Consider the following 57671-nt stretch of genomic DNA (forward strand, 5'->3'; position numbering starts at 1 on the left):
AAGCAAATCCATCAACTGGAATTGCAGTTAGAAGAGCTGGAGATGCAGACGGCCGCCTTACCGAAACTTACCGATGGCGCTGTCGAAGAGAAAGCCACTGCGCGTCGTCGTGTGACCTTACCGGCACAGTTACCACGTGAAGAAAAGCGTGTTGATGCACCTTGCCAGTGTCCGGCATGTCAGGGCGAATTAACCCATATCGGTGAGGATGTCTCTGAAATGTTGGATGTCGTACCCGCATCTTATCGGGTTATCCGCATTGTACGCCCTAAGTTCAGCTGCCAGCACTGCGACACGCTGGTACAAGGTCAGGCTCCGGAGCGGGTGATTAAAAAAGGCCTGGCCAGCGCAGCATTGCTGACACAAGTGATTGTCGATAAATACCTCGACCATCAACCACTGTACCGTCAGGCTGAGCGGATGGAGCGGGAAGGCATTGATATCGAGCGCTCGACGCTGGCAGACTGGGTTGGTCAATCCGGTGCATTATTAACGCCCCTAGCTGAGGCGATTGGACGCCATGTCAAAGCCGGTCAACATATCTATGCGGATGACACGACCGCGCCAACCTTATCACCAGGAAAAGGCCGCACGCAAACCGGTCGCTATTGGACGTATGTGCGTGATGGTCGTTCCTGGGGCGATACCACACCGCCTGCCGTGTGGCTGCAATACAGTGAAGATAGAAAAAGTCTGCACCCCACTGCCCATTTAACCGGGTATAAAGGTTCGCTGCAGGCTGATGCCTATGCCGGTTACAATGCCTTATACCAAAACCACATCACCCAGCATGGTTGTTGGGCCCATGTGCGGCGTAAGTTCTATGACATTACCCAATCCGGCCCGTCCCCCTTGGCAGAAGAAGCCCTGACCATAATCCAATCACTGTATGTGATTGAGAAACAGGCGCGAGGCCAACCACCGGATGAACGACAGCGCCTGCGAAGTCTGCAGGCAAAACCTATCCTGGTACAGTTTAACAACTGGTTACAGACAACCCTGCGCACCTTATCAAAAGGCTCTGCGTTGTCTAAAGCTATCCAATATGCACTAAAGCAATGGGACGCGTTGGTGGCGTACGTGGATAATGGTTATGCTGAGATAGATAACAACAGTGCGGAGCGGTCATTACGGCCCATCGCCCTGGGTCGGAAAAACTACCTGTTTGCCGGCTCTGTTGGCGGAGGGGAACGGGCCGCCGTGCTGTATTCGATACTTGGCACCGCCAAGCTCAATGGCATCAATCCCAATGCGTATTTAACTGCCGTGTTAAAACGTATCGGTAATCATCCGATCAACCGCATTGATGAACTGTTACCCTGGAACATCGACTTATCTGTCCAGCCAGGTGATGCGATCTAAGACACTAAGTGTCCACTAAAAATTAAGTGGACACTTAAATTAGAACACCTACCTGTGATCGCCGGACGCTTACGTTAATATTGGCTTTAGTTCCGAAAATTAGCTGAAAAAAATAGACTTTAATATTCGGATAACATGTAACAAACCTTTAACAAGCTGCTGTTGCGAGCTTTCTTCACTACAAGGATAGTATTTCAAGATGTTTGATAAGCCAGACTTTTCTTCATATTCATATTCAGACCTGCTTGATGCAAAAGAGCATATCGATAAAGAAGCCTACCCTGAGCGTTATGCGGAAATCGTTAATCTGTTACAAACCAGAGTGCAACCGGCAGAACCCAGGGAGGTGCCAGAAGAAGAACGTCCGATCAGTAAGTACTCAACTTTCTGGCCCAGATTTTTTGCTGCGATGCTCGATGGCCTGGTGTTTTTTGTTGTTTTATATGTGCAATGCTTAATTTTTGGTATTGAATACGATGCCAATGATAATTTTCTACAGGCTGTAAACGGTTTGCAATTCGCCATTTACGCCATTCTGATGCATGGCTTTTTTGGGCAGACGCTCGGCAAAATGGCGATGGGTGTAAAGGTACTCAATCACGATACCGAAACAAAGATCAATCTAACGCAAGCCCTGCGCAGAGAGTCGGTTAATTTGGGGTTAAATATTGTCTGGTTCTTTCTGATTTTGACGGTGGGGGGTTCGTTTGAGCTGCACGGCGATATTTCTGAAAATCTGGCTTTGTTAGTGCTCGGATTCGGAGTGTTTGCTTTTGTTTGGGCGGTATCAGAATTTGTCACTATGCTGTTTAACGACAAACGCCGGGCAATTCATGACTTTATCGGTAAGACCGTGGTGGTTCGAATCTGACAAGCGGCACTAACCACGACAGGATGAAAGACAGTAACGCGTAAAGATTTGGTTGACCCTTAAATTGTTTCCTGCCTGGATGATTGAGTCACTTGATCAAGAGGCCAATCGGATCGGCGGTACCCGCCAGTCAATTATCAAGGTTTGGTTGGCTGAACGATTGGAAGAAATTGCAGCGAACAAAGCTCGGTCTTGAATTACGCGCTAAGTGCCGATTCGTGGAGCTGTATAAATTTGACCAAGGACACAACAACATAAAAGGATGATGATGAAAACTTTGCGCGATATAACAAAGCTTGGCTCTACAGCTATTGGAGTGGTTTAAATGTTTGGCAAGGAACGAAAGCATAAAATTTTTTCCGGCGTCTTATTACTGACGGCTGCTGTGGTTTTTGCCGGCTCGGTTATCAATGTATATGAGTATGGCACAGTTTCTTTCGAAACGGTTTCAGGTTTCGGTAGTGTTTTACTGCTGGTCTCATTCGCTTTAATTCCTGAGTTTGCGTTTTTAAAACTCTCTGAGGCTTTCAAACTAACCATGCGAAACAGCAGAGAAATATTTTCAGAAAAGCTTTTACTTATTGGCGTGCTGTTAGTCTTTGCCGGTTTTATTGGCAGATTGGTGTTTTAACCTGTATTCCCAACCATGATATCTGGCCGTTGCTAAGAATGGAGAAACGGCTGTAGCAAAGGCCAATAGTATAAGAATGCTACGGGCGTCGTGCGCTCTTTTAAGGCGCAAATTACCAAGCAAGCTATGCTACTGCCTTAGTATCACTAATAAGTAATAAGATCAAGTAACCCCCGCTGATACTTATACGGAAAACAATAACCGGGGGAAAGAAGGAAATACTATGTTATCTAAAATCGTCATTAACCTTTATACCGTGCTGCTGGAAATTGGTCTGTGGCTATTTTTGTTGGTTGGCCTGGTTGCCGGCTGGCAAAGCGGCGGCTTTTTCGGCGCCATCTTTGGACTTTTCGCTGCTGCGATCTTTGGTGCTGTGTTCTTTGGCGCCTTTTTAGTGATCAACGATATCCGGGCCAGAGTAAAGGCTATCGAAGAGAAAAACTAAACGCATATAGATGGCTGGCGCGCCATCTGTACGCTGTTTTCAGTATCGCCGGTGTTACAGCTTAATCATGTCGCCAAAATCAGAGCCGCGAGCTTGGATACTCTGTTTGGTCGGGTTTGACTTGCCATTGGCTGGCGTATTTATTGCGCTACTGTTAGATTAATCGGCGTTGTCATTTACGCCGTGCTCATCAGTATGTAAGCAACCTGGGGCGTTACGCGCAGGTGATAGAGTGACAAGCCGGTTGAGCAATAAACTCGGAATTTTTATTGGCACAGATTATTAATGAAATGATTGCTTTGTTGGCGTTACTACTCGTAAGCCTGACTGGCGGCTATCTGGTTGCGCTTGGGCTAGTGGCGCTGTTGCGACCCCAGCAAGCGCAGTCTTTTTTGCTCGGTTTTGCCAGCTCTGCTCGGCTGCATTATCTGGAAATTGTGATCCGGATGCTGGTCGGTCTGGCATTTATCTATAGCGCTGAATACGTTTTTTCCGCCAGGGCCTTTACTGGCTTTGGTTGGTTATTGGTGCTGACGTCACTGCCGCTACTCTTGCTACCCTGGCAATGGCATCGTCATTTTGCTGCGAAAGCGGTTAGCGCCTCTCGCCACTATCTGGCGTTTATTGGGGGGGGCTGCCTTAATGCTGGGTGTTGCTATCTTATTGGCAATACTAAAAAATATATCAGCGCCGGCTGGCGCGCCGTTAAGTTTTCTGCCGGCATTAAAGGGCGACTACTTTAAATTCGATTCTGCCGAGGTCAACAGACCTTTTCATATTTATGTGCGTCTACCTGCCGATTATGACACCGCAACGACCCGCTACCCGGTGGTTTATCTGTTGGATGGTGATTCACTGTTTCCGATCCTGGCGGCAAATCATTTATTCCTAACTTATGATGAGGACTTACCGGAAGCCATTATCGTCGGTATTGCCTATGGCGCTTTTGACAGTAGCGTCAATAAACGCAGTTATGATTTTTCGGCGCCGACAGCTGATGCCTCGGTAGAACAAGGTGGCGCACCGGCCTTTCAGCGTTTTCTGGAGTTGGAATTAATGCCAGAGGTGGCCAGACGTTATCGAATTGATAGTGGCAAACAAATTTTATTTGGTCAGAGTCGGGGAGGGTATTTTGTACTTTATTCTGCGTTTACCCAGCCTGATTTGTTCTGGGGGCGAATAGCCAGTAATCCGACCTTTGAGCCGGGAGCCGCGATGTTTTTTAGCGCGCCGCCGTCCGCAACGAAGCCAGATCTGGGTCTGGTGCTCACCAGTGGTGCACGGGATTGGCCCAAACTACGTCAGGCAGCGTTAAACTGGCAGCAACACTGGCAGACTGAAGCCGAGGCACCATGGCAAACTCGAGTGATTACATTAGATAACGGGACTCATGCTGCCAGTAGTACGGAGAGTTACCGCCAGGCGATGTTGTGGTTGTTTAATCGCTCAGATAAAGATACTGCGCCGCGAAACGAGTAGGATGAGTTCAACCTTGTGATGCTATGGCAAGCAACACGAGCGGATAATAGATTAACGGAGCCGTATGAAAACCATTAGTTTTGAAGATTTTTTGCAGGTAGAGCTACGGGTTGGCCGCATCATCAGTGCTAAAGTCTTTGCGCAGGCACGTAAGCCGGCCTATATTCTGGAAGTAGATTTCGGCGAGGCGATTGGGGTACGCAAGTCGAGTGCGCAAATTACCGTACTGTATCAACCTGATGAGCTTGTTGGCCGGCTGGTGGTAGCGGTAACCAATTTTCCTGCCAAGCAGATTGGCCCGCTGATGTCAGAGTGTTTGGTAACCGGTTTTCATAACGCGGTCGGCGATGTCGCGCTTTGTGTGCCGGATCAGGAGGTGCCGCTGGGAACTCGCTTGCTCTAATGTTTGCTGGTACCCGGTTATAACTGCAGTAGCTGCCGTTGTAACGGCTTTTAGCTCATATCATGGTGAATAAGCATGGTGAATGCAGCCGCCAGGCTATGAATATAATAAGGAGAAATGTTATGGAACAACTAAAAAATCGGGCTACCGCCCTTATTCTGGGTTTAGTGCTGGCGTATGCAGCGCTTTGGATTATTGGCGTTGGCGCAGCTATCGCTATCCCGGCTGAGCTGCTTAAACCCCTGGCGCAGCTATCAACGGTGCTTGCTTTTACCCTGGTTGATGTACTGACCATCGCAGTACCTTTGACTGCTGCCTTCTTAATCCTGGCTTTTGTGGTTAAGTTATTGATTAAAAAGCCTGATGTTAGCTGTTATTTGTTGCTGTTAGCTCCTTTGGTGTTAACGCAGTTGTACTTTACGCTACAAGCTCAGCCCATCATTTTAGATAATCTGCTGGTTATGCTACCGCGTTATCTGCTGCTGGCTGCGTGTTTTTACTTTTTGGTACGTGGCGATAAAGCCGTTCAAGCCTGAGCAGGTTTTGTATAGCGCTGTATGCTAATGATTAAGGAATAAAGATGTTTGTCGAGCCGATAACCTTACAGCGGGACGATGTTCGCCTTGAGCCGCTGGCACTTGAACACGAAGCCGGCTTGCAAGCGGCAGCGGCTGATGGTGAGTTATGGCAACTGCGGGTCACCTCGGTGCCGACCGCAGAAGATACTCGCGGCTATATCGAGCGCGCCCTGCAAAGCCGGGCGGCCGGGCAGCGCTTTGCCTTTGCTGTAATTGAGGCCAGCAGCGGTAAGGTGCTGGGAACCACCAGTTACCATGACATCTTACCCGAGGTGAAACGATTAGAAATTGGCTATACCTGGTATGCCAAAAGTGTGCAGCGCAGCCACGTTAATACCTGTTGTAAGCTGCTGTTGCTTAGTCATGCTTTTGATACGCTGGGTTGTAATGTGGTCGGTTGGCGGACGGATAACTTTAACTTTGCCAGCCAGCGCGCTATTGAACGGCTGGGCGCGAAAAAGGACGGCGTGATCCGCGGCCATGCATTGCGGCGTGACGGTACTATCCGCGATACCGTCATGTATAGCCTGCATCAGGCAGAGTGGCAAGAGGTGCGCGCCCATCTGGAATATTTGCTGCGCCGCACTAATGTTGGCTAGGGGGCTTGTTGCCCGAGGAGTGACGATGGCAAATTTAGAACAGGTGTATCAGGCGTTACGGCCACTGCTGGCGCAGCATGCTGCTGTTCTGGTAGTAACGCATGATGAGCCAGAGCAGTTATATCTGGATACTGCCTTTTTGCAACAGAATAAAAAGCCACTGTTTTTCGGTGCGGTGCAACTAAAGAAAAACTATGTCAGCTACCATTTGATGCCGATTTATCTGGCGCCCGAACTGTTAGATGGTATTTCTGCGGCGTTGCGGGCGCGGATGCAGGGTAAATCCTGTTTTAATTTTAAAACCGTCGAGCCAGAGTTATTTGCAGAACTGGCCACCTTGACAGCGACCGGCCTGGCGTATTATCAGCAGCAGGGCTATTTGGGCTGAGCCAGGACACCAGGGCTTTGGTAGGGCCTTAAAATAGCTATTTTTTCAACCACAACCTAAGGATCAGACTATGGAAGGAAAATGTCTATGTGGAGCCATTACTGTTAGCGCTCCTGAGCAGCAACAGATCGATGTCTGCCATTGCCAAATGTGTCGCAGATGGAGCGGTGGTCCAATGTTAGCTGTGCACTGTGGCTCGGCGGTGACCTTTAGTGGCAGCATAAAACCAGCGGTTTATCAGTCCTCAGATTGGGCAGAGCGGGGCTTTTGTCCGCAATGTGGCAGCCATTTGTTCTATCATCTGTTGCCAGCAGATGAGTATATTTTACCCGCTGGCTTGTTTGAGCAGGCTTTTCAAATGCACAGCCAGATTTTTATTGAACAAAAGCCTGATTACTACGAGTTTGCCAATCAGACGCCGACTCTGACCGGCGCAGAAGTATTTGCACAGTTTGCTGCAGATTAAAGCTGAAAAGAAAAACGGCCTGCAGAGCAGGCCGCTATCTGGTAGCTAATCTTAACCCACCTCCATAAGAGGTGGGTTTTACTAGAAGTTTAAACTGACAGTAAAGCTGGCTGTGCGGCCGGCGCCAATCAGGTAAGCGCCTTCGCTGCCACCGGTGATGTAGTCTTTGTCGGTCAGGTTATTGATCACAAAAGCTAAATCGATACCGCTAAAGAAACTGCTGTTATCCAGGGCTTTTTCGTAGCCCAGATAGGCATTTAGCAGGGTGTGGGTAGGCAGTTTGTCGCGGTTCCACACTTCGCTGCCGTCGCTGGCAAAGGTGTGTTTTGCGGCACCAAAATAGCTATCAACATACTTAGCACTTACACCAGCACGGTAGTTACCATCGTGATAGTTCAGCGCTAATGACAACATTTTCTCCGGAATACCCGCCAGTTTATCGCCTTTACGGTAATCCCTTACCAATACCGGAGCACCGGCCGGCGTGGTTTTACTGGCCAGTACATCTTGCGAGTACTCGGCACGGTTAAGCGTTAAAGAACTGGTCAGGCTCAGGTTTTGGCTAAGACGCCAGTCGAGGCTGCTTTCCATACCGCGGGCATTAACACCACCGACGTTGTCAAAGTTACCATCACCGGCGGCCAGATAGTTTGGCGTACCATCGGCTGCGGTGGCATAACGCAGTAATACCACCCGGTCGTTAAATTTGACATTATAGATAGCGGTGGAGAAGCTAAACTGCTGACCGAAATAGCGGATCCCCAGATCCATATTGGTCGCAGTTTCCGGCTTCAGGTTTTGCAGCTCGGCTGCCGCCTTGCCTTCGAGGATACTGTCGGCAATGGCTTTAAAGTTCTTCGAATAGCCGGCAAATAGCTCCAGATTGTTGTTCAGGGCATAAACCACACCGGCACTGGGTAACACGGATGAGTTACTGTCAATTTTGTCCTTGCCCTTACCATTTAAGTTGTCGGTACGGCTGATATCGACCAGGTATTTTTGCACCCCAAGGGTTAGCTGCAGATCACCCAGAGTGATTTGATCCTGCAGATAGAATTTGGCGACGTTGTGTTTATAGTCGTCATCAAAATGTACCCAGTATGGCTGAGCATTAAACTCGTAGGAAACCCGCGGATCGATAACATCATGCCAGTCGCGGGTTTGGTTACGTTGCTGTGATTCCAGCCAGACACCACTGCGCAAACGGTGGTTATCCAGATCCCAGGTCAGGTTGGCAGTAGTACCGTAGCGGGTTTTATCATAGTGGGTGTGCCGGTATGATGACACGCGCTTGGCACCCGGCTGGTTATTATTACCATCCAGGATCGGAATGCCGGCGGCGGTAACATGGGTATAGTTTTGACGACGGACACCAGCGCCTTTATTCAGGCGGTTGCCGTTGGCGTCAGTGGCATACACCTGAAACGGTGGTAACCAGTCACCGCGACCATTTTGCAGGTGCAGGTAAGGGGTAATATCCAGCTCCAGATTATCCGACAGATACCACTCGGTTTTCACATAAAACAGCGTATTTTCACGCAGTGTAGACCAGGCTTCAGCAAAGTTTTGATCGATTTCCGGATCACCGGTCCAAACGGTGGTTAAGCCATCCCAGCGAGGCGTGCGTTTAAAGTGCGCCAGAGAAATCGGCTGATAGTTGTCTTCATGCGCATCGTCATAGGATAAACGGGTCGTGATGCGCGCTTTATCCAGTTCGGTGACGGTTTTTAGTTCTACGTGCAGGCGATCTGCGTGGCCATTACTGCCGGTACCCATCCAGCGATTATTAAAGCTGTCTGACACGCTGAAATAGGCCGTGGTGTTGCCGATCTGGCCTGTATCATAGCGGGCAAAGTAGCGACGGGCATTATGGCTGCCGCTGGTATAAGCAAAGCGGGCACCGGCTTCGGTTTGTGGATTATCAGAGACAAAGTTTAGGGTACCGCCCAGGGCATCCAGTGAGGCGGACGCGATATCGGCGCTGCCCTGACCAACTTCAACCAGACGGGTGTTCTCAACATCCAGATAGCGGTTGGCTTTGCTACCACCTGCATAGGCCGAGCCGCCATTCGGGATACCGTCTATTGTAATGCCCAGTTGCTGGTCGGCGCGGTCAATGACAAAGCCACGCATGCTGATGGTAGTGGTGTAATCATCGCTACCAAAGGCATCACCCTGACCAACGTTAATGCCGGGTAAATTATTAATCAGATCCATTACGTTGCCAATTGGCGCCTGTAACAGCTTCATATTTTCATCCGTAGTGTTATTGGCATAGCTAACGCGCTTACCCAATACAGAAATCACTTCTACGGCTTTTTCATCGGCCAGTCCGGCATCCTGTGATGCTGCTTGTGTCGTGGTTTGGTCGGCCAGGGCTTGAAAGCTGAGGGCGCTGATCACCGCCAGGGTGAGCAAATTGACGTTAAAATGTCGCACGGTATTCTCCAGAAGCGCTTTATGGTTATAGGTTCCGTCATACTGGTCAGCCCAGTATGACGGAGGCTAAGTGTGCCGCTGGAATGTTACAGAAAAGTTTAAATTGAATTTCAGTTTGATGAAATATTTACTAAATATGCAATGTTATAACATGCAGTTAGCATAAAAGGTGGTGGTGGCAGGCCAATCTGAAAACACGCCAATCACCCCGACCTGTTGTGCCAGCACGTCGAGCAGTTGCAATGTCATGCTATCGTCACTGGTAATGCTGCTGATAGATTGATAGTACCAGCCGCCACCGGCAGCCAGTGGGCCTGAGCGCTCCAATGACCAGGTAATGAGCTGTAAGCCGGCGGCGCGTGCTGCTTTGGCATAGGCTGAGGGGACCAGTTTGCCATTTTCGACACTAACCAGCACCCATAGCGGTGGCGCTATGATATTCAGGCCCTCGGCCTTTAACTCGCTAAAGCTTGGGCTGAGTTGTTCCGGATGCGCGGGATCATAGTGCTCAGCGTCAACGCGATCATCCAGAAACACGGCTTGTTTGGCAAACTCCGGTTCATGTTTAAGCCAGTAACGGATATCCGCCAGCTGAAAGGATTGCGGCCATACTTCGGAAGGTTTCACGCCGGCTGCTTTATAATCGTTAATCAGTTGCTGAGCATAGTCTTGCTGACTGTAGTCGCCTTCATAAGGCATAGCGACTTCCGGCGCTTTTAGCTCTGGCGTCATCATTACGCCGTGTTGCTGAAACAGCGCGATACTTTCCTGATGGCTCAGTGGCGCGCTGCATTGCTGATACAGGGTAGTACGCCAGTCCGGGCTGCCGTTCAGGTAATCGGTTAAGTTATCAGCCTGAAGATTAACGCCATCCATTTTCGCACAAAGGCTTTTGTATTCAGCGAGGCTGATATCAGAGGTGCAACATTTGGCACTGGCGGTTTGGCCGTCGCTTGCCGGGGTAAAAGGTGTGCTGCATTTAGCGGCCAGCTCTGGACGCAGCAGGATATCCGTCGTCTGGTGCAGGTCACACTGCGCATGCCGGCAAACCAACTGTTTATCCGCAGTAAAGGTGACATCACATTCGACAATGCCGGCGCCCATACGGATCGCCGCCAGATACGAGGCTTTGCTGTGTTCAGGAAACTGCAAGGGGGCACCGCGGTGACCAATTGAAAACGGGTGGCGTTTCGCCGGTTGCTGTAAGCAGGCGCTAAGCTGCTGTTTAAGGTCGCCTTCAGGCAGTAAGTCGGTTAAATAGCCGGGGCGGGGGCCGAGCTCGGCGTGGGGCAGACTGAGAATAAGCAATAAGGATGCTAACATAAGGCGCGAAAATGATAATAAAGTGTAATTATAGCCTAGCCCGCTAAGGTGACACTTTTATTAAAGCACAGAGAAAGCGCAGCGAAAGCACAGATAAATTACACAGAAATTACAGATAAAGCACAGAGCGGGACTGCTATTCTGGCGAGTAGCAGTCCCTGGCAGCGCAGTTAGTCTGCGCTTGTTGTTGTCTCTACCGTCGCTTGCACCAGTGCCAGGCTGATGCTTTGCGTTTCCTGATTAATGTCGCTGATTTTTACCTGTACCTGTTGTCCCAGCTCAAACCGTACTGTATCACCCTGATAGCAGCGGCCTTCTTCCCAGTTAGCCGTCAGCGGGTTTTGCTCGTCGTTGATGCTGGCCAGGGCGATAAAGCCCTGAGCGCCGTTTTCCAGTAACCGTAGCCGGATCCCGGCGCGGTTGATATCCTGAATTTCACCGGTAAAGGTTTGGCCGCTATCGATGGCGTTGCTTAAAAACTGGCAATATAGCCAGTCGGCGATATCACGCTCGGCCCGGCGCTGAATTTTGCGCTGCTCTGCCAGGCGTTTGGCGAGTTCTTCTGATGGCGCCTCTGCCGGGCGTTGCAGCAGTATGGCTTTGAGTAAGCGCTGATTGACCAAATCACTGTATTTACGGATCGGCGAAGTCCAGGTGGCATAGTGTTCAGCGCCGAGGCCAAAGTGCGGTGCCGGAGTGATACTGACGCCGGCATAAGCCTGGTAGCGGCGGATCCGGTTATCCAGATAAGGCGTGGGTAGCTGATCCAGCCAGCGACGCAGCTGGCAGAACCCGGAGAGTTGCGTCAACGCTTCACCCTGCACTGGTGCAGCAAAGCTGGCTAGCAGCTCATTGAGTGGGTTAAGTTTGCTGCTTTCAAAGCCGCTGTGGCTATTAAAGACTCCAAAACCCAGCTGCTCTGCCAGATAACGGCCACAAGCCTGGTTGGCGGCGATCATTGCTTCTTCGACCATCACATTGGCAATACGGCGGTGTTCGGCGTGAATGGCGATCACCTGACCTTGCTCATTTAATGCAAAGCGGTAGTCCGGCTTATCCTGAAATACGATGGCATGGGCTTTACGCCAGTGCTGGCGGGCTTTCGCCATCGCACAGAGACTATGCAGTTGGCTGACCATTACTTCAGAGTCAGGTTGCCAGTCACCACTGCCGCTCAGATAATCCGACACCAGCCGATAATCAAAGCGTGCCTGTGAGCAAATGGTTGCCAGCTGAAACTCTGGCGCCGAGCCGACGCTGCCATCTTTTTGGATCTGTAAGCGTAACACCAGCGCCGGGCGCAACTGGCCGGGATGTAATGAACAGAGCTCGTCGGCCAGTTGCCGTGGTAACATCGGTACATTGCGACCTGGCAGATAGGTCGTAAATAGCCGCTCGGCGGCAATGCTATCCAGCGCTGAGCCAGCATGGATATAGGCATCCGGATCTGCGACCGCCACCTGCAATAACCAGCCCTCGGCCGTTGAGCTGATTGCAATGGCATCATCCATATCCTGGGTGCTACTGCTGTCGATGGTAAAAAACGGCGTGGCGCTAAGATCGGCGCGTTCCAGCTCAAGCTGGGTTAATTCGGCGCTAAGTTCAGGCGCGGCTTTAGGTAAATTATGCCGGGCCAATACCACTAACCAGGGCGCGTTGGCATCATCGGCTTTGGCAATCAGCTCAGTCACCTCGACCAGAAACTGCTCGTCTTTTAAGGCATGCTGCACCAGGCTGGCTTTCACCCAATCGCCTTCACTAAGTGCTTTATCTTCCAGGCCATTTACCGCCTTGGCTTTTAAGGCCTCTTTAAATAACGGTAGGTCGGGAAGTACTTGCAGACGATTTTTAAAGCGTTTTACCCGACCGACAAAGTGGCTCAGACCACTCTCTAACAGCGCTTCCGGCTCAGCCTGCGTTTTATCATCGGTTTCACGGATCACTGCCGTAATGCGATCGCCATGCAGCAGCTTTTTCATCAGTGGCGGGCTGATAAAGTGACTTTCTTTATCACTGACTTCCAGAAAACCGAAGTTCTTGGCGGTGGCTCTGACCACACCCTCTTTAACGGGCAGCGATTCACGCAGTTGCTGTTTCAGCTGAGCTAACAGCGGGTTATTTTGCAGCATAGATTCTTACTCTGTCCAAATTCGCCGCCATGATACGGGGTTATGCCGGCGAAGCCAACCGGTGCGTATTGTTGCCGGCCTGGCCGCAAGTCGGGCTTTTCTTTCCGGTAAATTTATGGTTAAGTAAAAAGGCAAGACCAAGATACAAACTTGTCGGAGTGCATTAGGGCGATATTGCCCTGAAGCTGAGACCGCATTGCGGGATCCGTTGAACCTGATCAGGCTAATACCTGCGAAGGGAACAAGTAGTGATTATGTACCAGCTGACCAGCTACGAATACCGAGGCTTACAAATCTCTATTCTGAGTTGTGTCATCTGATAAGCAACGCAAGACCTGCTGAATAGCAGTTTGATTTTGCTGCTGACACTTAATCCTATCCAACACTCCTGACAAGCATTTTCCCTTAACTTTTTGGTGAGATTGCTATGTCAAACACAGAATTATTTACTCCAGAATTACAAACAGCCCCAACTCAGGCGACATCTAACCTTGTTGAGTCCAGCATATCGTCACGTCGCGCACAGCGCCAGGCGGCACGCGATTTTATTGCTCAGCTGCAAGGCGAGGCCTATCCCAATTCGAAGCGCCTTTATTTACCGGGCAGCCGGCCGGATATTCAGGTGGCAATGCGCCAGATTATGCTGGCTGATACGGTGGTTGGTGGCACGCCCGAAGCGCCCATTACTGAGCCGAATGAAGCGGTGCCGGTATATGATACCTCAGGCCCTTATGGCGATCCGGGCGCCAGTATCAGTGTTGAAGATGGCTTAGCGCCGCTGCGGCTGCCGTGGATTTTAGAGCGGCAGGATACTGAGCAGTTGTCCGGATTAAGCTCACGTTTTAGTCAGCAGCAACAGCTGGAAGCACCAGTGCCGCACCGCTTAAACCGGCAACCTTTGAAAGCCAAACCAGGTAAAAGGGTTACGCAATTGCATTATGCCCGCGCCGGTATTATCACCCCGGAGATGGAATATATCGCCATTCGCGAGAATATGGGCCGCGATCAGGTTAAAAGTGCCTTGTTAACGCAACAACATCCGGGGCAGCCCTATGCCGCGGCCTTGCCTGCGCAAATCACAGCGGAGTTTGTCCGCGCCGAAGTGGCCGCTGGCCGGGCCATTATTCCGGTCAATATTAACCACCCTGAAGCCGAGCCGATGATTATCGGCCGCAACTTTCTGGTAAAAGTGAACGCCAATATCGGCAACTCGGCAGTGACCTCCAGCATTGAAGAAGAGGTGGAAAAGCTGGTGTGGGCCACGCGCTGGGGCGCCGATACAGTGATGGATCTGTCTACCGGGCGCGATATTCACCAAACCCGCAGCTGGATTATCCGCAATAGCCCGGTACCTATTGGTACAGTGCCGATTTATCAGGCGCTGGAAAAAGTCAAAGGTGTGGCCGAAGATCTGACCTGGCCGATTTTTCGCGATACTTTGTTAGAGCAAGCCGAACAGGGCGTTGATTACTTTACTATCCATGCCGGGGTGTTATTGGCTTATGTGCCGATGACCGCCAAGCGTCTGACCGGCATTGTATCGCGTGGTGGCTCGATCATGGCGAAGTGGTGCTTAACGCATCAGCGCGAAAATTTCTTATATGAGCATTTTCGGGAGATTTGTGAAATTTGTGCTGCTTATGATGTGTCGCTGTCGTTAGGCGATGGTCTGCGGCCGGGTTCGATTTATGATGCCAATGACCAGGCTCAATTTGCTGAACTGGCCACTCTAGGAGAGCTGACCAAAATCGCCTGGGAGTACGATGTACAGGTGATGATTGAAGGCCCGGGCCATGTGCCGATGCATCTAATTAAGCAGAATATGGATGAGCAGCTGAAACACTGCCACGAGGCGCCATTCTACACCTTGGGACCACTGACGACCGATATTGCACCGGGTTATGATCATTTCACCTCGGGCATTGGTGCCGCCTTTATCGGTTGGTTTGGCTGCGCCATGCTGTGTTATGTCACACCGAAAGAGCATTTAGGCCTGCCAAATAAAGAAGACGTGAAACAGGGGCTAATTGCCTACAAAATAGCCGCTCATGCGGCGGATCTGGCCAAAGGGCATCCGGGCGCACAAATTCGTGATAATGCGATGTCGAAGGCGCGTTTTGAGTTTCGCTGGGAAGATCAGTTTAATCTGGCGCTGGATCCGGCAACTGCCCGTCAGTATCACGATGAAACCTTGCCGCAAGCGTCGAACAAGAGCGCGCATTTTTGCTCAATGTGTGGCCCGAAGTTCTGCTCAATGAAAATTACTCAGGATGTACGTGATTATGCAGCCACACTCTGAGTTGATGCCGCAGGCGGCTAAGATGAACGGCAATAAAACCGCGGCAGCTAAAGCGATTGTCTGGTCTATTGCTGGCTCTGACTCGGGTGGCGGTGCCGGTATTCAGGCGGATTTATTGACCATGCGCGCCTTTGGTGTGCATGGCTGTAGCCTTATCACTGCGATCACGGCACAAAGCTCGGTAGAGGTGGCGCGGGTTGAGCTGGTGTCTGAACAGATGCTGGCTGCGCAGTGGCACACGCTTTTGGCCGATTTACCGCCAGTCGCCATTAAAATTGGCTTAGTGGCGAGCCGCGCGCAACAGCAGCAGCTCGCAACCTTACTCGCAACCTTGCCGACAACGATACCGGTAATAATCGATCCGGTGTTAATTGCCAGCTGCGGTGATACGCTAACGCTGGATCCAGGCTCGGATGCCTTGCCTGAGCTGCCGGAGCTGTATCGCTTTGCCAGTTTGCTGACGCCCAACCTGCCGGAATTAGCCGCCTTAACCGGCTTAGCGGTAACAACCCCTGATCAGATCATCACAGCGACAGCGTGCTTGCTGACACAAGGGGTGCGAGCGGTATTGGTAAAAGGCGGTCATGCCAGTGGTTGTAAACAGCTGGCGCTGGATTATCTGGTGTCGGCGACACAGCAAGCTTGGCTGGCCAGTCCGCGTATCGAAACCGCACATAACCATGGTACGGGATGTAGTTTAGCTAGCGCTATTGCCAGTGCTCTGGCGCTAGGATATCCGTTAGATGATGCCGTTGTGCTAGCCAAAGCCTATCTTAACCGCGGCCTAAGTGCGGCCTATGCCACGGGGCAGGGAGCAGGCACCTTAAATCACTTGCCATTGCCTATTGCCGTTGAATATTTTCCGCACTGGCTTAATACGGCTCAGGTGCAGGCGCTCTATCAGGGCGCGACTTTGGCAGATTTACAGCCATCATCTGCCGCTTTTGCACCGCTGGAGCAACAGGAAATGGGGCTGTACCCGGTGGTTGATTCGGTAGCCTGGTTAAAGCGGTTATTACCGCTTGGGATTAACACCATCCAGCTGCGGATTAAAACGGCTGATCAGCAACAGCTGAGTGCTGAAATTGCGGCAGCCATTGCGCTAGGTAAGCAGTATCAAGCACAAGTGTTTATTAACGATCATTGGCAATTGGCCTTACAGCTTGGTGCCTATGGCGTGCATTTGGGGCAAGAAGATTTAGCGACAGCCGATCTTGCTGCTTTACGGCAAGCCGGTATTCGCCTGGGGGTTTCGAGCCATGGCTATGCTGAGTTGCTTCGCGCCAAAGCGCTGCAGCCGTCTTATATTGCGCTTGGGCATATTTTCCCGACCAAAACCAAGCAAATGCCCTCGCAGCCACAAGGCGTGGTCAGACTGGCGCAGTATGTACCCTTGGCAGCACCTTATCCAACGGTAGCGATTGGCGGCATTAATGCTGAGCGTTTAGCGGCGGTGGCGGCTACCGGGGTAAATAGTATTGCGGTGGTAACAGCCATTACCGAAGCAGCCGATCCTGAACATGCAACCCAGCTGCTGATGGCGCTCTTGGCAAAAGCTAAGCAGGAGGCACAGGTTCGGCAACTGGCGCAAGCCAAAGAGTTTGCGCAGGCTATAAGCGAGGTCAACGCAGTATGTCCGAACTAACGCCAGCCCAGCAGCTGCGCTATAGCGCGCAACTGCTGCTGCCGGAAATGGATGAGAGCCAGCAATTGCGATTGTTGTATAGCAAGGTGTTGATTATTGGTTTAGGCGGTTTAGGCAGCGTGGTAGCGTCCTATTTAGCCGGAGCTGGCGTGGGGCATTTACTGCTGGCCGATGATGATCGCGTCAGCTTAAGCAATTTACCCAGGCAATTATTGTATAGCAGTGCCGGGGTTGGCCAGTTAAAAGTCGATGCTGCCACAGCGCGGTTACAGGCGCAAAACCCGGAGCTGGTCATTACCCCTCTGGCTGCACGCTTAAGCTTGTCTGATCTGCTGGCGCTGTTACCTGAGGTTAATCTGGTATTGGATTGCACTGATAACGCCAGCAGCCGCTTAGCGATTAATCAGGCCTGTTTTTTACGGCAGGTGCCGCTGATTAGCGGTGCCGCCAGTGGTTGGCGAGGGCAGCTATTGGCGCTTCAACCCTGGCTGGGGCAGGGCTGCTATCAGTGCTTATACCCCGATTGGCAGGATAGCCCCAGCTGTTTACAAAGCGGCATCTTGGGGCCATTAGTTGGCATGGTGGCCTGCCAGCAAGCGCTGCTGGCGCTTAAACACCTCTTGCAAATAGGCGATGTGTCCTTTGGCCGCTTGTACTGTTTTGATGGTCTGCACGGCCAGAGTAGTCAGTTAAAGCTGCAACAGGAGCCGGCTTGCCCGATCTGTGCTGCCGGCGACAGCTGACCTTTTTCGCCCTAGTTCGATTAAAGAGAGCAAACACGATGCTGATTTATTTTAATCAACAACCTTTTTCATTAACGCCGCCTTGTACTGTGGCAGAGTTTTTAGCCGGGCAACAACAACTACGCCCCGGTATCGCGGTTGCCATTAACCAGCAGGTGATCCCACGTAGTTGCTGGGATACTCAGCCGCTTAACGATGGCGATACGATTATGCTGTTTACTGCCATAGCTGGAGGGTAAATATGGCCTATCAAATAGCAGGACACACTTTTCAATCACGTTTACTAACCGGCACCGGTAAATTTCAAAGTGCTGGTTTAATGCAGCAAAGTTTAGCAGCCAGTGGTACCGAGCTGGTCACCATGGCGCTTAGGCGGGTCGATTTGATGACACGTCAGGATGAAATTTTACCGGTGCTTAGCGCACTGGGCGTTAAGCTACTGCCAAATACCTCTGGTGCTCGCACCGCCGAAGAAGCAGTGTTTGTGGCTGAGCTGGCGCGTGAAGCACTGCAAACGCACTGGCTAAAATTAGAAATTCACCCTGATCCGCGCTATTTATTGCCCGATCCCATTGAAACGCTTAAAGCCGCTGAATTGTTGGTGGCCAAAGGCTTTGTGGTGTTGCCGTATTGCGGCGCCGATCCGGTGCTGTGTAAACGTTTAGAAGAAGTTGGCTGCGCAGCGGTGATGCCACTGGGCGCGCCCATTGGCTCAAATCAGGGCCTGCAAACCCGCGATTTCTTGCGCATTATTGTTGAGCAAAGCCGAGTACCAGTAATAGTTGACGCCGGTATTGGTGCACCAAGTCATGCCAGCGAGGCGCTGGAGTTAGGCGCTACCGCGGTATTAGTTAATACCGCCATTGCCAGTGCAGCGGATCCTATTGCGATGGCGCAAGCCTTTAAACTGGCGTGCCAGGCCGGGGAGTTAGCCCAGCAAGCTGGTTTAGCTGCCCGTCAGCAACAAGCCGTAGCCAGCAGCCCGTTAACGGCTTTTTTGGAGAGCCTATGATAAGCAATGCCTTAGCCGGTGGGCGCATGGCGAATGATGCGCAAGCGCTGCAGCTTGAGCCCAGCGGTTTTAGTTTGCTGCTGGCCAGGCAAGATAGCCAGCAGTGGCAGCAAAAAATTATGCAGGCCGATACGCCTGCGGTGCAGCGCGCTTTAGCAAAAAAGCGCCGTGATTTGGATGATTTCGCAGCGTTAATTTCACCGGCGGCCGCGCCTTTTTTAGCGCAAATGGCCAGCCAGGCGCAGCTGCTTACCCGCCAGCGTTTTGGCCATGCGCTGCAGTTTTATATTCCGCTGTATTTATCCAACTTATGCGCGAATGATTGCAGTTATTGCGGTTTCTCGATGAGCAATGCGCTAAAAAGGCGCACCCTGACGCTGGCTGAGGTCGAGCAAGAATGTCAGGCCATAAAAGCACAAGGCTTTGCAACGGTATTACTGGTCGCCGGCGAGCATGAAAAAAAAGTCGGGCTCTCGTACTTTAAGCAGGTGCTGCCGGTGGTAAAGCGCTACTTTAGCTATGTACTGCTAGAGGTGCAGCCGCTGGCCAGCCGTGATTATGCTGAGCTTAGGCAGTATGGGCTCGATGGTGTTTTGGTGTATCAGGAAACCTATGATCGCCACGGCTATGCTAAACACCATCTTAAAGGGAAAAAAATGGATTTTGACTGGCGCCTTGCAACACCAGAGCGACTGGGGCAGGCCGGGGTAGATAAAATAGGCCTTGGCGCTTTGCTGGGGTTAGGCGATTGGCGGCTAGACTCGTTATATCTGGCCTTGCACCTGCGTTACTTGCAGCAACATTATTGGCGCAGCCGCTACAGTATGTCGTTTCCACGACTGCGACCCTGCGCGGGTGGCTTGGCCGATCAGGTGCTACAGCAACATCAATCCGATACCCTGATCAGCGATAAACAATTGGTACAACTGATCTGCGCCTGGCGCTTATTTGATCCTGAGCTGGAGCTCAGTTTATCCACCCGGGAATCGGCGCATTTTCGCGATCATGTGGTGCCGCTGGCTATCACCAGTATCAGTGCCGGCTCGCGTACTGCCCCCGGCGCTTATACTGATGTAACGGCCAGTCTGGAGCAGTTTAGCACCGATGATCAGCGCTCTGCCGCTACCGTGGCCGAAGCAATGCAGCAGCGGGGCTTACAGCCTGTGTGGAAAGATTGGGAAAAAGGCTTGTGTCGCAGTAACTTATTATTGCGCCTCAGCCATCAGTTTTAAAAACTCCAGTCGCTGCAACTCACTGGCATCGGGTCGCCAGGGTTCGTCTGACAACAAACCTAAGCCATAAAATGCAACCTGATATTCAGATTGCTCACTTTTGCCAAATCGGCTGCGCTCACCTGGCGCGGGCGAACGGCGTTCGACGGTAAAAGTATTAAGTAAATAGGGGCCTTCTATACCGGCCAATACGGCTTTATACGCTCGTAGTAACAGTGTGGCTTCGCCTTCGGCTAAATCGGCACTGCCGACTAAATGAGCCAGCGGCTCGCCCTTATTGCTGAACAGATTGGCCCACACGCGATAGGTCCCGGCGGCACTAACTTCCAATTGCAGTGGGATCACTAAATCAGAGCCCTCAGCATAACCATCTTTTACACCGATGATTTCCGCGCTCGGTTGTTGATAATCGACACCGGTTTGTAAGCGATGCGGCTGACCATTGGCACGAAACGCGACTTCAAGCCGTAATTCACCCTGCCAATCCTGCTCTGCACTGAGGATGGTGCTAAAACCTTGCTCGTTAGCCTGCATGGTGTTTTCGGTTAACCTTTGCCCGGTGTCTTCGGAATACAGGCTAACCGTAACCTGGCTGGCATCAACACCTGCCACTGTTAGTACTACCTCAATATCTTCGGGATAAATAAAGCGATATTGCGGCAAAACAATGGCCGCTTGGGCGCCATTTTCTAACGGGACTTGCTGCACCACATACTGATTTGGCGTGAGCAATTGTACATCGTCGCGGCTTAATGGACGTGAGTAGGGTGGGTAGCTAAGCTCTTGTTCATAAGCCGCTGCAATATATGCAAATTGTTGTGGCAAAGCCTCAGCGATATGCTCGGTCACGGAAATGCTCTGGGCGCCAGCGGGTTTCGCAGCCGTGTTTGAGCTTTGCTGTTGCTCATCCATTCTAACGTTACGCGCTGGCGTATCGACAGAATGAGTGGGCTTAGCTGCAGGCCAAAGCACTGCAACCAAGCCAAGGATCACGAGGGCTGTAATAAAGCCAAGGCGTTTTTTCATCGCTTAGCCAAACTTCCGTTATTGAACTGCTTGATAAACCAAAGGTGACATAGCATGCCGCTCTGAGCCATTTACTACTCGGTAGCTCGAGGCAAAAATCCACCAGCCTCGGGTTTGATCTGTACTGCTAAAGCGCACCGCACTTTGTGTGGTGAGGCTCACGCTATTGCGGGCAACGGTAATATCGCCTTTTCGCTGCTGGCCGATCACGGCGTTGTGACTGTAAGCATCGCTCATTAACATCGGATAATGCAGCGGCATAAAATTAGTCACCCCAAGGTTCTGGCTGGTGATTTTACCGTCAAAGGCGACAGCTCTGGAGCAACTTTCAAAATTGCCAGCACTGGAAGCCCCACAGCTGGAATGACTGGCGACCACACCGTCATCAGTACCTGGTAAGAACAGCCCGGTTGTCCCTAAGAAATCAGAAGCCGCACCGACAAAGCGTAACCTTGGCACCCGGCTATCTGGAAATGCTGAAAGTTGCCGCGCGGTATTAACGCGTAAATCGTTTAATACTCCAACATTATTCGCATTGGGTATTTGCCCCAGCCATAACGACAAAGCGAGTTGCAAAGTGCGGTCAAATAAGCCGCTGCCCGTGGCCACATTCACCGCTAAATCCGCCAGCTCTGAGCCACCCCCGGCACCGGCGAAATCCAGCGTTGCTACAATATTTAACGGGCGTAGGCCGGCGTTTTGTAACCACAGGGCCTGGTTATCCAGAATATAGCGTGTTACTAAATCGCCAGTTGAGTGGGTAACAAAAATACAGCCAGGGTTACAGATATTCTGCCGCGAAAGTTGCTGTAGCTTCGGCCAGATATAGTCGGTGGCAATGCGACCGGTAATTCGCTCTTGTGACGGCCAGTCTATCCGCATCTCGGCATGATTAGCCCAGAACTCGCTCCAATAGGCCAGGCCATTGGCTGCCACCTGATTGGCATTAGGGCGACTTGCCAAATTATCCGGCTGAAAGCCATGAACTAACACAACCGGGTAACCGCCAACGGCTGCCTGGGCTGAAACGCTAACTAAGCTGGAAAAAAACGCTGCACCTAACAGCTTTTTAAACCTGGTCATAAAGGATCCTTTTGTTGATATTCTTGTTCTTGTTTGCAAGGGATTACCCTACTCAACAATTGGGTGTGCCCCTGATCTGCTACCTTATACCTGAACTTACCACCATGTCAGGCTTGTTTTACCTTAAATTATCAATTAAATAATGCAACAGGCGGATTTAGGTAAAGTTGTTAATATCAGCAATATTACTCTGGATGGGTGTTTGAATTTTGCAGCACGATAAGTCGTGATGGCAGCTATCTGCTGCCAAGATTAGGGCTGAACCGCCAGTAAGTTTTAACAAGCGTCAGTCGGCGTTTAAAGTAATCACTCAAAGTTTTTTTAGTTTTTGGGGATATTGCGTTTGTTTCAGTATTAAGCAGAAACCGGGCAACCATGCCACCCTAAGAGCAGCATGGTTATTAGGTGACGTTTTTGAACTCAAGCTGCCACTTGTCTGGCTTGCTGAGTTAATTGTACCAAGGCTTTACGCACCTCTTGCGCGGTAAAGCAAGGCGCAGCAAAAGGCACAAAGAACAGCCGTTCTGCCTGCATAAAATGGCAACCATCCGGATAAACAGTCAGCATCCTGGCGGCACCCCGCTGACCGCTGTGCTGCAGGGTAATCAGCTCGCAGGCATCGGCATGATCTTCATTCATATGCACGACCATCGCCAGCTCATCCCGCGCTTGCCAGGCCGGCGCGGCCTGTTGCCATTCTTGCTTGGTTAGCCAGAAAATCTCGCCAAAACCACCGATAAAGCGGATGTGTTCTACCGGCATTTTCCAAAAGTAGAAATCATGGGCTTGCTTGTAGGCCTCTGCAGCCGGAAATAAGCGAAAATAACGCCCTTCGTACTCTGCCGCTTGCTCGTAAGTGAGTTTTTGCGCGTGGCCATTTAAGGTTAAGCGGGCTTCCGTATTCTGATCGCCGGCACTGGCCTGATGATACAGTGTGATGCTTAAACGGTTATCGTGCTCCAGATTGCGAGCATGTTGGGCAATATCGGAGACATAGAAGATCACGTCACCGGTATCGGTCAGCATCACTGTTGAAACAGAACCAAAGGGAGCGCCTTGCAGTTTATGGGACAGGGTGGAAAATACCGCACTTTGGCATTGCAGTGCTAACTGACGGGCGGCTTTCGCGGCGTTAATACGTTCTTGCATCATGACTCCTGAAAAACAGTGTGGTTACAGTAATTCGGTATGAGGTTCGGAAAAAATCATCGGGCAGGCCAGTCGCGGGTGCTGACACACATGCATCCTGGTCTGGTAAAGCGCAGTCAGCGGTTGCTCGGCTAGCACCTGCGCTGGTTTTCCCAGGGCGCTGATGTGCCCCTGGTCCAGCAAGAGCACTTGGTCGGCATAGAGTGCGGCCAGATTCAAATCATGCAGCACAGCAAGTACCAGATTACCAGCGTTAGCGAAGGCTTTAATTTGTTGCAAACAGCGATGTTGCTGGTGCACATCCAGCGCCGCAGTGGGCTCGTCTAATAGCAGCAGTTTCGGTGTTGCGAAACTGTTGTCTAATTGCGTCAGGCAGCGGGCAATATGACAACGCTGTAATTGCCCGCCTGAGAGCTGGCTCAGATCGCGCTTGGCAAATTCATGCAATTTCAGGGCGCTTAGCCAGTGGCTGGCGATGCGCACTGAGGTCTCGTGACTCTCCTGATAGCCAAAGCGGCTTAAACAAACCAGCTCCTCTACGGTTAAGCCTGCGGGGGAAATCGGCTGTTGCGGTAGTACTGCCCGCTGCAATGCCAGGCGCTCTGCTGACCACTGCGCCAGTGGCTGTTCAAATAGCTGTATCTCACCCTGAAAAGGGATGTCTAAACACAGGGCGCTTAACAAGGTTGATTTACCGGCACCATTTTCGCCCAGCAGCGCGATAAACTGGCCGGGGATAAAATGGGCGCTAATGTTGTTAATGACCGTGTTATGGCCGCGTTTTACACTAAGCTGGTGCAAATTAAGCATACAGCCTCCGTTTTTGTTGCAGCAATAAATACAGGAAGAAAGGGGCGCCTAATAACGCGGTAATAATGCCAATAGGCAATTCTGCAGGCGGCACTGCCATGCGGGCCAGCCAATCGGCGAGTGCCAGTACCAGTGCGCCCAGTAACATCGCAACCGGCATCAGGCGTGGAATGGCTGCACCGACTAACAAGCGGGCGATATGGGGGATCACCAAACCAATAAAGCCGATAATCCCGGTTAGTGCCACAGCGGCACCGACGCCAAGCGCCACCAGCACAATAAGTTCGCGCTTTAAACGTGGCACATTCACACCCAGATAGCGCGCTTGCTGCTCACCTAGTAATAACAAGTTGATGGCTTTACGCCGATACCAGAGTAGGGCGCTGCACAGCCCCAAGCTGGCAAAAGCCATTGGTAACGGCTGCCAGGTTACGGCCGCCAGAGAGCCCATCTGCCAGAAGCTCATTAAGCGTAAGGCATCGTCGGAGGCATAATAGCTAATTAACCCAATCACTGCTGCGGCCAAGGCATTGATAGCAACACCACAAAGCAACAAGGTAGCGACATTAACACCATGGCTGCTGCGCGAGAGTTGATACACCAGTAACGAGGTCACCAGCGCACCAATAAAAGCTGCTGCACTTACCCAATAATGGCCGCTTAACCCCAGCTGTGGTCCAAACGCAATCACCAACAGCGCCAACATGGCGGCGCCAGCCGCGATACCAATTAATGAGGGATCGGCCAACGGGTTGCGACACAGCGTTTGCATGGCGCAACCGGCTTGCGCCAATACCGCACCGACTATCAACCCTAACAATAAGCGCGGTAGGCGTAATTCGGTGACCACATTTAATTGCAGTGCAGAAAAGTCCTCACTAAAACCTGGCCACCACCAAGCAAAGGCTAGGCGCCAATCGGTGAGTACCGCACCACTGCTCAGTGCCAGTACAGCACAAGCGAAAATAGCCAGCACTAACAGCGTAATAATTAACGGAAAACGTAGCATTATTGACCTAAAGCGTGTTTTGCGGTTTTTTGCAGACCACTGTCAGTGCCTGAGTTCACGCCAGCCGTGTCCTTTAAGTTAACTCGCGTTGCGCTGGGCTGAGCGAGCCTTGACTGACTTGTTGCTGGTGTTAAAGCCATTTGCTGGCCAAACTGGTACAGTTGCTGAATAGCCTCACCAATGCGGCTGGTCATGCCCATCGACAGCAAGGAATCCATAACCAATACGCGGCAGTCTTTGGCGGCAGCCAGCATCCGTAATTCCGGTAACTGACAAAAGGCGTTAAGCCCACCCGCACTTTGTGCCACATGCTCCGGCACGACCAGTAAATCGGGTTGTTGCAGCATCAAAAACTCAGCAGAAATCGGTTTAAAGCCATTATGCGTGGCTAAATTTTGCATAGCGCTGTAGTGAAACAACAGATCTGGCACGGTTTCGCTACCGGCAACTATCACCCCGCGGCTAGAGGCCTGCAGGACAAACAGAGCCGATAAAGGTTTTACTTCAGTCTTGGTGGCAGGCAGCACGGGTAAGCTCTGTTTAATCTGGTTAATTAGCGCCGTGGCTGCCGCTTCTTTCTGCAATTTAGCGCCGAGCAACCCAATAAACTCATAGAGTTCAGCTAAATCACGCGGTTTGGCAAAGTGCTCTACCTTGATGCCGGTATTACGCAGTTGGCTTAGCGTCGCGGCAGGGCCGGTGCCTTCCAGCGCCCATAATTCGGTTGCCCCAGTGGCAATAAGTGACTCTGCCGATAAGCTGCGGTAATAACCAATACTGGCTTTATTGGCCGCCGCCGCTGGGCTGGTACTGGACGTATCCACCGCCAGTAGCTGATCGCCAGCGCCTAAAGCAAAGATAATATCCGTTAGCGTACCACCAGCACTGGCAATCCGTTCTTTTGCGAGAGAAGGCATTGCTGATAAACTGAGAAGTAATGTGACTATGCTCAGTGCGCTAGAAAATGTTTTCATCTTGATAGCCTCAGAACGTATAGCGAGTCGTAACGCTAATATTGCGCCCTGGCTGAGTATAGGCGCGTAAGTCGCTGTCTACCGCATGACCGGCAATGCTGTTATAACGCACATAGTCTTTATCCAGCAGGTTATTAACCGCCAGATTAAGCTGCCAGGCAGCAGTTAATTGATAGCTGTTTAACCAATCCAGCGTAACAAAACCTGGACTTTGTCTGGCTCCTTCGTTGACTTTCGTCATCCGTTTAGCCCAGCTTGCCATCAGCTGAGACTGCAGCTTTTCGCCGCCAAAACTGATGCCGGTACTGCCTGAAAGTGGACTGATAGAGGTAATGTAGGCTTGGGTTTGATCGTTCTTGCCATCCTGATAGGACACCGCTGCCAGCAGACTCCACTGGTCACTAATCGCATAATCCAGACTTAACTCCGCGCCTTTAATTGTCACTTTATCCACGTTTTGGTAGTGGAAGGTATCGTGTTGATACTGAAACTGTCCTTGGGCGTTTAGTACCGTTTTGCTGTCAATCAGTGCGGTTTCTAAGAAGTCGGTAAAGCGGTTATAAAATACTGCTGAGCTAAAGCTAAGCTGGTTTAGCTGGCCGCGCAGACCTAACTCATAAGTGTGACTGGTCTCCGGCTTTAAATCGGTATTCGGCACCAGTGTGTAGCGATAAGTTGAGGTTGGTTGTAAATCGTGTTCAATATAGGCCAGATCATAGGCGGGTACTTTAAAACCCTGACCATACTGCGCGTAAAGGTTTAGCGTGTCGGTCAACTGATACAAGCTACCTAAGTTTAACGAGATCTTATCATCGCTGATTTTCTCAAAGGCGGTACCATCTAGCTTTAATGCGCCGTTAGGATCCATCGCAAAGCGGTCGTAACGTACGCCTGGCGTTAGCCGCCAACGGCCGTCTGCCAGCTTGATGGTATCGTTCAGGTACAAGCCATAGCGGGCGATATCATTCTTCGGAAATTTATTGGTCAGCAGATCCCGCAGCGGCTCCGTTACCCCCTCTGCGGTACGATATTCATACTGGCTACGTTGAGTATCGGTTTTCTCAAGATCCAGCCCATAGGCCAGGGCGTGCCGGGAATTTAGCGTCTTAGCGGCGCTCAGCAACACGCCCTGGGTATTTTGCTCATATAAATTGTTTTGCCACATATGGCGGATTTGAAACAGATTAAATCTTGGGGCATTGATGTCCAGCTTGGCATATTCCAAATCCGTTTGTTTGCTTTTGTTGCTATACAGACTGAGATCTAAATAGTTATACAGTGCCGTATCGGCTTCAGAGCGGTAATGTAAGCGTAATGCCTGAGTTTTCTTGTTACTTTCATTCGATTCTGCCGCAATCTGATAACCAAATTGGGCTAGGCTGCGGAAGTAAGCGAGTAGGCCATTAGCCCGATCGCCAGATGCATCCTGCTGGTAAAAGTCGATACTAAAACCTAAGCTGTCAGTGCTATTGAGTTGGTAAATAGCTTTGTAAAGCATGCTATCTGAGTCGATAGAAAAGGGTTCCAGATTGCTGGCATGGTTTTGTTGCTCTTCGCCCCGCCGCAAGGTGCCACTGAGCATGTGGCTGAAGTGGTTACCAATTCGTTGGGCCAGTGTAGTACCGCCATGATATTGGCTGGAGAGATCAGCATAGCCAAGACTGACATTACCACCGAATTCGGCCTGTTCTGTCAGATAATCTAACGGGTCTTTTGTTGTAAATACTACTATACCGGCAAGTGCATCAGACCCATACAGCGAGGAGCTCGCCCCTTTGGCCACCTCGACTTGTTTTAGCGTAGAGGTATCCAGAAAGCCACGACCAATAATATCGTTCAGGCCGTTAGCACCATAACCCTCGTTAATGCGCATCCCATCCTTAATCATTAATACCCGATTACCGCCCATGCCCCGGACCAAAAAGTTCTGCGCGCCCCCAACACTACCAGTGACCTGAATGGAAGGGTCATAGCGGAATAACTGACTGTAATCGTTAACTTGTTGTAGTTCGAGCTCATCGGCCGTTTGAATCGAAATACTGCCCGCAACATCCTGCAGCGGTTGTTCAATCCGACTGCCACTGACGACCATAACTTCTATCGCTGCAGCTTCTGCTGCGTGGTCAGCCAGAGTAAGTGGGCTAAAGGTAACGGCAATAGCGCTGGCCAGCAGGCTAAGGCGAGGGGTAAACATAGCAGGCTCCTGTTAGTTAAAAACAGCGGCATGCTATGATCTTTAAATGCGATAGTCAATGATAATCATTATCATTTGTATCGATTGGTGAGTGTTGCTGAGCTGATTGTTGGCTTACTCGTCAAAATCGTCCGTTTTAGTGTGTGGTAGTGGTGTTTTGCTGGAGTCCTGCAGCAGTTGCTCCAGCTCGGCAATCTCATATTTATCCAGTAAGCGCCACTGGCCGGTTTTTAACTCTGCCAGCCGTACGTGCATAATACGGGTGCGTTTTAGCTTTACCACTTCGTAACCGAGAAATTCAGCCATGCGCCGGATCTGCCGGTTTAAGCCCTGAGTCAGAATAATATTAAAGGTATTACGCGACACCTGCCTGACTTTACAGGGCAGGGTAACAGTATCCAGAATGGGCACGCCCTGGCTCATGCGTTTAATAAATTGCTCAGTAATAGGTTTATTTACCGTGACCACGTACTCTTTTTCGTGTGCATTACCGGCGCGCAGAATTTTATTGACGATATCGCCGTCGTTGGTCAGAAAAATCAGGCCTTCAGAGGGCTTATCCAGCCGGCCAATCGGGAAAATCCGCTCCGGATATTTTAAGGCATCGACAATATTACCGGCGACTTTACGCTCGGTGGTGCAGGTTATGCCTACCGGCTTGTGATAGGCAATATAGACGCGCTGCGGCTTGGCTTTTAGCGGTTTACCCTCAACCAGTACCCTGTCAGTTGCCGCGACCTTGACCCCCATGCCCGCGATCTGGTCATTGACGCTGACTTTGCCGGCGGCAATCAGGGCATCGGCCTCGCGCCGTGAACAATAACCGGTATCACTGATAAATTTATTTAATCGGGTAAGACTCTGCTCAGACATAGCTCTCGGTATTGGCTTAATAGATTGGCAAGGTGCACAGTGTAAGGGGCGGCGCCCGGCAGAGCAAGGTTTTGCCGCTGCGCTGCGAATAGCGCTTGGGTTATCGGTCAGGTTACGGCTAAAATACGCGCAACTAACAGGGAACTGGCATGACATTACCAATTAATCATACCCTGCCTGGCGCCAGCCGCCTGGTACTGGGCTGTATGGGGCTCGGCGGTGGCTGGAATACCACCCCGCTAACACAGCAAGACGAACAGCAAGCTTTTGCACTGATTGAAGCGGCGCTTGACTGCGGTATTAACCTATTTGACCACGCTGATATCTACACCTTTGGCAAAGCGGAAGCGGTATTTGGCCGCTATCTGCAAGCCTTTCCGGCGCAGCGGCAGCAATTATTACTGCAGTCAAAATGCGGTATTAAACTTGGCAATGCTGAGCAGCCCGGCCATTACGATCTGAGTAAAACCGCTATTCTGGCCGCGGTGGAGCAAAGTCTTGAACGGCTAAATACTGACTATCTCGATCTGTTACTGTTGCACCGGCCGGATCCACTTATGGAGCCTGACGAGATTGCTGCCGCTTTTGAGCAGTTACAACAGCAAGGTAAGGTGCGTCACTTTGGTGTGTCGAATATGGGCTGGCCGCAGCTGCAGCTGTTACAACGCAGCCTGACGGTACCATTAGTGGTTAATCAGCTGGAGATGAGTCTGTATCGTCATCACTGGCTGGAGGAAAGCCTGCTGACCGGCATGCCGGAGGGCGCTGGCTGTTATTTTGGCTATGGTACCGTCGAATATTGCCAGCGCGAGCAAATTCAACTGCAAAGTTGGGGCAGCCTGGCTCAAGGTCGCTATTTTAGTGCCCGCGCCGATGAAACCGTGGCTGAACAGGCGACGCGTCAGTTAGTGGCGAAGTTGGCTGCGGAGTATCAGAGTACGCCGGAAGCGATAGTGCTGGCGTGGCTGTTACGGCATCCGGCCAGGATCCAGCCGGTGCTGGGTACCAGTCAGCCGGCACGCTTAGCTGCGGCGGTGCGCGCAGAACAGCTTAACCTGAGTCGGATCCACTGGTATCAACTCTATATTGCGGCCCGTGGCGGCGCCTTGCCCTAAATCCGGAGTCTGTGCGATGCAGTTATGGCAGAAACTACTCTTGGTGTTGCTATCAGGCATGATGTTATGGCTTGCCGGCTCGACAGCACAGGCCGGAACCGAGGTTAAACCGTTTTCTCAGCTACACCAGCGGATCTGGAATACGGAGCATGGCCTGCCACAAGTATCGGTCGTGGCGATTACCCAGGATCAGCAAGGCAATATGTGGCTGGCAACCGAAGGCGGGCTGGCCCGCTTTGATGGCAACCGTTTTCAGGTATTTAATGCCAGCCATTCACCGCTGTTTCGCAATCCGTTATTACGCACCCTGCACACCACTGCTGGCGGTGACGTACTGATTGGCAGCTCTGACAAACTTATCCGTTACCGTCAGCAGCAGTTTGCCGAACTCACCCTAAATGGCCAAAGTGTCGGCAGTGTCGAGGCTATGGCCGAAACAGCCTCTGGCCGGGTCTTTATTGCCGCCGAGCAACTACTGTTGTTGGAGCAGGGGCAGTTGAGTGTACTGGCAGTGCCACCGCGGCCGGTTTCCAGTTTGTTGGTTGACGGTGAGCAGTTATGGATAGCTGGCCCGGGCTATTTGGCGTTCTGGACTGAGCAGGGCTGGCAGGAGCGTTATCAGCACCCTGAGCCAGGTTGGTTAGTGACCCGGATGCTGGCTGATGGTGACGGCATTCTGCTCGCCACCCCTCAAGGCTTGTGGCGCTATGCTGATGGTAAGGTAAGTCTGACACAACATCAGGTACAGGACGAGGTGTTGCTGCTGTTCCGGCAGCAACAACAACTGTGGGTGGCAACCTATCATGAACTGCTGCAGTTCCATGGTGATCAGCTCATTTCCCGTACTGATTTACGGCAACTGCCGAATATTGGTTGGCTGGTTAGTGCCTACCAAAGCCGGGACGGTTTGTTGTGGTTTGGTAGCAAAACGCATGGCTTGCTGCGCTTTCGATCGGATGCTACAACTAACTATCAGGTTGATCCTGCCAGCTCAGATCCCTATGTCTGGGCGCTCTGGCCCACAGAGCATGAGTTATTGGTCGGCCACAATGGTGGCCTGGCTGGCTTTGATGGGCAGCGGTTTGAGCGCAAAATTGCCCCGGAGCGGCTATCGCACCCGGTCGTATACTCACTGTACCGACAGGCTGACGGCACCTTGTGGGCCGGCACCCGCCGCGGCTTAAACCGTATCAGTGCCGATTACCAGCAGGTACAGCGTTATCCGGCGCTGGATCATATTCAAATCAACGGTATCGTAGAGCGTAATGACGGCAGTATCTGGATCGCCAGTTTTGATGGCCTGTACCGGCTGCTACCGGGCAGTAATGAGCCCGAATCTATGGCCGAGCAGCTTGGATTGCCGGTGACACGTTTTCGGGTGATCCTGCGCGACAGTCAGGATCGGCTGTGGCTGGGGACGCCACGCGGTGCCTATGTCTGGGATGGTAAGCAATTGACTGCCATCGAGGATCCGTTGCTTAGCGATATTTATATCAGCTATATCACACAACTGAGTGACGGCCGGATCGTGCTGGGAACCTTGCAGCACGGCTTTGCCATCGAGGACCCGCGGGGCGGCTGGCAGAAGATCCTGCCACAGCAAGGACTGCCCAATGCGGATGTGATTTATCTGGCCGAAACCGATAAAGGCTTAGTGATTTCAAACTTTAATGGCGTCTATCGCCTGGCCTCAGAACTGCTGACCGGCGGTGAGCTCGTCGCCAGCATTATTATTGATGATATTGGTCCTGAGGCCGGGGTCGACGGCTTACGTTGTTGTAATGGTGCCGGTAACAGCAAGGGTGCTAAATGGCGGCGGGGGATCTACCTGCCCAGCCTGAAAGGACTGGTAGCCATTGAACTGGATGCGCTGACGGAGCAACGTCCGGTACCTGAGGTACTGATTGAACAATTGCTTGCCGAGCAGCTGTATTACCCCTCAGGGCAGACAATCAAGCTGGGCGCCGCCCAGCGCGATCTGGAAATCCAGTTTACTGCGCCGGCCTATTACCGGCCGCGCACCCTGATTTTCCGCTACCGCTTACTCGGTTATGAACAGGATTGGACAGAGGTCAGCGACAGACGCCAGGCCTTTTATACCAATCTGCCGCCAGGCGAGCTGACGTTTGAAGTTCAGGCGCGGTTTCGCGGTGAGGGCGAATGGAGTGAGGTCGTCAGCCAGACCTTCAGCATTCAGGCGCATTGGTATGAACAATATTGGTTTTATGTGGTGTTACTGCTGCTGTTGTTAAGTGGGTTATTTGCATTGCATCGCTACCGTTTAAGTCATTTGGCCAGACTGCAGTCTAAACTAGAGCTGATGGTCAGCGAACGGACCCGGGAGCTGAATAACGCCAACCAGCAGTTGGAACTGCTTAATCAGCGCTTACAGCTGCTCAGTGTTACCGATGCACTCACCGGTTTGCACAACCGGCACTATTTACAGCAAACACAGGAGGCGATACTGGCACGCGCCCGCCGCCAGCAGAAGCCGCTGTTGTGTGTATTGCTGGATTTGGACAATTTTAAAAAGGTTAATGATCTGCTGGGGCATCAGGCCGGTGATGCGGTACTGCGGCAAATGGCGGCGCTGTTAAAACGTCTGCTGAGGCAATCAGATCATCTGATTCGCTGGGGCGGTGAGGAGTTTTTAATTATTCAGGAGCAGCAGGACGACCCCATCGCCTTTTTAAACCGCTTGCTGCAGGCAGTGGCCGATGAACCCTGGGTCATTGCCTCGGAATTGCCGTTTAAGCTTAGTTGCTCAGTGGGGGCGGTGCAGTACCCGTTACCGGATAATAGTGGCTGGAGTTGGACCCAGGCGCTGGCGCTGGCCGATAAAGCCCTGTATCAGGTGAAATGCCAGGGCAAGGCGGGTTGGTTAATGCTGAGGCCGCAGGCTAAAGCTCTGAATGCCGGTGATTGGCTGCAGCGCGAAGTTGCGCAAATGTTGCAGTCGGGTGCCTTTAGCGCTATTGCCAGCGCCGATATCAGTGAGCGTCTGACCCGGCAACAGACTGAGCAGGTATAAAATAAAACGGGCGCCTGCTGGCGCCCGTGCTGAACTTAGCTATCGGGGTAGTTTACATATTCGGATAGTTAGGACCACCACCGCCCTCTGGTGTCACCCAGGTAATATTCTGGCTCGGATCTTTAATATCACAGGTTTTACAGTGAATGCAGTTTTGGGCATTGATCTGCAGTCGCGGCCCTTTATCCTGCTCTTCGACTATTTCATAAACGCCAGCCGGGCAGTAGCGCTGGGCCGGCTCAGCATACTTAGCCAGGTTCACCTGGATCGGAATGCTGGCATCTCTCAGTTTCAGATGGCAGGGTTGTTCTTCTTCATGGTTGGTATTCGACAGGTAAACCGAGCTTAAGCGATCGAAACTGATTTGATTATCCGGCTTCGGATAAACAATAGGGCTGCAACTGGCAGCCGGTTTTAGCTGGGCATAATCGTGCTGTTCGTCTTTTAAGGTCAGCGGTAAGCGACCACCAAACCAGTTTTGATCCAAAGTATTAAAGGCGCCGCCCCAGAAGGTGCCGAACTTATGGATCGCCGGGCCGAAATTACGCGAGCGGTACAGCTCATCGTACAACCAGCTGTTTGCAAAGGCACTGGCAAAGCCGGTCAGATCCTGACCACCGTTATCGCCACTTAATAAGGCCTGGGCGACCACTTCGGCCGCCAGCATGCCGGATTTCATCGCGGTATGATTGCCTTTAATCTTGGCAAAGTTCAGGGTGCCGGCATCACAGCCAATTAATAAACCACCATTAAAACTCATTTTCGGCAGGCTGTTCAGGCCACCTTTGGCAATAGCGCGGGCACCATAGGACACGCGCTTACCGCCTTTTAAATATTGTTTTAGTGTCGGATGCTGCTTATAGCGCTGAAACTCTTCAAAGGGGTTCAGGTAAGGGTTGCTGTAGTTCAGGTCAATAATTAAACCGACCACGACCTGCTGACCTTCAGCATGATAGAGATAGCCACCGCCGCTGGCATCGTTAAGCGGCCAACCGGCAGAGTGCACCACCAAACCAGCATGATGCTGTTCGGCCGGCACATCCCAGATTTCTTTAAAGCCAATCGCATAATGCTGCGGCGACTTGCCGTCATCCAGCGCAAAGTGTTTAATCAGTTGTTTGCCCAGATGGCCGCGGCAGCCTTCGGCAAACAGGGTGTATTTGGCCAGTAATGCCATGCCGGGGGTAAAGCTGTCTTTGGGTTGGCCTTCGCGATCCAGGCCCATATCACCAATCAGAATACCTTTGACCCTGTTATCTTCCAGTACCAGCTCACTGGCGGCAAAGCCCGGGAAAATCTCTACGCCAAGCGCTTCGGCTTGCTCCGCCAGCCAGCGGCACAGGTTAGCGGCTGAGATAATATAGTTACCGCTGTTATGCATGGTCTTTGGTACGGCAAAGCCCGGTAGCTTGCGCGCATTCTGCTCATCACTAAACAAATAGATATCATCATGGGTGACCGGGGTATTAAGCGGTGCGCCGCGCTCTGCCCAATCCGGGAACAGTTCGTTCAGCGCGCGTGGTTCAAAGACAGCACCGGATAAAATATGGGCGCCGACTTCAGAGCCTTTTTCTACCACACAAACACTGATCTCCTGGCCTGCGCTTTCGGCCTGTTGCTTTAAACGAATAGCAGCCGACAGCCCCGCCGGGCCTGCGCCAACGATGACCACATCGTATTCCATTGCTTCTCTTTCCACCGGGTTACCTCTCTTGCGTTGGCAGGTTAGGCTGTGTTTGTTGTAGAGTATGCCTGAGCTTTGGCACAGCCGCCTGTTTTGTGGATGCTATTGTTTACAGAATTTTTTATAAACATGGGAATTTATTGAGGGTAGCAGGATATTGCAGGTTGACGTTAACGTCAACAGGAAGTAGATTGTCGGCCATACTCAAAGTTATTAGTTTACCTGCACGTAAAGCAGCCCGGGCAAGGGTTGTCGCATTCAGATGAGGCCATTATGAAGATACTAGTTCCGGTAAAACGGGTTATCGATTACAACGTTAAGGTTCGGGTTAAACCGGATAACAGTGGTGTGGATCTGGCGAACGTGAAGATGGCGTTAAACCCATTCTGCGAAATTGCGGTGGAAGAAGCCGTGCGTTTAAAAGAAGCCGGCGTTGCCACTGAGGTCGTGGTGGTCACTATCGGGAATAAAGCCGCACAAGAACAGCTGCGTACCGCGCTGGCGCTGGGCGCCGATCGTGCGCTGCAGCTGGAGACTGAACTGAACCTGGATTCACTGCAAGTGGCCAAGTTACTGGCCAAGGTGGTCGCAGAAGAACAGCCACAGCTGGTGATTATGGGGAAGCAAGCCATCGATTCGGATAATAACCAAACGGCACAGATGCTGGCGGCCTTAACCGGTATGGGGCAAGGTACGTTCGCGTCGAAAGTGGTGGTAGCAGACGGTAAGGTGCAGGTGACTCGTGAGATTGACGGTGGTCTGCAAACGGTTGCCTTGACACTGCCGGCCATAGTATCTACGGATCTGCGTTTAAATGAGCCGCGCTATGCCTCCTTACCGAATATTATGAAAGCGAAGAAAAAGCCGCTGGATGTCAAAGCTGCCGATAGCCTGGGCGTGGCACTGGAAAGTAAGGTCAATACGCTGAAAGTGACGACACCACCAAGCCGTCAGGCCGGAGTGAAGGTAGAAAGCGTCGCCGAATTGGTAGCCAAGTTAAAAGATGAAGCAAAGGTGATCTGATGAGCATTCTGGTAATAGCTGAACATAACAATAGTGCGCTGAAGGCGGATACCTTTAAAACCGTACAGGCTGCCAGTCAGCTTGGTGGTGAAATCCATGTGCTGGTTGCTGGTCAGGCGTGTCAGGCTGCGGCAGCTGAAGCCGCGAGCATTGCCGGTGTTAGCAAGGTATTGCTGGCCGATGCCGCGCCTTATGCACATCAGCTGGCAGAAAACGTCGCTGCCTTAGTGGCAGAGTTAGGTGCCGGTTATAGTCATATTCTGGCAGCAGCCACCACCGGTGGTAAGAATATGCTACCACGGGTAGCGGCACTGTTAGATGTGGCGCAAATTTCTGACATTATCGCCATTGAAAGTGCCGATACCTTTGTACGGCCAATCTATGCCGGTAATGCTATCGCTACCGTACAATCGGCTGATGCCATTAAAGTATTAACAGTTCGTAGTGCAGCCTTTGCTGCGGCAGCTACCGGCAATAACGCGCCTATTGAGGCCGTCGCTGTGGTAAAAGATTTAGGCGTATCCAGCTTTGTTGCCGAAGAGCTGACCAAATCAGAGCGGCCAGAGCTGACGGCTGCCCGGGTGATTATCTCCGGTGGCCGCGGCATGCAAAATGGCGAAAACTTTGCGCTGTTAAATGGGATTGCCGATAAGCTGAACGCTGCCATTGGTGCCTCGCGCGCTGCGGTCGATGCCGGTTTTGTGCCAAATGATATGCAGGTCGGTCAGACCGGTAAAATTGTGGCACCTGATCTGTACATTGCCGTCGGTATTTCTGGCGCTATCCAGCATCTGGCTGGTATGAAAGACTCAAAAGTGATCGTCGCTATCAACAAAGATCCGGAAGCACCGATTTTCCAGGTCGCTGATTATGGTCTGGTCGGCGATCTCTTTAGCGTATTACCGGAGTTGGAAGCTGCGCTCTAGGCCGGTAAAACCTAATGCCCAACTAAGCCAGCCTCGCCGCTGGCTTTTTTTATGCCGCAAACTTAGTATATCAATGTACTTCAGGGAGAAACCTTATGCCACCTGTGATCCGCCATGCCGAGCCGGCCGATTTAGCCGCCGTCAAAGCCATCTATGACCAACCCAGCGTCTATGCCAATACGTTGCAGCTGCCGTTTCAACCGCAAGCTAAGTGGCAGAGTCTGTTTGAGCCACAGCCGGGTTTTTATAATCTGGTGGCAGAGCTCGACGGCCAGGTGGTGGGGCAGCTCGGGTTACAGGTGATGCAAAACCCGCGGCGACGGCATGTGGCGGAATTTGGTATGGGCGTATCTGAGCCATTCCAGGGGCAGGGTATTGGTTCGGCCTTGTTACGTGCCGCGCTGGATTTAGCCGATAACTGGTTGGCCCTGCGGCGGGTGGAGCTGCTGGTATACAGCAGTAACGAGTCAGCCATTGCACTGTATGAACGCTTTGGCTTTGAAGTTGAAGCCGAACTGGCCGATTATGCCTATCAATACGGCAACTATATCAGTGCGCTGGTGATGTCGCGGCTGCGAAATACGGCTTAAGGGCAATAAAAAACCGCCGGTGGGCGGTTTTTTTATTCAGAGCCAGTAGTTAGTTCTGCTCGCTGTTTTTCTTGCACTGCACGGTGTCTTCACACTCACCATACATATATAAGCTGTGGTGAGTCAGTTTAATACCATGCTGTTTGGCAATCGCCAGCTGGCGCTGCTCGATGGTGTCGTCTTCAAACTCAACCACCTTGCCGCACTTCAGGCAAACTAAATGGTCGTGGTGGTTGGCGCCGGCCAACTCGAACACTGACTTACCGCCTTCGAAATGGTGGCGGGTTAAAATGCCAGCATCATCAAACTGGTTTAGTACCCGGTATACGGTCGCCAGACCGATATCCTCACCGATGTCCAGTAATAGCTTATATACATCTTCGGCACTGATATGCTGGTTTTTCGGATCCTGCAGGATCTCCAGGATCTTCACCCGTGGCAGTGTGACTTTTAAGCCAGCCTTACGTAACTCGGTATTATGATCGTTCATAGCAACTCTTATCTAAACGTGAACTTACAGGGATTATAAAGAGATTAGTTTTATATTCAATTGCTTTATCCCTTTTCTATTTTTAGTTGAACATCTGGACGCATACTGCTTGGTTTTACAGCTGTTTCGTTGAGGGCACTGCTGCTGATTTGTCGTGATAGGCGTTACCAAACTTGCTGAAATCGAAAAGCCGGGTAGAATGCACTCCACAGGTCATACCAGAGAGTGATTTATGCGTTGGGCATTTAAACCGGGCGTGATGCGCCATTTACTGAATTTCTGGCCACCGTTTTTTTTCAGTGGCATTAAGGTCGCGGAGCTGAGCAGCGACTATCGCTATTGCCGGGTCGAGCTGAAATCACGGCCCTGGACCCGCAATATTAATAGTAGCCAGTTTGGTGGTTCGATGTTTGCGATGACCGATCCGATTTATCCGTTGCTGCTAATGGGCGCCCTGGGTAAAGAATATCTGGTGTGGGATAAACAGGCCGATATCAACTATATCAAACCGGGTTACAGCCGTTTAACCGCTGAGTTCTGGCTGTCGGATGAGATGGTGGAGCAGGTTAAACGTGAGACCGACGGCGGCGAGAAGTCTTTTCCGCAGTTTCTGGTGCATATTAAAGATACTAATAACCAGGTGGTATGCGAAGTCAATCGCACTGTCTATATCCGGAAAAAGCCAAAGTACCGCGCAACCGAGTCAGCAACTAAGGCATAAAAAAAGCCGGCGAACCGGCTTTTTCTGCTGTGAGCTGCTGCTACAAAGGTAGCTTACAGCTTGGCAAATTCCGCCAGGCTCATTTCATCATAAATTTGTTTGCACCATTGCTTAACCCGTTGCTCGGTTAGTTCCGGCTGACGATCTTCATCAATACCCAGGCCAACAAAGTGGTTGTCATCGACCAGCGCTTTGGAAGCGACAAAGTTATAACCGGCAGTTGGCCAATGGCCGACAATAATGGCGCCTTTCGGCTCGATAATATCGCGCAGGGTGCCCATCGCATCCAGGAAGTACTCAGCGTAATCTTCCTGATCGCCACAGCCGAAAATCGCGACCAGCTTGTTATTAAAGTCGATATTTTCTAATTCCGGGAAGAAATCATCCCAGTCGCATTGGGCTTCGCCGTAGTACCAGGTTGGGATCCCGAGCAGCAGCAGATCGAAGCTTGCAATATCTTCTTTGCTGCTTTTCGCGATATCACGAATATCGATTAAGTTTTTACCCAGCTCTTTCTGGATCATTTTGGCGATATGTTCGGTGTTACCGGTATCGCTACCAAAAAAAATACCCACTGTTGCCATAGTTAACGCCTTCTTACCTGGCCAAAGCCTGTTCTAACAGATGTTCAATAAAATTACTGCGTGTCATCTTGGCCAAAGCCGCTGCCTGATCGAGTTTGTCACACAGCTGCTCTGACACCTTACATTCGATACGCTTTAACCCTTTTACGCGATCGCGCTTGATTTGGTTGCGCTTGTTCAGTTTTAACTGTTCTTCCCGCGGCAGGGGGTTGGTTTTTGGTCTGCCGGGGCGCTTGTCCAGCGCAAATAAATCAATGGTGGTGCGATCGGTGGCTATTTTCGCCATGACGTCGCCTCTTATTCGAAAAAATACTGCATTACACTTTTCACGATAAAGACCAGCGGTGATAAAAATAGCACCAGCCAGACAAAAAATTGCCCGATTTTCGGAGCCTGACTTTTCTTCAGTACATCCCGGATCGCCAGTACGATAAAGATGTACAGGGCACCTAAACCCAGCCATAAGCCAATGCTTTCAAACTGCTCTACATTCATGCGTATTGGTCGTCCCGAAAAAAGTGCGCGCACTATAGCACAATTGGCCCGCCTTTTTCTGCGCTAGCTCAATAAAAAATCGCGGACAATTTTATTAAAAGCAGCAGGTTTCTCAGCATGTAACCAGTGGCCGGTGCCTTCGATCACCTTGGCCTGTGCCGCCGGAAAATGGGCCAGAATAGTGGGTCTGTGCTCCGCTAAGATGTAATCTGAGTTGCCGCCTTTGATAAAGAGTGTCGGGCCGTCAAACACGCCCTCCGCCACTGGTGCACCAATTAACGCCTGATAATGCGTACTTAAGGCAGCAAGATTAAAACGCCAGCGAAAGCCGGTCTCGGTTTTATCCAGACTTTTTAATAAAAACTGCCGCACGCCGGCTTCCTTTATATAGGCCGCCAGCAGCTGATCGGCTTCGGCCCGGCTGCTTAGCGTACTTAAATCAAGGCTTTTCAGCCCGGCGAAGATACTGTTATGCCGCGGCGGATAACCGACCGGGGCGATATCGGCCAGAATTAGGCGCTGTGGTTTCGTCGTGTTTTGCAGCGCAAATTGCATGGCAATTTTGCCACCCATTGAATGGCCAAGCAGTGCAAAGGGCGTTAGTGCCAGACTGTCCAGCGTTTCTGCCAGATCAGCGGCCAGTAACGGATAACTCATGTCGCTACTCTGTGGCGAACGGCCATGGTTACGCACATCGATATTCAGTACCTGAAATTCATCCTGTAAGGCGCGGGCAATGACACCCAGATTTTCAAAGCTGCCGAACAGGCCGTGGATCAGCACCACCAGCGGCCCCTGACCGCTGAGTTGATAATTTAGCATCATAACCGCTACTCTTTTGGCTGATAGACTGATTGCATTAGCGGGCTATTCTAGCAAAACATCGGCCCTGCGTCAGGCGCCGGCGGAAACTCGCATCTTTTGCTGCTTTGGGTATATAATCAGGCCAATTTGAGGTAACGGATTAACACTATGAAAACCATTGAAATTGACGACGATCTTTATCAGTTTATCGCGGGGCAGACCCAGCGTATCGGCGAAAGTGCCTCAGATATCCTGCGTCGTTTATTACCTGGCGCGCCGTTGAAAGCCGGTGTGACAGCGTCAGCCGCCGCCGTCAGCGCTGAGCCGGCAGCGGCAGCCCAGACCGAGCCAGTGACCAGCGCCAAAGCCGGCAATATTTTTGATCTGGTGACACCACAGGATTTACAAACCGAGCAGAATATCGTTGGCCGCTTTTTATACCTGTTATCGGTTTTGGCGCGGGTGCACAAAAAAGATTTTGCCAAGGTGCTGGAGATTAAAGGTCGTAACCGGCTGTATTTTGGTACCTCGGCCGAGGCGTTAAACGAAGCGGGGAGCAGCACTAACCCGAAGCAAATTCCTAATACTAACTTCTGGGTGATCACCAATTCTAATACCACCCGGAAAAAAATGATGCTAACTGAAACTGCCATCAAACTTGGCTATAGTGCTGAAGATGCTGAGCGTATCCGCGACTTACTCTGATTAACTGAATTACGCAAAAAAGGAAGTGCCCATGTCATTACATCCGCTGGCAGGTCAGCCGGTTCCAAACGAACTTATTCCGAATATCTGCCGGTTGATGACGGCTTACTATGTACTGGAGCCCGATGTGCATCAACATCCGGAGCATAAAGTCAGTTTTGGTACTTCCGGCCATCGCGGTAGCGCCTTGCAGCACACCTTTAATGAGCCACACGTACTGGCTGTTTGTCAGGCAATTGCCGAGTATCGGAAAAAACAGGGCATTACCGGGCCATTATTTTTGGGTAAAGATACCCATGCTTTGTCAGAAGCGGCCTTTGCCAGCGCACTGGAAGTGCTGATTGCCAATAAAATTCAGGTCTGCATCCAGAAAGACTTAGGTTATACCCCGACACCCGTCATTTCCCACGCTATCCTGACCCACAACGACGGTGAAAGCAGCCAACTGGCCGACGGTATCGTGATTACGCCTTCGCATAATCCACCGGAAGACGGCGGCATTAAATACAACCCGCCGCACGGTGGTCCGGCGGATAACGATGTCACCGATTGGATTGAAAAGCGCGCCAACGAGCTGTTAGCTAAAGATCTGGAAGGCGTACGGATGATGCCTTATGCACTGGCGATTCAGTCCGGCTATTGTCAGCACATTGATTATATTCAGCACTATGTTGATGACTTAGAAAACGTGATTGATATGGCGGCCATTGCCAAAGCCGGCATTCGTATTGCCGTCGATCCGATGGGCGGTTCGGGCATTGCGTTCTGGCCCAGAATTGCTGAGCGCTATGGCCTGAATATCACCGTGGTCAATGACAAGATCGATCCGTCTTTTAGTTTTATGTCGCTGGATAAAGACGGCAAAATCCGCATGGATTGCTCGTCAGCGCATGCGATGGCCGGTTTAATTCAACTGAAAGATCAATTTGATATTGCCATTGGCAATGATCCGGATTTTGACCGCCATGGCATAGTGACCCGTAGTGGCGGTCTGATGAACCCGAATCATTATCTGGCCGTTGCCATTAACTATCTGCTGGCCAACCGGCCACAATGGGGCGCTGAGCTGGCTATTGGTAAAACCCTGGTGTCCAGTGCGCTGATTGACCGTGTGGTTGCGGCGCAGGGCCGGGTGCTAAGCGAAGTGCCGGTCGGCTTTAAATGGTTTGTCGATGGCTTACATAAAGGCGAGATCGCCTTTGGTGGCGAAGAAAGTGCCGGCGCCAGTTTCCTTCGCCATAATGGCACTGTCTGGTCGACCGATAAAGATGGCTTTATTCTGGGCTTACTGGCCGCCGAAATGCTGGCAAAAACCGGGGTTGACCCTTATCTGCAGTATCAGGCGTTAACCCGTAAGCTAGGTTCGCCACTATACCGGCGTCTGGATGCACCGGCGTCTGCGGCACAGAAAGCCGCGCTGAAAAATCTGGATGTCAGCAGTGTTAAGGCCACCAGCCTGGCCGGCGATCCCATCACTGCGGTGCTGACCAAGGCGCCGGGTAATAATGCCGGCATCGGCGGCGTTAAGGTCGTTACCAAAAACGGCTGGTTTGCCGCCCGTCCTTCTGGCACCGAAAATGCCTATAAAATCTATCTGGAGAGCTTTGTCGATCAGGCACATCTGGAGCAACTGGAACAGGATGCGAAAGCCTTTGTGGCAGCGGTATTTGCGAACAGTTGAATATAAAAAGGACTTAAAAGTAAGGGGTTAGATAAGGCTAACCCCTTTTTTGTTACTTGCGTACTGACAGTTAGTTATGTAATTAACTTACGAAATGATGGGTAGCCTTTGCCAAAAGTGCGATTTTGCGGTATTGTTTTTGTAATTTTTCTACAATTATAACTGTGTAACATCGCTGACTGTGGCGAATACATTTGGGACTGGCAATGAAAAAGACCTCTACAGCTTCGGCAGCAAAGGCTGCCAACACTGCCACTGAGCAGCTTAAAGAAAGTATTATCAAACACTTACACTCCACGCTTGGCACCGACGTTAATAAAGCCAGCCATCAGGCCTGGTGGCGCGCGACCTGTGCTGCGGTAAACGAGCAGGTTTTCGATGGCCTGCGCAATACCCAACGCACCCATTATGAGCAAGATACCCGGGCGCTGCACTATTTTAGCCTCGAGTATCTGATGGGGCGGATGTTCAGCAATAACCTGCATAACCTTGGGATTTATCAGGACGCCAAACAGGCACTGGCTGAGCTGGGGCTGGATATTGCCGATCTGGAGCAGCAGGAAGAGGATATGGCGCTGGGTAACGGCGGCCTGGGTCGTCTGGCAGCCTGCTTTATCGAATCACTGGCGACGTTAAATTACCCGGCCGTGGGTTACGGCATTCACTATGAGAACGGCCTGTTCCAGCAGAGCTTCCAGGATGGCCGGCAAATTGAGCGGCCGGATAGCTGGCGTGAGTACGGTAACCCGTGGGAAATTTGCCGCCCGGAATCGGTGCAGGAAATTGCCGTGTATGGCTATGTCGAAACCGTATTTGACTTACAAGGCCAGATGAAAAAAGTCTGGCACCCGGGCCGGATCATCAAGGGGGTGCCGTGGGATATTCCTATCGTCGGCTATGATGGCGGTGCGGTAAACGTATTGCGCTTGTGGGAAAGCCGCGCCTCTGACTTCTTTAACTGGGACGTGTTTAACTCCGGCGGTTATATTGATGCCGCGCGGGAAAACGTGGAAGCGGAAAACATCTCTAAGGTCCTGTACCCGAACGATGAAACTGATGCCGGTAAAGAGCTGCGTCTGATTCAGCAGTATTTCTTCTGCTCCTGCTCGTTAAAAGACATTATCCGCCGCTATAAGCGTCGCCATGGCGATGACTGGAGCCACTTTGGCAAGCAGGTTGTCATTCAATTAAACGATACCCACCCGGCGGTGGCGATCCCGGAACTGATGCGGATTCTGGTTGACCGTGCTGAAATGGCATGGGATGACGCCTGGGCGATTTGTCAGCAGGTATTTGCCTACACTAACCATACCTTATTGCCAGAAGCCCTGGAAAAATGGCCACTGCGCTTATTTGAAAAAGTGCTGCCGCGGCATATCGAAATTATTTATGAAATTAACCGCCGCTTCCTGCTTGAGCAGGTAGAAATGCGCTGGCCGGGTGACGATGCGAAGAAGCGCAAGCTGTCGATTATCGAAGAAGGCCATGAGCAGATGGTGCGGATGGGGCATTTGTCGGTGGTGGGCTCCTTTAAGGTGAACGGGGTGGCAGAAATTCACTCCAAGCTGGTGAAATCTGATCTGTTCCCGGAAATGGTGGCGCTGTGGCCGGATAAATTTACTAACGTTACTAACGGTGTAACACCGCGGCGCTGGTTAAAAGCCTGTAACCCAAGGCTGGCTACCTTGCTGGATGCCAAGGTCGGTGACGATTGGCCAACCGATCTGAAAAAGCTGCATAAGCTGGCTGACTTTGCTAAAGATCCTGCATTGCAGGATAACTTTATGGCGATTAAGCAGCAGAACAAAGCTGATCTGGCGAAGGAAATTAAAAAGCTGACCCGGATTGAAGTGGACCCGGCGGCGCTGTTTGATGTGCAGATCAAACGCCTGCATGAATACAAACGGCAGCACCTGAACCTGCTGCATATCTTGGCGTTGTACCGGCGTATTCTGCAAAACCCCGATTACGATATGGTGCCTCGGGTGTTCCTGTTTGGTGCTAAGGCGGCACCGGGCTATAAGCTGGCAAAAGAGATTATCTATGCGATTAACAAGGTCGCCGATAAGATCAACCACGATAAGCGGGTGAAAAACCGTATTAAAGTGGTGTTTATGCCAAACTACCGGGTGAGCTTAGCTGAGAAGATGATCCCGGCCGCGGATGTCTCGGAGCAGATCTCCACCGCCGGTAAAGAGGCCTCAGGTACCGGTAATATGAAGCTGGCGTTAAACGGTGCTATTACGGTCGGTACCCTGGATGGCGCCAATATTGAAATCGCTGAGGAAGTTGGTGACGATAATATCGCGATCTTCGGTTTAACCGTTGATGAAGTGAAAGCCTTATATGAGAGCGGCTATAACAGTTACGATTATTACCATAATAATCCGGAGCTGAAAGCTATTCTGGACTGGCTGGAAACCGATTACTTTACGCCAGGTAAACCGGGTGAGTTAGCAGCGATTAAACACAGCTTACTGCAAGGCGGTGACCCTTATCTGGTGCTGGCTGACTTTGAATCCTACCTGGCGGCACAGCAAAAAGTGGATACCTGGTATCGTGATAAAGCGCTGTGGGCAGAAAAAGCCATTCTGAATACCGCTTCGGTTGGTAAATTTACCTCAGATCGCTCGATTGAAGATTATGTAGAGCGGGTGTGGCAATTAAAGCCGTGCCGGATTAAAAACTAGTTCCTACAAAGGTTTAAGCCAGTGGCGTGACCATCTGACCACCGGCTACAAATCAGACTTTGTAAAAAGGCAGCGCTTTTGGCTGCCTTTTTTTATTGCCGCAGATGTTATATGCTGATTTTCAACCTTTTTCCCAGGCTGCAATATGTTGCATGGTATTGTGATCAGCATGCTGTTGCTGCTGGCGGGCGCGAGCCTGGCAGTGGCACCCAGCCGCATTCAGTGGGCGATCAATGATGCGCCACCTTTTCATATTGTTAATGGACCTTATCAGAATAAAGGCATTTGCGATGCGTTGATTGCGGCGGTGCATCGCGCTTTGCCGGAAGTGGAGGCCTCCGTTTGGCTGATGCCGCAGCCGCGGATCGCGCAGGCTCTCGGCGATCAGATCAATCTGTGTTTTCCCTGTATGATTTTCCGCGGTGCCCATGATCAACTGGCCAATTTTACGCTACCCACCCATATCTACGAGCCGTATCGCTTACTGAGCAAGCCTGGCATGGCACTTGAGCTCAGCAGCCGTTTCGGCAGCCCGGTCGCCTTTGAACGCTTGTTGCAGCAGCGGCAATACCGTTTAGGCTATCCGGCGGGCCGCCGCTACGCCGAATTACAACCTTTGCTGGATCAGTATCCGCCTTTTCTGGCCCGGCCCGGCACCGGTGGCGTGATTGCTATTCTGCAGATGATCCAGGCCGACCGGCTGGACTACACCCTCGACTATCCTATTGTCGCCAACTACTTTAACCGCACTCAGCAAGGGGCCCTGAGCAGTTTGCCAATTCTGGAGCAACAACAAGACCATATTCCCGGCGCGATCGGCTGTGCCCGCAGTGACTGGGGGCAGCAGGTGGTGCAGATGATTAACGGTGTGATGCCGCAGGTGCGTCAGGATCCGGAATTTATCGAGGTATTAAACTTATGGGCGGGTGAGCAGTCTGAGGCTTATCAGCAGTTTAACCAGCGCCAGTTAGCGCGACCCGAATATCAGGTACCCAGCGCTCAGCCTTAGCCAACAGCGAATATTCAGCACGATGCGACTTGGCGTGCTGCGGCTTACAGGGTAACATCCGGCTGCGTAGTTTGCCGTACAGCAGTTAACAGAGAAGTCATATGCCAGCACAACAACTTAAACAAGATGGTGATTTTTTAGCACTAACCCTGGCAAACCCCGATGGGTTATCGCCGGCGCACTTTAGCCTCGACAATGGTACTCAGGTTGAAATCTGGGATACCGGGGTCATTTACTTTGAACCTGCCCAGAGTGGCCAGCAGGATATCGTGCTCAGTTGTGGCGTACATGGTAATGAAACGGCACCGATAGAGATCTGCGCCGCACTGGTGCGGGATGTGTTGCTCGGTAAGCTACAGCTGAGCGAGCGGTTACTGGTATTATTTGGTAATCCGGCGGCGATCAATAACGGCACGCGGGAGATTGAAGAGAACTTAAACCGCTTGTTCTCCGGCCATCATAGCAAGGGCGCAGGCCTGATTAATGCCGAGCGGCGCCGGGCGCAGGCATTAGAAAATTATGTCAGCCGCTTTTATCAGCACGGCGGTGAGGGCCGCGAGCGCGCGCTCTATGATCTGCATACCGCTATTCGCGGCTCGCGCTTTGAAAAATTTGCTGTTTGTCCATTCCTGCACGGTAAACCCTGGAAAAAAGCTCAATTTCAGTTACTGGCAGCCTGTGAAGTCAGCACGGTATTGCTGATGCAAACCCCGGCCAGTACCTTTAGTTATTATGCCTCTAATAGCCATGGTGCCGATGCCTTTACCGTTGAGTTGGGTAAGGTGCGTCCCTTTGGTGAAAATGATATGCGGCGCTTTGCCAAAGCCGAGCAGACGTTACGGGCGCTGGTTAGCGGGGCCTTGCCGCCGTTTAGCGAGTTCAGGCAAGCCGATTTTCAGCTGTACGAGGTGTATCGCAGTATTAATAAGCAAACCCAGGATTTTAAACTGCATTTTGCCGATGATGTGGAAAACTTTACCAGTTATCCGCTGGGATCCTTGCTGGCAACGGATGGCGATTTGGAATACCGGGTCGAACGTGAAGGTGAGGCCATAATCTTCCCCAATGCCAAGGTGGCGATCGGGCAACGGGCGATGCTGATGGTGGTACCCAAAGATGTCAGCGGCCAGTTGATTTAGTGGCGAAAAGCAGACACTGAGTAAATATAACCTGACAGCTTGGTTGCTGATCAGGTTTTTTTATGCCCGCCGGCGGTTGCAATGCAGTTTACGTAAAGGTAAAGTTCGGCGCAAAAATTTAAGTTAAAACCGGAATGTCTGCGGTGTGATACCTGCGCCACGACGTGTCGGACGCGACTATAATCTATAAAAAACAACCAAGAGACTCCTTATGACTAATCCAAATAACGCCACCATTACCACGGTGCACCGCGCGGAGTTCACTGCCAGTGATGCGTTAAAAATACCTACCTTAAGGATCCTGCAAGACGATGGCAGTCTGTATGACGGGGCAACAGCGCCAGAGTTAGATAAAGACACCGCATTAAAGATGTACGACACCATGGTGTTTATCCGGGTGTTGGATGAGCGGATGCTGGCCGCACAGCGCCAGGGCCGGATCAGCTTCTATATGCAGTGTTTAGGGGAAGAAGCGACCACGGTCGGCAGTGCTGCCGCACTGAGCGATCAGGATATGATTATGGCGCAATACCGGGAGCAGGGCGCCTTGCGCTATCGCGGTTTTACGCTGGAACAATTTATGAACCAGTTGTTCTCGAATGAGAAAGATCTGGGTAAAGGCCGGCAAATGCCGGTGCATTATGGCTCAAACGCCATTAACTATATGACCATTTCGTCACCGCTGGGCACGCAAATTCCGCAGGCCTCGGGTTATGCCTATGCCCAGAAGCTGCGCGGCCTGGATGCGCTGACGCTGTGCTACTTCGGTGAAGGCGCCGCCTCTGAAGGTGACTTCCATGCCGGTTTAAATATGGCCGCGGTGCATAAGGCGCCGGTGCTGTTTTTCTGCCGCAATAACGGCTATGCCATTTCGACGCCGGCCAATGAGCAGTTTGTCGGTGACGGCATTGCCTGCCGCGCGGTCGGTTATGGTATGAAAGCCATTCGCGTGGACGGTGCTGATATTCTGGCGGTGTATCAGGCCACTAAAATGGCCCGTGACTATGCGCTGAAGCACAACGAGCCGATATTACTGGAGTCGATGGCTTACCGCTTAGGGGCACACTCCTCATCAGATGACCCCAGCGGTTACCGCTCCAAAGAAGAAGAAGCGCTGTGGCGTAAAAACGATCCGATCGCCCGCTTTAAAGCCTGGTTGCTAAAGCAAGGCTGGCTGGATGAAGCTGCCGATAATGCCAAAACTGAGCAGCTGCGCACCGATATCCTGGACGCGTTAAAAGTAGCGGAAAAAGTCGCCAAGCCTGGTATTGAACACCTGATCTCTGATGTCTACGCTGAGCCTATCCCGGCTTTGCAACAACAACTGGATGAATTAAAAGCACATATCCACAAATATCCGGATGCTTATCCTATTACTGCCGGGAGACTCGACTAATGGCAAAAATGAATATGTTACAGGCCATTAATAATGCGCTGGATCTGGCGATGGCCAAAGACGATGGCGTGGTCTGCTTTGGTGAAGACGTCGGCCATTTCGGCGGCGTGTTTCGTGCCACCAGCAAGCTGCAGGAAAAATATGGTAAGGCCCGCTGTTTTAATACGCCATTAACTGAACAAGGTATCGCTGGTTTTGCTAATGGTATGGCGGCACAGGGGATGAAGCCAGTGGCTGAAATCCAGTTTGCTGACTATATCTTCCCGGCCTTTGACCAGATCGTCAACGAAACCGCCAAGTTTCGCTATCGCTCGGGTAATGAATTTAATGTCGGTGGCTTAGTATTCCGCACCCCTTATGGTGGCGGTATTGCTGGTGGTCATTACCACAGCCAGAGCCCGGAAGCCTATTTTGCCCATACGCCGGGCCTGAAAATCGTGGTACCGCGTGACCCTTATCAGGCCAAAGGTTTACTGCTGGCGTCGATCGCCTGCCCGGATCCGGTGATTTTCTTTGAACCGAAGAAACTGTACCGTGCCTCTGTTGGCGAAGTACCGGAAGACTATTACGAGCTGCCCATCGGTAAGGCCGAAGTGCTGCAACAGGGTAAGGACGTAACAGTGCTAGCCTGGGGTGCGCAGATGGAAATCGTGCAAAAGGCGGTAGAAATGGCGGCCGAGCAGGGCGTATCGTGCGAAGTGATTGACCTGCGCAGTATTCTGCCATGGGATGCGGATACCGTTGCGGCATCAGTAAAGAAAACCGGTCGTCTGGTGATTAACCATGAAGCGCCGTTAACCGGTGGTTTTGCCGGTGAAATTGCCGCTACGATTCAGAAAATGTGTTTCCTGCATCTGGAAAGCCCGATCGAGCGGGTTTGTGGTTTAGATACACCGTACCCGTTGGCACTGGAAAAAGAATATGTGGCCGATCATCTGAAAACTTTCGAAGCCATTATGCGCTCGGTTAATTTCTAAGGAGTTTTCGATGAAACAGGATTTTATTCTGCCGGATATCGGTGAAGGTATCGTCGAGTGCGAAATCGTCGAGTGGCTGGTCAAAGAAGGCGATGTGATTAAAGAAGATCAGCCGGTTTGTGATGTGATGACCGACAAAGCCCTGGTGCAAATTCCGGCGGTGTATGATGGCGTGGTCAGCAAGCTGTATTACGCCAAAGGCGATATTGCTAAGGTACATGCGCCATTATTTGAGATGGAAGTGGCTGGTGGTGCAGCTTCCGCACCGGCTGCAGCTTCGGCTGCCACTTCGGGGTCAGATCATGATCTGACCCCGAAGATCAGCGAAATTACTGAAGACTTTATCCTGCCGGATATCGGTGAAGGTATTGTGGAGTGTGAAATCGTTGACTGGCTGGTCGCGGAAGGCGATACCATCGCAGAAGATCAGCCGGTCTGTGATGTGATGACCGACAAAGCGCTGGTGCAAATCCCGGCCAAATATGCCGGTGTGGTCAGTAAGCTGTACTATGCCAAGGGCGATATTGCCAAGGTGCATGCACCGCTGTTTGCGATTCGCCGCCAGGGAGATGTAACTGCGGCAGCGCCGGTCGCTTCGGGGTCAGATCATGATCTGACCCCGAAGGTTACCGCCACTGCCGCAAGACCTGCTGCCGGTGATAGTGCAGCGGCGAAAGGCAGCAAAGCCTTAGCCAGCCCGGCCGTGCGCCGTCTGGCCCGTGAGCTGGGTGTCGATTTACAATGGGTGCCAGGCTCGGGCGATAAAGGCCGGGTTTATAAAGAGGATGTGCGCGCCTTTGCCCAAGGCACCCCTGTTGCCGCTGTTAGTGCGCCGGCCGCTAAACCGGTCGCCGCGACAAGCACAGCTGTCGTTAGCAGTGCGGATCATGATCTGACCCCGAAGGTTCAGGACGCCAAACCGGCAACCAACCGGGTTGAACCTATTCGTGGCATTAAAGCGGCGATGGCACGGCAGATGGCCGAATCTGTATCGACCATTCCGCACTTTACGTATTGCGAAGAAATCGATTTAACCGATCTGATTGCGCTGCGGCTACAACTTAAAGATCAGTATGCCAAACAGGGCGTGAAGCTGACGATGATGCCGTTCTTTATGAAGGCGTTGTCGCTGGCGATTAACGAGTTCCCGGTGATGAACAGTCAGCCGAATGCCGACTGTACTGAACTGACTTATTTTAGCGCCCATAATATCGGCGTCGCGGTGGACTCGAAAATTGGCTTGTTGGTACCTAATGTCAAAGGCTGTGAGCAAAAGTCCATTCTGGAAATTGCTGCCGAGTTGACCCGTTTAACCGATGCCGCGCGCGAAGGACGGGTAAGTCCGGCCGATCTGAAAGGCGGCACCATTACCATCAGTAATATCGGTGCTATTGGTGGTAATGTGGCGACCCCCATTATCAATAAGCCGGAAGTGGCGATCGTGGCACTGGGTAAGGTACAAGCCTTACCACGCTTTGCTGCCAACGGCCAGGTTGTGGCGCGGCAGCTGATGCAGGTGAGCTGGTCTGGTGATCACCGTATTATTGATGGTGGCACCATTGCCCGCTTTACCAATCTGTGGAAGCAATATCTGGAGCAGCCAAGCAGTATGTTGTTGTCGCTGCGCTAAACCTTCGGGGGCAGATCATGATCTGACCCCGAAGGTTCTATAACGCTCCCATCCTTAAAGGAATAAAGATGAAACAACTAAGCTTGCTGCTTTGCGCAGTAATAACGCTCAGTGCCTGCCAAACTACAACCCAACCTAGCCCGGATGCGCGTTTCGCTAATCTGCCGGTAACCAAGCAACCGCACGCTAGTGGCCTTTTTAGAGATTTAGCCAGATTAGGACCGAGGTACCCGGTGGAAGAGGCGAGAGCCGGTGGTGAAGGCTGTGCCACTATTGAGTATGTTGTGACACCAGATTATCAGCTGCATGACGTGGTTACCCTGGATGCCTCAAACCGCTTTTTTGCCCGTGAAGCCAAGGCGGCGATCCTAAAGTGGCAATGGCAGCAACTGCCAGCCGGCTTATTAACTGAGCCGGTAAAATTGCAAACCCGCTTTGAGTTCTGTCTGGAAACGGTTGAGGGACGTTGCGACCCTGAACAACTCAATGCCCGCACCCAGTGTCGCGGTGACGATATGTTGCCTGCCGTAGGCTACCGAGTATTGGTTCGCAGCTAACGTTGAAACTTCGGGGTCAGATCATGATCTGCTGGGGCAGCCTCTACGCTGCCCCAATAAACTTAATACTGCCGTTTTAAAACCTTATCGCCCAGTACCAACAACGCCGGGGTTAAAAATAGTGTCAGTAGGGTAGCAAAGCTTAAACCGCCGGCGATGGCACTGGATAATTGCGTCCACCACATGGTGGAGGGCGCACCAAAACCCAGGCTGGGCTCCAGCAAATTAACATTGACTGCCAGCACCATCGGCATTAACCCCAGCACAGTGGTAACAGAGGTTAGTAATACCGGGCGTAAGCGCAAGGTGCCTGTTTCCAGCGCAGCCTCGATACTGTTTAGCCCTTGTTGCCGCAGTTGGTTATAGGTATCAATCAAGACGATATTATTGTTTACCACGATACCCGCCAGCCCGATAATCCCCATCCCCACCATGACGATACCAAAGGGCTGAGCATTAACGAGTAATCCCAGCAAGACACCGGCCGTGGAGAGTACGATAGCCGACAGGATCAGCAGCGTTTGATACCAGCTATTAAATTGCACCAGTAAAATCATCAACATCAAAAATATTGCAATAAAGAACGCGCTGATTAAAAAGTTCATTGCTTCCTGCTGATCGGCATCTTCACCGGCAGTTTTGATCATAACCCCCTCAGGCAGGACCAGGCCACTGCCGCGCAGTGCCGCCAGCCGCTCTGCTACCTGATAGCCGGGAGCGAGATCGCTTTTAATGGTAACGGCGCGGTTACTGTCAATCCGCCGGATCACACTGGTTTTCTCGCCGGGTTCTAAGCTAACGAAGTTGGTGAGTGGTACCTGACCGCGCGGTGTTTCTACGGTTAAACGCTCAAGCTGGGCTAACGAGCGCCAGTTTGCCGGAAAGCGCACCCGGATATCCACTTCATCACTGGCATACTCCGGGCGAAACTTCGCCAGCAGCAGGCCATTGCTGACCAGTTGGATCGCATTACCTACTGTCAGCACATCGGCGCCAAAACGGGCGGCTTCTGCACGATCAACGGTTAGCCGCCATTCAATGCCAGGTAAACTGCGATCATCTTCAATATCGATAAAGCCACCAAGTTGCTGCATCCGGGCCAGGATCTGGTTAACAGCAGCGTCAATCTGGCTGCTGTCTTCGGCACTAACTTGCAGCTCTATCGGCTTGCCACCGGCCGGGCCTTCCTGTTGCTGGCGAAATGCCAGGACCAGGCCGGGCAGGTCAGCGGTGCGCTCGCGCATCTCATCCAGGATCACCGCAGCGCGGCGGCGCTGGTGCCAGTCGATAAACTGAAACTGGATAGTACCAATCACATCTGCGGTTAGCTCGCCACTGGCAGCAGCCAGACTGCGGGCATAGAGGGCTTTGACTTCCGGCATGCCGAGCAAGCGTTGTTCGACCTGACGCAGGATGGCATCTTTTTCATAGATCGACAGATCGCCGCGGGCCCGCACCCATACCTGTGCCGACTCCGGCTCGACGGAGGGGAAAAACTCCAGGCCATGGTTAAACTTGCCATAGGCCAGGTAGATCAGCACCACACCGCTTAAGGCTGCGCAGAGTGTTAACAACGGGCGTTGGATCAAGCGGCCGAGGATGCGGCGATAGAGCAGGGTATAGCGGCTGGCGCGGTTTGGCGCGGGCGCGCGCTGGGGCGCTTTATGGCTGGCGGCGCCCATTACCGGTAAAAATACCAATGCCATGGCCAGTGACGCCAGCAAACAGAGGATCACGGTCGCGGGTAAATACAACATAAACTGGCCGACAATACCGGGCCAGAATAGCAGCGGTACAAACACGGCCAGTGTGGTAAAGGTAGACGCAATAATGGGCCAGCTCATCCGATCGGCGGCATTAAGCCAGGCGTCTTTTGGTGTCTGGCCGTCCTGAATATGGCGATCAGCCAGCTCACTGACTACGATAGCGCCATCGACCAGCATGCCGGCTACCAGGATCAGCGAGAACAGCACGATAATATTCATCGTAAAGCCGAGCAGCCAAATCAGCAGGATCCCGGCAAAAAATGCACCTGGGATGGTAATGCCAACAAGTAGCGCCGAGCGCATGCCCATGGTGGCGAGGATCAAAATTAACACCAGCACCACCGCGGTCAGCACATTATTCAATAAGTCAGATAACATCTCTTTGACGTCTTTTGACTGATCCATAATGTAATCAATTTGCATTCCGGGCGGAAACTGGCGCTCTGCCTGTGCAAGCAAGGCCTTGGTTTGCTCGATGGCTGAGATAATATTCGCGCCACTGCGCTTTTTCACTTCCAGTACCAGGGCCGGCTGACCATTAATGCGGGCGAAACTAAGCGGATCTTTAAAGCCGGCATTGACGGTAGCGACATCGGCAAAGGTGAGCACGGTATCGCCACTGACTTTGATTGGGATCGACAGCACATCATTCAGATCTTCAATTATACCCGGCACTTTAATGGCCATCCGGCCGGCACCGGTATCTAAACTGCCGGCGGCAACCAGACGGTTATTATTCGATACCAAACGAAACAGCTGCTGATAATCCAGGCCATAGCTTTGCAACACTTGCGGATCGACGATGATCTCCAGCACATCTTCCCGATCGCCACCAATATCGACCTCCAGAATTTCCGGGATGGCTTCAATTTGTTCCTTTAAGCGCCGGGCGATCCCTACCAGCACCGACTCCGGAACCGGGCCGGACAGACCTATAGATAATACCGGAAACAGCGCCACGTTAATTTCCTTAACGGTGGGTTCCTTCGCTTCGGCTGGCAGTTTAGCGCGCGCAGCGTCCACTTTCACCCGCACATCGGCCAGTGCCTTATCGGCATTAAAGCCGGCATCAAACTCCAGCATCACCGAGGCATGGCCCTCACTGGCGACCGAGGTCATTTTCTTAATGCCTTCCAGTGAACGCAACTCGTGCTCCATCGGCCGAACCAGCAAGCGTTCACCGTCTTCCGGACTGATGCCGTCCAGTGACATCGACACATACATCATTGGGATGGCGACATCGGGGTTGGCTTCTTTCGGGATCACCAGATAGGCACTGATACCAGCGATAAATAAAAACAGTAGCAGCATCAGGCTGGCACGGCTGCGTTGAATAGCGGCAGCGATCAGGCTTCTCATGGCGTGGCCTCGCGCACCACACTGACCTGTTGTCCAACCTCGACAAAGCCGGCTCCCAGGGTGATCAACTCAACCTCTGTTGCCAAGCCACTAACCCAGGCCAACTGATTGTCGGCACTGAGCAGCTGCACCGGATAAAAGGCGACGCGACTTTGCTCTACCGTATAGACGCCAAGCCGGCCTTGCGGATCCAGTTTTAATAGCGCTGGGGATAACGCATGCGCCTGGCGCGCCGAGAGGCTGATCTGCAAGGTGGCACTGGCACCGGCCAACGGCAGCTGTTCGGGGTTAGCAATACTGGCCTCGATATAATAGCTGCGGGTGGCGACATCGGCTGCCGGGCTGATAAAGCTGAGCTCGCCTGATAGCTGGCGGCCATCCAATAAGGTGATAATGACGGCTTGTCCCAGAGCCAGTTCGCTGACTTGCTGTTGCGGTACCTGGGCGCTGGCGCGCAATTTTACGATATCTAACAGCTGAAACAGACTTTGGCCGGGCTGTACCAGCGCGCCGGGCTCGATCAAACGTCGTCCCAGTACGCCGTCAAAGGGTGCAACCGGGTTTTGATGTTGTACCGCCAGTTGGGCATCGGTGAGAGCGGTTTCGGCCAGGCGTAATTCGTTGGTTAACCGTGCCAGTTCGGTTTCAGAGACAAACTGCCGTTGCTTTAACGCTGTCGCGCTTTGCAGTTCGCTCTGGCGCAGCGCCAACAGCGCCTTCGCTTGCTGCAGGCGGCTGTGCCGGCCCTCATCACTCAGTTGTAGTAGCGTGCTGCCGCGGCTGACTGCTGCGCCTTGCTCCACCAGAATGCGCTCAACCTTGCCGCTGATTTGCGCTTTGACTTCCAGCTGATGCCAGGCGGCAAGTTGGCCTTGGAGTTTTAGTTGGGCAGGATAGTCTGTGGCTTGCGAGAGCCGGGTTTGTACGCTAAAGCCTGTCGCCTGCTGCTCAGTTTTGATTGGCGGGGCTTCAGATTGACTACGGTAGTGATTACCCAGCGCCAACCAAAGCAGAAACAGCAGGCTAACGACAATAGCAATCTTAACGGGCGTCAGGCGAGGCATACTCTATCCTTATTGATTTTGCGGTGGTCAGTTGTTGTAACACCTCTGGCAGCGGCTGTTCAGCTTGCACCGGGTAGCCGTGACGCTGCTGCTCGCTCTGTAACGCGGTGAGCCGTTTCTGCAGCGCCGGGTGGCTGGCAAACCAGTCCGGTAGCTGGCTGTTGTCGCTGGCCGCCAGTGTTTGAAAAAAACGCTCTGCGCCGCCGATATGACCATAATGACAATGTAAAATCGCCAGCGCCCTGGCATCGGCGGCCAGTTCCCGCTGCTGCGAGTGGCGCGCCATGCCAAGTTCAGTGGCGGGTAGAAAGATCTGGCCGGCATTCGCATTACCGGTAAGGGTAGCGCTTAGCACGGCCAGCACCAGGCCGCGGCCCAGGCCCCGTAAATGATCGCGTTGTTCCAGATGTGCCAGCTCATGGGCCAGCAAAAAGGCCAGGGCATTCTCGGTGTGCAGTTGCGTCAGTAAGCCCCGATATACCAACATGCTGCCACCTGGTAAAACACCGGCATTAACCAGTGGCTGGTCAAGATAACTGACGCGTACCGGATAGGCCAGGGCAGTGCATTGCTGTAGCTGATCGCTTAGTTGCTGTAATTGCTGCTGCACGGGCGATGATGCACTGTGTTGCTGCCATTGCCCAAACCATTGATATTCGAGCTTAGGATCAAGCTGGGAAATGGCTTTATCTACCGCCAGGCCCAGTAACCAATACAGTAATAGTAGCAACAGTGTCAGGGCGGAGCCGATCAGCAGCAAATCCGCCAGCGGGCGCTGGCGGCTGACGTTAACATTGGTTTTGGGCAGGCGCGGCTGATAGGCCATCTGGCAGCCTTAATGTGTTATCGATTGCAGCGACGCAGCTAATACCGATGCGGTGGCGGCGGTAGTGGCTGTTTGGACGCGACCATAGATGGCAGTGCCATAGGCCAGGAGCTCAACCGAACCTATACCATTGCCAGCGGCATTATGGATAGCCGAGGTTTCAATCCGGATATTAATCAGTTGACAGGCATCCGGACATTGTTGTTTTAAACGCAGTATGGCTTCCCGTCTGGCACGATCAATCAGG

At 51.9% G+C, this 57671-nt stretch carries 52 protein-coding genes, 2 pseudogenes and 1 riboswitch (1 of these 55 running past the window's edge); of the genes and pseudogenes, 33 read left to right on the forward strand and 21 right to left on the reverse strand.

Annotation, left to right across the window (positions count from 1 at the left end):
- The 12 genes and pseudogenes from tnpC to AEST_RS16145 form a co-directional block, all read left to right on the forward strand.
- Positions 1-1362 (forward strand): IS66 family transposase (gene tnpC, locus AEST_RS16090; protein ID WP_039924967.1); only part of this gene is annotated, 1362 nt, incomplete at its 5' end.
- A 199-nt stretch (positions 1363-1561) separates the two neighbouring features.
- Positions 1562-2233 (forward strand): RDD family protein, encoded by a 672-nt coding sequence (locus tag AEST_RS16095; RefSeq protein WP_008610326.1) that lies wholly within the window; start codon positions 1562-1564, stop codon positions 2231-2233.
- A 67-nt stretch (positions 2234-2300) separates the two neighbouring features.
- Positions 2301-2429, forward strand: a pseudogene (locus tag AEST_RS17455) (type II toxin-antitoxin system BrnA family antitoxin); the annotation flags it as partial.
- A gap of 129 nt (positions 2430-2558) precedes the next feature.
- Positions 2559-2864 (forward strand): hypothetical protein, encoded by a 306-nt coding sequence (locus AEST_RS16105; protein WP_008610327.1) that lies wholly within the window; start codon positions 2559-2561, stop codon positions 2862-2864.
- A 223-nt stretch (positions 2865-3087) separates the two neighbouring features.
- Positions 3088-3309 carry a hypothetical protein gene (locus AEST_RS16110; RefSeq protein WP_008610328.1) on the forward strand — a complete coding sequence of 74 codons (222 nt, stop codon included), beginning with the start codon at positions 3088-3090 and terminating at the stop codon, positions 3307-3309.
- 269 nt (positions 3310-3578) lie between these two features.
- The gene (locus AEST_RS16885; protein WP_008610329.1) at positions 3579-4052 is read left to right on the forward strand and encodes a hypothetical protein; all 474 of its coding nucleotides are present in this window, start codon (positions 3579-3581) and stop codon (positions 4050-4052) included.
- Complete coding sequence (locus AEST_RS16120; RefSeq protein WP_083835085.1) at positions 3952-4788, forward strand: alpha/beta hydrolase; 837 nt, start codon at positions 3952-3954, stop codon at positions 4786-4788. Before AEST_RS16885 ends, AEST_RS16120 begins: the two co-directional genes overlap by 101 nt.
- Positions 4789-4852: 64 nt before the next feature.
- Positions 4853-5191: a tRNA-binding protein gene (locus tag AEST_RS16125; RefSeq protein WP_008610334.1), complete on the forward strand. Its 339-nt coding sequence runs from the start codon at positions 4853-4855 to the stop codon at positions 5189-5191.
- Positions 5192-5313: 122 nt separating this feature from the next.
- Entirely contained in the window at positions 5314-5727 is a 414-nt protein-coding gene (locus AEST_RS16130; RefSeq protein WP_008610336.1) for a hypothetical protein, read from the forward strand.
- Positions 5728-5771: 44 nt separating this feature from the next.
- On the forward strand, positions 5772-6368 hold the full coding sequence (locus tag AEST_RS16135; RefSeq protein ID WP_008610337.1) for a GNAT family N-acetyltransferase: 597 nt from the start codon (positions 5772-5774) through the stop codon (positions 6366-6368).
- 25 nt (positions 6369-6393) lie between these two features.
- Positions 6394-6756 carry a hypothetical protein gene (locus AEST_RS16140; RefSeq protein ID WP_008610338.1) on the forward strand — a complete coding sequence of 121 codons (363 nt, stop codon included), beginning with the start codon at positions 6394-6396 and terminating at the stop codon, positions 6754-6756.
- Positions 6757-6826: 70 nt separating this feature from the next.
- Positions 6827-7222 carry a GFA family protein gene (locus tag AEST_RS16145; protein WP_039925693.1) on the forward strand — a complete coding sequence of 132 codons (396 nt, stop codon included), beginning with the start codon at positions 6827-6829 and terminating at the stop codon, positions 7220-7222.
- 81 nt (positions 7223-7303) lie between these two features.
- On the opposite strand, the gene AEST_RS16150 is transcribed toward AEST_RS16145, so the two are convergent.
- From AEST_RS16150 to AEST_RS16160, 3 genes are all read right to left on the reverse strand, one after another.
- Positions 7304-9661 (reverse strand): TonB-dependent receptor, encoded by a 2358-nt coding sequence (locus AEST_RS16150; protein WP_008610340.1) that lies wholly within the window; start codon positions 9659-9661, stop codon positions 7304-7306.
- A gap of 144 nt (positions 9662-9805) precedes the next feature.
- Positions 9806-10969 carry a glycerophosphodiester phosphodiesterase family protein gene (locus AEST_RS16155; protein WP_238534629.1) on the reverse strand — a complete coding sequence of 388 codons (1164 nt, stop codon included), beginning with the start codon at positions 10967-10969 and terminating at the stop codon, positions 9806-9808.
- A gap of 185 nt (positions 10970-11154) precedes the next feature.
- Positions 11155-13113, reverse strand: a complete 1959-nt coding sequence (locus tag AEST_RS16160; protein ID WP_008610342.1) for an exoribonuclease II — start codon at positions 13111-13113, stop codon at positions 11155-11157.
- A 144-nt stretch (positions 13114-13257) separates the two neighbouring features.
- Positions 13258-13371, forward strand: a riboswitch (TPP riboswitch).
- A gap of 169 nt (positions 13372-13540) precedes the next feature.
- Between AEST_RS16160 and thiC the strand changes: the two genes are divergently transcribed.
- Genes thiC through thiH form a run of 6 tightly spaced genes read left to right on the forward strand, consistent with a single transcriptional unit; the run spans position 13541 to position 20044 of the window.
- Positions 13541-15412 (forward strand): phosphomethylpyrimidine synthase ThiC, encoded by a 1872-nt coding sequence (gene thiC / locus AEST_RS16165; protein WP_008610343.1) that lies wholly within the window; start codon positions 13541-13543, stop codon positions 15410-15412.
- Positions 15396-17057 carry a thiamine phosphate synthase gene (thiE, locus tag AEST_RS16170; protein WP_008610344.1) on the forward strand — a complete coding sequence of 554 codons (1662 nt, stop codon included), beginning with the start codon at positions 15396-15398 and terminating at the stop codon, positions 17055-17057. The genes thiC and thiE overlap by 17 nt, the downstream gene beginning before the upstream one ends.
- The gene (locus AEST_RS16175; RefSeq protein ID WP_008610345.1) at positions 17045-17800 is read left to right on the forward strand and encodes a HesA/MoeB/ThiF family protein; all 756 of its coding nucleotides are present in this window, start codon (positions 17045-17047) and stop codon (positions 17798-17800) included. The genes thiE and AEST_RS16175 overlap by 13 nt, the downstream gene beginning before the upstream one ends.
- A 38-nt stretch (positions 17801-17838) precedes the next feature.
- Complete coding sequence (gene thiS / locus AEST_RS16180) at positions 17839-18039, forward strand: sulfur carrier protein ThiS (RefSeq protein ID WP_008610346.1); 201 nt, start codon at positions 17839-17841, stop codon at positions 18037-18039.
- Between the two features lie 2 nt (positions 18040-18041).
- Positions 18042-18812: a thiazole synthase gene (locus tag AEST_RS16185; protein ID WP_008610348.1), complete on the forward strand. Its 771-nt coding sequence runs from the start codon at positions 18042-18044 to the stop codon at positions 18810-18812.
- A complete protein-coding gene (gene thiH, locus AEST_RS16190; protein WP_008610350.1) occupies positions 18809-20044 on the forward strand; it encodes a 2-iminoacetate synthase ThiH in 1236 nt (411 codons plus the stop codon). The genes AEST_RS16185 and thiH overlap by 4 nt, the downstream gene beginning before the upstream one ends.
- On the opposite strand, the gene AEST_RS16195 is transcribed toward thiH, so the two are convergent.
- The 8 genes and pseudogenes from AEST_RS16195 to AEST_RS16230 all read right to left on the reverse strand — a co-directional run.
- Entirely contained in the window at positions 20018-21070 is a 1053-nt protein-coding gene (locus AEST_RS16195; protein WP_008610351.1) for a hypothetical protein, read from the reverse strand. The two genes, thiH and AEST_RS16195, sit on opposite strands and share 27 nt — an antisense overlap.
- Positions 21071-21088: 18 nt before the next feature.
- Positions 21089-22153, reverse strand: a complete 1065-nt coding sequence (locus AEST_RS16200) for a hypothetical protein (RefSeq protein ID WP_008610352.1) — start codon at positions 22151-22153, stop codon at positions 21089-21091.
- Between the two features lie 420 nt (positions 22154-22573).
- Complete coding sequence (locus AEST_RS16205) at positions 22574-23302, reverse strand: HugZ family pyridoxamine 5'-phosphate oxidase (RefSeq protein WP_008610353.1); 729 nt, start codon at positions 23300-23302, stop codon at positions 22574-22576.
- Between the two features lie 24 nt (positions 23303-23326).
- Positions 23327-24112 (reverse strand): heme ABC transporter ATP-binding protein, encoded by a 786-nt coding sequence (locus tag AEST_RS16210; protein WP_008610354.1) that lies wholly within the window; start codon positions 24110-24112, stop codon positions 23327-23329.
- The gene (locus AEST_RS16215; protein ID WP_008610355.1) at positions 24105-25121 is read right to left on the reverse strand and encodes a FecCD family ABC transporter permease; all 1017 of its coding nucleotides are present in this window, start codon (positions 25119-25121) and stop codon (positions 24105-24107) included. Before AEST_RS16215 ends, AEST_RS16210 begins: the two co-directional genes overlap by 8 nt.
- Positions 25121-26095, reverse strand: coding sequence for a heme/hemin ABC transporter substrate-binding protein (locus AEST_RS16220; protein WP_156803913.1), 975 nt, complete (start codon positions 26093-26095; stop codon positions 25121-25123). Before AEST_RS16220 ends, AEST_RS16215 begins: the two co-directional genes overlap by 1 nt.
- Before the next feature lie 10 nt (positions 26096-26105).
- Positions 26106-28289, reverse strand: coding sequence for a TonB-dependent hemoglobin/transferrin/lactoferrin family receptor (locus AEST_RS16225; protein ID WP_008610360.1), 2184 nt, complete (start codon positions 28287-28289; stop codon positions 26106-26108).
- A gap of 153 nt (positions 28290-28442) precedes the next feature.
- Positions 28443-29162: pseudogene (locus tag AEST_RS16230) on the reverse strand (pseudouridine synthase); the annotation flags it as partial.
- A gap of 149 nt (positions 29163-29311) precedes the next feature.
- Between AEST_RS16230 and AEST_RS16235 the strand changes: the two are divergent.
- Positions 29312-30277 (forward strand): aldo/keto reductase, encoded by a 966-nt coding sequence (locus AEST_RS16235; protein ID WP_008610361.1) that lies wholly within the window; start codon positions 29312-29314, stop codon positions 30275-30277.
- A 16-nt stretch (positions 30278-30293) separates the two neighbouring features.
- Positions 30294-33308 (forward strand): ligand-binding sensor domain-containing diguanylate cyclase, encoded by a 3015-nt coding sequence (locus AEST_RS16240; protein ID WP_008610363.1) that lies wholly within the window; start codon positions 30294-30296, stop codon positions 33306-33308.
- A 52-nt stretch (positions 33309-33360) separates the two neighbouring features.
- Here AEST_RS16240 and AEST_RS16245 read toward each other — a convergent pair whose 3' ends face one another.
- Positions 33361-35007 carry an electron transfer flavoprotein-ubiquinone oxidoreductase gene (locus AEST_RS16245; protein WP_039925697.1) on the reverse strand — a complete coding sequence of 549 codons (1647 nt, stop codon included), beginning with the start codon at positions 35005-35007 and terminating at the stop codon, positions 33361-33363.
- Between the two features lie 258 nt (positions 35008-35265).
- On the opposite strand from AEST_RS16245, the gene AEST_RS16250 reads away from it, so the two are divergent.
- From AEST_RS16250 to AEST_RS16260, 3 genes are all read left to right on the forward strand, one after another.
- Positions 35266-36015 (forward strand): electron transfer flavoprotein subunit beta/FixA family protein, encoded by a 750-nt coding sequence (locus AEST_RS16250; RefSeq protein WP_008610365.1) that lies wholly within the window; start codon positions 35266-35268, stop codon positions 36013-36015.
- A complete protein-coding gene (locus AEST_RS16255) occupies positions 36015-36941 on the forward strand; it encodes an electron transfer flavoprotein subunit alpha/FixB family protein (RefSeq protein WP_008610366.1) in 927 nt (308 codons plus the stop codon). The genes AEST_RS16250 and AEST_RS16255 overlap by 1 nt, the downstream gene beginning before the upstream one ends.
- A gap of 95 nt (positions 36942-37036) precedes the next feature.
- The gene (locus tag AEST_RS16260) at positions 37037-37531 is read left to right on the forward strand and encodes a GNAT family N-acetyltransferase (RefSeq protein ID WP_008610367.1); all 495 of its coding nucleotides are present in this window, start codon (positions 37037-37039) and stop codon (positions 37529-37531) included.
- A gap of 49 nt (positions 37532-37580) precedes the next feature.
- On the opposite strand, the gene fur is transcribed toward AEST_RS16260, so the two are convergent.
- A complete protein-coding gene (fur, locus tag AEST_RS16265) occupies positions 37581-38021 on the reverse strand; it encodes a ferric iron uptake transcriptional regulator (RefSeq protein ID WP_008610368.1) in 441 nt (146 codons plus the stop codon).
- A 232-nt stretch (positions 38022-38253) separates the two neighbouring features.
- Here fur and AEST_RS16270 point away from each other — a divergent pair, with 232 nt between their 5' ends.
- Positions 38254-38742 carry a DUF4442 domain-containing protein gene (locus AEST_RS16270; protein WP_008610369.1) on the forward strand — a complete coding sequence of 163 codons (489 nt, stop codon included), beginning with the start codon at positions 38254-38256 and terminating at the stop codon, positions 38740-38742.
- 53 nt (positions 38743-38795) lie between these two features.
- Here AEST_RS16270 and fldA read toward each other — a convergent pair whose 3' ends face one another.
- From fldA to AEST_RS16290, 4 genes are all read right to left on the reverse strand, one after another.
- Positions 38796-39326: a flavodoxin FldA gene (fldA, locus tag AEST_RS16275; protein WP_008610374.1), complete on the reverse strand. Its 531-nt coding sequence runs from the start codon at positions 39324-39326 to the stop codon at positions 38796-38798.
- Positions 39327-39339: 13 nt separating this feature from the next.
- A complete protein-coding gene (gene ybfE / locus AEST_RS16280) occupies positions 39340-39612 on the reverse strand; it encodes a LexA regulated protein (RefSeq protein ID WP_008610375.1) in 273 nt (90 codons plus the stop codon).
- 11 nt (positions 39613-39623) lie between these two features.
- Complete coding sequence (locus AEST_RS16285) at positions 39624-39821, reverse strand: DUF2788 domain-containing protein (RefSeq protein ID WP_008610376.1); 198 nt, start codon at positions 39819-39821, stop codon at positions 39624-39626.
- A gap of 63 nt (positions 39822-39884) precedes the next feature.
- Positions 39885-40646, reverse strand: a complete 762-nt coding sequence (locus tag AEST_RS16290; RefSeq protein ID WP_008610377.1) for an alpha/beta fold hydrolase — start codon at positions 40644-40646, stop codon at positions 39885-39887.
- A gap of 147 nt (positions 40647-40793) precedes the next feature.
- Here AEST_RS16290 and seqA point away from each other — a divergent pair, with 147 nt between their 5' ends.
- From seqA to AEST_RS16335, 9 genes are all read left to right on the forward strand, one after another.
- Positions 40794-41330 (forward strand): replication initiation negative regulator SeqA, encoded by a 537-nt coding sequence (gene seqA, locus AEST_RS16295; protein ID WP_008610378.1) that lies wholly within the window; start codon positions 40794-40796, stop codon positions 41328-41330.
- 31 nt (positions 41331-41361) lie between these two features.
- Positions 41362-43011: a phosphoglucomutase (alpha-D-glucose-1,6-bisphosphate-dependent) gene (pgm, locus tag AEST_RS16300; protein ID WP_008610379.1), complete on the forward strand. Its 1650-nt coding sequence runs from the start codon at positions 41362-41364 to the stop codon at positions 43009-43011.
- 206 nt (positions 43012-43217) lie between these two features.
- Entirely contained in the window at positions 43218-45701 is a 2484-nt protein-coding gene (locus AEST_RS16305; RefSeq protein WP_039925701.1) for a glycogen/starch/alpha-glucan phosphorylase, read from the forward strand.
- 145 nt (positions 45702-45846) lie between these two features.
- On the forward strand, positions 45847-46710 hold the full coding sequence (locus AEST_RS16310) for an ABC transporter substrate-binding protein (RefSeq protein WP_008610382.1): 864 nt from the start codon (positions 45847-45849) through the stop codon (positions 46708-46710).
- A 101-nt stretch (positions 46711-46811) separates the two neighbouring features.
- Positions 46812-47849 carry a succinylglutamate desuccinylase gene (gene astE / locus AEST_RS16315; RefSeq protein ID WP_008610383.1) on the forward strand — a complete coding sequence of 346 codons (1038 nt, stop codon included), beginning with the start codon at positions 46812-46814 and terminating at the stop codon, positions 47847-47849.
- A 211-nt stretch (positions 47850-48060) separates the two neighbouring features.
- Positions 48061-49245 (forward strand): thiamine pyrophosphate-dependent dehydrogenase E1 component subunit alpha, encoded by a 1185-nt coding sequence (locus AEST_RS16320; RefSeq protein ID WP_008610384.1) that lies wholly within the window; start codon positions 48061-48063, stop codon positions 49243-49245.
- Entirely contained in the window at positions 49245-50222 is a 978-nt protein-coding gene (locus AEST_RS16325; protein WP_008610385.1) for an alpha-ketoacid dehydrogenase subunit beta, read from the forward strand. The genes AEST_RS16320 and AEST_RS16325 overlap by 1 nt, the downstream gene beginning before the upstream one ends.
- A gap of 10 nt (positions 50223-50232) precedes the next feature.
- The gene (locus AEST_RS16330; protein WP_008610386.1) at positions 50233-51852 is read left to right on the forward strand and encodes a dihydrolipoyllysine-residue acetyltransferase; all 1620 of its coding nucleotides are present in this window, start codon (positions 50233-50235) and stop codon (positions 51850-51852) included.
- 233 nt (positions 51853-52085) lie between these two features.
- Positions 52086-52409, forward strand: a complete 324-nt coding sequence (locus AEST_RS16335) for an energy transducer TonB (protein WP_238534631.1) — start codon at positions 52086-52088, stop codon at positions 52407-52409.
- 62 nt (positions 52410-52471) lie between these two features.
- Here the strand turns inward: AEST_RS16335 and AEST_RS16340 are convergent, their stop codons facing one another.
- The 4 genes in view from AEST_RS16340 to AEST_RS16355 are tightly spaced (at most 9 nt apart) and all read right to left on the reverse strand, a layout consistent with a single transcriptional unit that may run on beyond the window.
- On the reverse strand, positions 52472-55534 hold the full coding sequence (locus tag AEST_RS16340) for an efflux RND transporter permease subunit (protein ID WP_008610388.1): 3063 nt from the start codon (positions 55532-55534) through the stop codon (positions 52472-52474).
- Positions 55531-56598 carry an efflux RND transporter periplasmic adaptor subunit gene (locus AEST_RS16345; protein WP_008610392.1) on the reverse strand — a complete coding sequence of 356 codons (1068 nt, stop codon included), beginning with the start codon at positions 56596-56598 and terminating at the stop codon, positions 55531-55533. Before AEST_RS16345 ends, AEST_RS16340 begins: the two co-directional genes overlap by 4 nt.
- Positions 56576-57424, reverse strand: coding sequence for a M48 family metallopeptidase (locus AEST_RS16350; protein ID WP_008610394.1), 849 nt, complete (start codon positions 57422-57424; stop codon positions 56576-56578). Before AEST_RS16350 ends, AEST_RS16345 begins: the two co-directional genes overlap by 23 nt.
- 9 nt (positions 57425-57433) lie before the next feature.
- Positions 57434-57671 carry the final stretch of a YbjQ family protein gene (locus AEST_RS16355; RefSeq protein ID WP_008610395.1) on the reverse strand. Its footprint extends 272 nt past the window's final position, so only the last 238 of its 510 coding nucleotides appear in the window; the start codon falls outside the window, past its right edge; the stop codon is at positions 57434-57436.

It is taken from the genome of Alishewanella aestuarii B11, assembly GCF_000280055.1.
GTDB lineage: Bacteria > Pseudomonadota > Gammaproteobacteria > Enterobacterales > Alteromonadaceae > Alishewanella > Alishewanella aestuarii.

Excerpts from the sequence above, each read along its gene's own strand:
- AEST_RS16340 (WP_008610388.1), bottom strand. The coding sequence starts at position 55,534 with ATGAGAAGCCTGATCGCTGCCGCTATTCAACGCAGCCGTGCCAGCCTG.
- AEST_RS16130 (WP_008610336.1), top strand. The coding sequence starts at position 5,314 with ATGGAACAACTAAAAAATCGGGCTACCGCCCTTATTCTGGGTTTAGTG.
- AEST_RS16350 (WP_008610394.1), bottom strand. The coding sequence starts at position 57,424 with ATGGCCTATCAGCCGCGCCTGCCCAAAACCAATGTTAACGTCAGCCGC.
- AEST_RS16140 (WP_008610338.1), top strand. The coding sequence starts at position 6,394 with ATGGCAAATTTAGAACAGGTGTATCAGGCGTTACGGCCACTGCTGGCG.
- AEST_RS16210 (WP_008610354.1), bottom strand. The coding sequence starts at position 24,112 with ATGCTTAATTTGCACCAGCTTAGTGTAAAACGCGGCCATAACACGGTC.
- astE (WP_008610383.1), top strand. The coding sequence starts at position 46,812 with ATGCCAGCACAACAACTTAAACAAGATGGTGATTTTTTAGCACTAACC.
- AEST_RS16220 (WP_156803913.1), bottom strand. The coding sequence starts at position 26,095 with ATGAAAACATTTTCTAGCGCACTGAGCATAGTCACATTACTTCTCAGT.
- AEST_RS16260 (WP_008610367.1), top strand. The coding sequence starts at position 37,037 with ATGCCACCTGTGATCCGCCATGCCGAGCCGGCCGATTTAGCCGCCGTC.
- thiH (WP_008610350.1), top strand. The coding sequence starts at position 18,809 with ATGATAAGCAATGCCTTAGCCGGTGGGCGCATGGCGAATGATGCGCAA.
- thiE (WP_008610344.1), top strand. The coding sequence starts at position 15,396 with ATGCAGCCACACTCTGAGTTGATGCCGCAGGCGGCTAAGATGAACGGC.
- thiS (WP_008610346.1), top strand. The coding sequence starts at position 17,839 with ATGCTGATTTATTTTAATCAACAACCTTTTTCATTAACGCCGCCTTGT.
- AEST_RS16225 (WP_008610360.1), bottom strand. The coding sequence starts at position 28,289 with ATGTTTACCCCTCGCCTTAGCCTGCTGGCCAGCGCTATTGCCGTTACC.
- AEST_RS16330 (WP_008610386.1), top strand. The coding sequence starts at position 50,233 with ATGAAACAGGATTTTATTCTGCCGGATATCGGTGAAGGTATCGTCGAG.
- ybfE (WP_008610375.1), bottom strand. The coding sequence starts at position 39,612 with ATGGCGAAAATAGCCACCGATCGCACCACCATTGATTTATTTGCGCTG.
- AEST_RS16175 (WP_008610345.1), top strand. The coding sequence starts at position 17,045 with ATGTCCGAACTAACGCCAGCCCAGCAGCTGCGCTATAGCGCGCAACTG.
- AEST_RS16185 (WP_008610348.1), top strand. The coding sequence starts at position 18,042 with ATGGCCTATCAAATAGCAGGACACACTTTTCAATCACGTTTACTAACC.
- fldA (WP_008610374.1), bottom strand. The coding sequence starts at position 39,326 with ATGGCAACAGTGGGTATTTTTTTTGGTAGCGATACCGGTAACACCGAA.
- AEST_RS16285 (WP_008610376.1), bottom strand. The coding sequence starts at position 39,821 with ATGAATGTAGAGCAGTTTGAAAGCATTGGCTTATGGCTGGGTTTAGGT.
- AEST_RS16250 (WP_008610365.1), top strand. The coding sequence starts at position 35,266 with ATGAAGATACTAGTTCCGGTAAAACGGGTTATCGATTACAACGTTAAG.
- AEST_RS16235 (WP_008610361.1), top strand. The coding sequence starts at position 29,312 with ATGACATTACCAATTAATCATACCCTGCCTGGCGCCAGCCGCCTGGTA.
- AEST_RS16310 (WP_008610382.1), top strand. The coding sequence starts at position 45,847 with ATGTTGCATGGTATTGTGATCAGCATGCTGTTGCTGCTGGCGGGCGCG.
- AEST_RS16305 (WP_039925701.1), top strand. The coding sequence starts at position 43,218 with ATGAAAAAGACCTCTACAGCTTCGGCAGCAAAGGCTGCCAACACTGCC.
- seqA (WP_008610378.1), top strand. The coding sequence starts at position 40,794 with ATGAAAACCATTGAAATTGACGACGATCTTTATCAGTTTATCGCGGGG.
- AEST_RS16320 (WP_008610384.1), top strand. The coding sequence starts at position 48,061 with ATGACTAATCCAAATAACGCCACCATTACCACGGTGCACCGCGCGGAG.
- fur (WP_008610368.1), bottom strand. The coding sequence starts at position 38,021 with ATGAACGATCATAATACCGAGTTACGTAAGGCTGGCTTAAAAGTCACA.
- AEST_RS16325 (WP_008610385.1), top strand. The coding sequence starts at position 49,245 with ATGGCAAAAATGAATATGTTACAGGCCATTAATAATGCGCTGGATCTG.
- AEST_RS16105 (WP_008610327.1), top strand. The coding sequence starts at position 2,559 with ATGTTTGGCAAGGAACGAAAGCATAAAATTTTTTCCGGCGTCTTATTA.
- AEST_RS16095 (WP_008610326.1), top strand. The coding sequence starts at position 1,562 with ATGTTTGATAAGCCAGACTTTTCTTCATATTCATATTCAGACCTGCTT.
- AEST_RS16205 (WP_008610353.1), bottom strand. The coding sequence starts at position 23,302 with ATGCAAGAACGTATTAACGCCGCGAAAGCCGCCCGTCAGTTAGCACTG.
- AEST_RS16240 (WP_008610363.1), top strand. The coding sequence starts at position 30,294 with ATGCAGTTATGGCAGAAACTACTCTTGGTGTTGCTATCAGGCATGATG.
- AEST_RS16270 (WP_008610369.1), top strand. The coding sequence starts at position 38,254 with ATGCGTTGGGCATTTAAACCGGGCGTGATGCGCCATTTACTGAATTTC.
- AEST_RS16195 (WP_008610351.1), bottom strand. The coding sequence starts at position 21,070 with ATGAAAAAACGCCTTGGCTTTATTACAGCCCTCGTGATCCTTGGCTTG.
- AEST_RS16290 (WP_008610377.1), bottom strand. The coding sequence starts at position 40,646 with ATGATGCTAAATTATCAACTCAGCGGTCAGGGGCCGCTGGTGGTGCTG.
- pgm (WP_008610379.1), top strand. The coding sequence starts at position 41,362 with ATGTCATTACATCCGCTGGCAGGTCAGCCGGTTCCAAACGAACTTATT.
- AEST_RS16125 (WP_008610334.1), top strand. The coding sequence starts at position 4,853 with ATGAAAACCATTAGTTTTGAAGATTTTTTGCAGGTAGAGCTACGGGTT.
- AEST_RS16255 (WP_008610366.1), top strand. The coding sequence starts at position 36,015 with ATGAGCATTCTGGTAATAGCTGAACATAACAATAGTGCGCTGAAGGCG.
- AEST_RS16135 (WP_008610337.1), top strand. The coding sequence starts at position 5,772 with ATGTTTGTCGAGCCGATAACCTTACAGCGGGACGATGTTCGCCTTGAG.
- AEST_RS16120 (WP_083835085.1), top strand. The coding sequence starts at position 3,952 with ATGCTGGGTGTTGCTATCTTATTGGCAATACTAAAAAATATATCAGCG.
- AEST_RS16215 (WP_008610355.1), bottom strand. The coding sequence starts at position 25,121 with ATGCTACGTTTTCCGTTAATTATTACGCTGTTAGTGCTGGCTATTTTC.
- AEST_RS16345 (WP_008610392.1), bottom strand. The coding sequence starts at position 56,598 with ATGCCTCGCCTGACGCCCGTTAAGATTGCTATTGTCGTTAGCCTGCTG.
- AEST_RS16145 (WP_039925693.1), top strand. The coding sequence starts at position 6,827 with ATGGAAGGAAAATGTCTATGTGGAGCCATTACTGTTAGCGCTCCTGAG.
- AEST_RS16160 (WP_008610342.1), bottom strand. The coding sequence starts at position 13,113 with ATGCTGCAAAATAACCCGCTGTTAGCTCAGCTGAAACAGCAACTGCGT.
- AEST_RS16110 (WP_008610328.1), top strand. The coding sequence starts at position 3,088 with ATGTTATCTAAAATCGTCATTAACCTTTATACCGTGCTGCTGGAAATT.
- AEST_RS16200 (WP_008610352.1), bottom strand. The coding sequence starts at position 22,153 with ATGACCAGGTTTAAAAAGCTGTTAGGTGCAGCGTTTTTTTCCAGCTTA.
- thiC (WP_008610343.1), top strand. The coding sequence starts at position 13,541 with ATGTCAAACACAGAATTATTTACTCCAGAATTACAAACAGCCCCAACT.